The following is a 57,671-nucleotide window of genomic DNA, read 5'->3' as shown; positions in this document are numbered from 1 at the left end:
TCGTAACGCGGGTCCGAATGGATAAGGCAGCGCTGCTGCTGCGGAATACGGATATGAAAATATTTGAAATTGCTTGCGCAATCGGGTTTGACGAGCCCAATTATTTCACCAATGTGTTCAAACAACAGTTCCAAATGTCACCGAAGGAATACCGAAGTGCCAATCCGACGCCATAATGGCAGGCAGAACATGAACGAATAACCATGAAAAAAAGCATTGCTAGAGAAATGAATATGTTGTATCATCGGATTAAGCGCTTAACTTACTTTTGGTTAAGTGTTTAACTTTCAGGGATTAAGCGCTTAACCTTTGTTAAGCGGAAGGGAGATTGGCATGCGTACAATTCGACTTACGATGGCACAAGCACTTCTTCGGTTTCTAGATCAACAATACATCTCCGTCGATGGACAAGAGACGAAATTCGTTCAAGGGGTTATGGGGATTTTCGGACATGGCAATGTAACGGGTATTGGTGAGGTGTTGGAACGAAGTGCAGGTGACCTCACTTACATACAAGGAAAAAATGAACAAGGCATGGTACATGCCGCAACGGCGTTTGCGAAACAGAAGAATCGCAGGCAAATCTATGCGTGCACAACTTCGATCGGGCCTGGCGCATTGAATATGGTTACTGCGGCAGCAACGGCGACAGTCAATCGCATTCCGGTTCTGCTGCTGCCTGGAGATAATTTCGCTTCGAGGCAGCCTGACCCTGTATTGCAACAGCTCGAAGTTGTAGGAGATTACACACTATCTGCGACGGACTCGTTCAAAGCAGTGAGTAAATACTGGGATCGGATTGTTCGTCCCGAGCAATTGATGAGTGCGGCGATCCAGGCGATGCGGGTGCTTACGGATCCTGCCGAGACAGGAGCGGTAACGTTGGCATTGCCACAAGATGTGCAGGCAGAAGCGTACGATTATCCGGAAGCGTTCTTCGAGAAGAAGATCCATTATGTCGATCGTCGTCCGCCCGCTCAAGAAGCGATTGACCGCGCTGCGGCATTATGTCTGCAGAAGAAGCGTCCATTGCTCATCGCTGGCGGTGGTGTACTCTATGCCGATGCCATGCAAGAGCTGATGGATTTTGCAGCATCGTTCGGCATTCCCGTCGCGGAGACGCAGGCAGGGAAAAGCGCCCTAGCTTGGAACCATCCGCTGAACGTTGGCGCGATCGGCGTCACAGGAACACTCGCGGCCAACAAGCTGGCGAAAGAGGCGGATCTGATCATCGGGATCGGCACACGTTATTCTGATTTTACAACAGCGTCCAAATCCGCCTTTACGCATTCAGATGTGCAATTTATCAATATCAACATTAGCAGTTTCGATTCCTCGAAATTGAACGGTGTCGGCATTACCGCTGATGCGAAAACAGGTCTCCGCTTATTGCGAGAAGCATTAGCTTCGCAAGGATATGTTAGCAGCTACGAGTCGGATGACACCGCTGCCCTAAAAGCGGTATGGGATCAAGAGGTTGATCGCTTATATAGGATCGAATGCGCCGAAGGTTTTGCACAAACGCACGCCCTAGGGATTATCAATGCAACCATTGATCCTTCTGCGGTTGTCGTGTGTGCAGCGGGAAGCCTGCCTGGCGATCTGCACCGACTCTGGAGAGCATCCGAGCCTAAGACTTACCATATGGAGTATGGCTTTTCCTGCATGGGATACGAGGTCAGCGGCGCATTCGGGGTCGCGTTAGCTGAACCAAATCGCGAAGTGTATGCGATCGTCGGAGATGGTAGCTACCTAATGCTTCATTCCGAATTGGTGACAAGCTTGCAAGAAGGACGGAAATTCACGATCCTCTTGTTCGATAATCATGGCTTCCAATGCATTCATAATTTGCAGCGCAGTCAGGGTAGTGACGGCTTTGGGAATGAATTCCGCTATCGGGATGCAGCGTCAAATACACTATCAGGCAGCTACATGCCCATTGATTTCACCGCACATGCGCGCGCTATGGGCGCGAAGGCTTACAAAGCGAACAATCCAGAAGAGTTGAAAGCCGCATTACTTTTAGCCAAAAAAGAATCGGTGACGACCTTAATTGAAATTCCAGTCGTACCAGGGACGAATACAGGCGGGTATGAATCTTGGTGGCACGTAGGTGTACCCGAGGTTTCCGAAAGTCCGAAAGTCCTTGCTGCACATGAAAATATGAAGAAACGAGTACAAGCTGCAAAACCCATTTAAACAGAAGAGGTGACGTTACGATGGCAGAACTACCGTTCAAGCTCGGAATACATCCCATTAATTGGGTGGGGGAAGATGTGAGAGAGCATGGCGCTGAAACAACATTCGAACAAATCGTTGATGATATTCAAGCGTTAGGATTAAAGGGAACGGAGATGGGGCGTAAATTTCCAGCCGATGTGGACGTCCTTAAGAAAGAACTTTCGGATCGTGGCATTAGCCTTGTATCACAGTGGAAATCCGTTCTGTTCTCCGATCCTGCCTACCGGGATGAAGAGCTCGCAGCTTATCGCATGCATGTCGAATTCCTGAAGGCGATGGGAAGCACGGTCATTTCGACGGCGGAAGTGGGAGGTTCGCTCCATTTTGACCCTCGCCGCACACCGAATGAGAAGGAAGTCCTTCGTCTCGACGAGGCAGGTTGGCAGAGTTTGGCTGAAGGGCTAAACCGCGCTGGCGCGATTGCTCAAGAATATGGCTTGAAACTCTCCTACCATCATCACGGCGGAACGGTTGTTGAATCGCCGGAAGAAATCGATAAGCTCATGGAGCTAACCGATCCGTCCTTGGTATATCTGCTGTTCGATACAGGCCATGCCTATTATGGCGGTGCGGATCCGCTCAGCGTACTGCGTAAACATTATGATCGCATTGCTTATATTCACTTGAAAGATATTCGTCAAGCGGTGTTAGATGAAGCGCGCGCCGAGCAAGTGGACTTCGTAACGTGTATCCGCAAAGGTGTATTTACGGTGCCGGGCGATGGCTGCCTCGATTTTGCACCCATATTCAATGAGCTGTTGACACGTGGCTACCAAGGGTGGGCCATGCTGGAAGGCGAGCAAGACCCGGCTGCACATAATCCGTATGACTATGCGAAGCAAGCATTGACTTATATCCAATCTTTGATTTCCCAAGAAAGCAGGTAATCCATCCATGACCTATGTGACTTTTCCGCAAGCGAAATCGCTTGATTTTGCAGCTATCGGCCGACTTTGCATCGATTTGAACGCGAATGAGATTAACCGTCCTATGGAAGAAACGATGACGTTCACCAAGTATGTTGGCGGATCTCCTGCGAACATTACAATCGGGATGTCGCGGTTAGGGATGAAGACGGCTTTTATCGGCAAAATCGCCAATGATCAAATGGGCCGTTTCATCGCCGACTATTTGCAGCGTAACGCCATTGATACGAGCAATGTCGTGACCGATCAGACGGGAGCTGTAACAGGGCTTGCTTTTACCGAGATCAAAAGTCCATCAGATTGCAGTATTCTCATGTACCGCAATAACGTAGCTGATTTGAAATTAACACCTGGCGAGGTTCAGGAATCCCTGATTGCACAAGCGAAAGTGTTGCTTATTTCGGGAACGGCGCTTGCTCAGAGCCCATCCCGTGAAGCGGTGTTCCAAGCTTTGAATTATGCGAAGAAGCACGGGGCTGTGATCGTGTTTGATCTGGATTACCGTCCATATACGTGGACATCTCCAGAAGAGACGGCTGTGTATTATAATTTGGCCGCTGAGAAATGCGATATCATTCTCGGTACGCGTGAAGAGTTCGACATGATGGAGCAGTTTGAACATAATCCAGAAAAGGATGACCAAATTACGGCGGCCAAGTGGTTCGATTATTCAGCGAAGATTGTCATTATTAAACATGGCAAAGAAGGTTCAATCGCATATACCCCTGATGGTATCGGTCATCGTGCAAAGAGCTTCCCTGCGAAAGTTGTGAAGACGTTCGGGGCGGGCGATTCTTATGCGGCGGGCTTTATCTATGGTGTTATGCAAGGGTGGACGCTGGAGAAAAGTATGGAATACGGCAGCGCGGCAGCTTGTATCGTGATCTCAAGCCACAGCTGCTCGGATGCGATGCCGACGGCAGCGCAAGTGGATGCTTATATCGAACGTTGCAACCGTGGTGAAATTACGGCCTCATAATCTGACTAAAACTTAAAGGAGTGTTCCCGAAATGACACAACTATTGAAAAACTGGATCGGCGGCGAATGGGTCGCTTCATCCTCTACACAAACGGAACCCGTATATAATCCTGCAACAGAAGAGATTCTTGCATATATTCCTATTTCAACTAAGGCAGAGGTCGATCAAGCGGTTCGTAATTCGCAAGAAGCTTTCCAATCTTGGAGCCGCACACCTGTGCCGAAGAGAGCTCGTATTTTATTTAAATATCAACAGCTCCTCGTTGACCATTGGGAAGAGCTTGCGAGAATCGTCACGAAAGAAAACGGCAAAAGCTACACGGAAGCTTACGGTGAAGTGCTTCGGGGCATCGAGTGCGTTGAATTCGCTGCTGGCGCACCGTCGCTCATGATGGGCAAACAGCTTCCCGATATCGCTTCTAACCTGGAGTCCGGCATGTATCGTTACCCAATCGGGGTAATCGGCGGTATTACGCCATTTAACTTCCCGATGATGGTACCGTGCTGGATGTTCCCGCTGGCGATTGCTTGTGGCAATACGTTCGTATTGAAGCCATCCGAGCGCACGCCGCACTTGGCGAATCGCCTCGCGGAATTGTTCCACGAAGCTGGATTGCCAGCTGGTGTATTGAACATCGTTCATGGCGCGCATGACGTGGTGAATGGGTTGCTTGAACATAAAGAGATCAAAGCGATCTCCTTCGTTGGTTCTCAACCTGTCGCTGAATATATTTACAAAACAGCAGCAGCCCATGGCAAACGCGTGCAAGCGTTGGCTGGCGCGAAAAATCACTCCATCGTGATGCCAGATGCGAATCTGTCCATTGCAGTGAAGGAAATCACGAACGCTGCTTTCGGTTCAGCAGGTGAGCGCTGTATGGCGTGCTCCGTCGTCGTAGCGGTAGGCGATGTTGCGGATACGCTTGTAAGCAAGCTGCTTGAAGCGGCAGATGCCATTACGATTGGCAACGGCAACGATGATGGTGTGTTCTTAGGTCCAGTCATTCGTGACGTGCATAAGGATCGTACGTTGAAATATATCGATATCGGGGAAAAAGAAGGCGCCATTATGATCCGCGATGGTCGTAAAGACGCCGCAGCTGGTGAAGCGGGCTATTTCGTTGGACCGACGATTTTCGATCACGTGCAGTGTGAAATGAAAATTTGGGAAGATGAAATTTTCGCACCTGTCTTGTCCATCGTTCGCGTTGACACATTAGAGGACGCAATTGAGCTGGCGAACCGTTCCGAGTTCGCGAACGGCGCTTGCCTCTTTACACAGGATGGCAGCAACGTGCGTCAGTTCCGCGAAACGATCGAAGCGGGGATGCTAGGCATTAACCTTGGTGTACCAGCCCCGATGGCGTTCTTCCCTTTCTCTGGCTGGAAAAAATCATTCTACGGCGATTTGCACGCCAATGGAACAGATGGCGTGGAATTCTACACGCGTAAGAAAATGGTCACGGCTCGCTGGTAACAGCGAGCGCAGCCACAGAAGGAGAGGACATCATGGCACTCGTCTCGATGAAAGACATGCTGGGGCAAGCCTTGGCAGGCGGCTATGCCGTTGGACAGTTTAATTTGAACAATCTTGAATTTACGCAAGCGATCCTGCAAGCGGCTCAGGTGGAACAAGCGCCAGTCATTCTCGGGGTTAGCGAGGCTTATATCCCTTATATGGGCGGACTTCCCTGCATCGCAGGCATGGTGAAAGCGTTGATAGCGCACTACGGTATTACCGTTCCTGTTGCGCTTCATTTGGATCACGGCAGCTCGTATGACGTCTGCATCCAAGCGATCCATGCGGGGTTCACCTCCGTCATGATCGACGCTTCTCATCACACACTAGCCCATAATATCGAGGTGACGCGTCAAGTGACGCAAGCTGCACACGTGCTAGGCGTATCGGTTGAATCGGAGCTAGGCCGTATTACGGGCCGTGAAGATGATTTGGTCGTGGATGAAGCCGAAGGCATGTATGCGGTTGCCGAGGACTGCGTTCAGTTGGTGAGAGAAACAGGCATCGACTGTTTAGCGCCAGCGCTGGGCTCCGTTCATGGACCTTATCGTGGACAACCGAAGCTTGGTTTTGACCGCATGGCTGAAATCAGAGATCTGACAGGGCTGCCCCTTGTGCTTCATGGCGGCAGCGGTCTTCCAGATGACGAAATTCGTCAAGCAATTGCCTGCGGCACAGCCAAAATCAATGTCAATACAGACAATCAAATGGCGTGTACAGCGACCATTCGCAACTATTTAAATGAGCATCCCGATGCTTACGATCCTCGGAATTATTTAATTCCGGCTCGGGAAGCCATCATGGCTGCGGTAAGAGCTAAAATCCAACTATTCGGCAGTGCAGGTAAAGCGGGAGGGAACTTACGATGAAGAAAATTAAAATTGGCATCATCGGTGCAGGGAGAATTGGTAAAATTCACGCGGACAATTTGCTGCGTATGCCTCAGGTAGAGATCATCGCGGTTAGCGATTTGTTTGCTGGCCCTGAGTTAGAAGCATGGGCTGAAGCACGCAACATTTCACTCGTCACAAAGGATAGTAACGTCTTGATTCAGCATCCCGACATCGATGCCATTTTCATTTGTTCCTCCACGGATACCCATGTTCCGCTGATTCAACAAGCGGCCAAAGCAGGCAAGCATATTTTCTGCGAGAAGCCGATCAGCATGGATATTACGAAAACGGAATCTGCCATTGAAGAAGTCAAAAAAGCTGGTGTGAAACTGCAAATCGGGTTTAACCGCAGATTTGACCATAACTTCAAGCGCGTCCAAGAAGTTGTACAAGGAGGCGGGATTGGTGATCCGCATATCATTAAAATCACGTCCCGAGACCCGAATCCGCCGCATATCGATTATGTGAAAGTGTCTGGCGGTATTTTCATGGATATGATGATTCATGATTTCGATATGGCTCGCTTCGTATCAGGAAGTGAAGTTGACGAAGTGTACGCGGTAGGGAATGTGTTGATCAACCCTGATTTCGCGGAGCATGGCGATGTGGATACGGCAGTTGTGACACTTCGTTTCGCAAATGGCGCCCTAGGTGTCATTGATAACAGCCGCCAAGCGGTGTATGGCTATGACCAGCGCGTTGAGGTTTTCGGCTCAAAAGGCAGCGTCGTGGTATCCAATGATCATCCGAATACGGCTGTAATTTCAACCGCGGATGCGATCGTCAGTGATAAGCCGCTGCATTTCTTCCTTGAGCGTTATCAAGCGGCTTATGTGGAAGAAACGCAAATGTTCATCGACGCGATTGTGAACGATAAGATCGTGCCAGTAAGCGGTGATGATGGTGTTCAAGCGGAACGAATCGCTTTAGCGGCTAAGCTGTCTGCTCGTTTGGGCCGACCTGTTAAAGTAAGCGAAGCGTTGGCATTGCTTCAACAAACATCGGTATCTTAGTAATGGGAGGGACGGTAACATGTCCGAATTAATCGTGAAACCATCCGCTTCTCCTAATCAGGAAGGCAGTTTGTTACAAGTGACACCAGCATCGGCAGGTTGGCAGTATGTTGGTTTTGAGGTTGTAAAGCTTGAAGCAGGGCAAACGTTAACACGTGAAACCGCGGATCAAGAGGTTTGTCTTGTACTCGTAAGCGGCAAGGCCGATGTGCGAACGAAGGAAGAAAAGTGGACGAATATCGGAAAGCGCATGAGCGTGTTTGAGCAAATTCCTCCCTATGCTGTCTACGTTGCAAGCAACGACCGCTATGAAGTTACGGCTTTAACATCCCTAGAGATCGCGGTTTGCGCCGCGCCAGGGGCAGGGAATCATCGCTCTCGATTGATCACGCCTTCCCAAATCGGTGTGGAAACACGCGGTTATGGCAATATTGAGCGGTATATTCATAATATTTTGCCTGAGAGCGAGCCAGCGGACAGCTTACTGGTTGTTGAAGTATTCACACCGAACGGCCACTGGTCCAGCTATCCGCCGCATAAGCATGATCGAGATGCGCTTCCTGATGAGTCGTTATTGGAAGAGACGTATTACTTCCGTGTTCAACCCGAGCAAGGCTTCGCGCTTCAACGTGTCTATACCGACGATCGATCGCTGGATGAAACGCTGATTGTTAAGAATGGGGAAGCGGTGCTTGTTCCGAAGGGCTATCATCCCGTATCCGCGCCTCCAGGCTATGATGTCTATTATTTGAATGTCATGGCGGGGCCGTCACGGACATGGAAATTCCATAATGACCCGGATCATGCTTGGATCATGACGAAACCCAGCGAATCGTAGGGCGGTTGCAAGATCCGAGAAGCCCCGTCATAATGGTGGAATACGTACTTATGTCTAGTTATTCTTCAAGAAAAATGGGGTAGTAGGATGAAGGCAACCATTTACGATGTTGCGAGAGAGGCTGGAGTCTCGATCGCCGCTGTCTCACAAGTCATGAACGGAAAAGGCAAAATTAGCGAAGAACGCCGCGCTGAAATATTGAAGGTGATGGAAAAGCTCAATTATCAGCCGAGTGTGATTGCTTCTGCCCTTACAGGCAAAAAGACATATACGTTAGGCTTGCTTGTCCCCGATATTTCGAACCCCTTCTTCGCTGAAATCGCGCGCGCGGTTGAGGATCAAGGGCATGAAATGGGATACAGCCTTGTCATCTGCAGCACAGATAATAAAGACGAGCGGGTAGAGCGATACCTTTCTTTACTCCAGCAAAAAAGTGTAGACGGCATGATTATCGGGACAGGGATGGATAATAAGGAAATGCTGAAGCCGCTCATGGATCGATCGATTCCGATCGTCATGATTGCTCGGGAAATGCAAGACCTTGCTCTGCATACGGTTGTTTGTGACGACTTTGTCGGCGGCTGTATGGCTGCTCAACATTTTGTAGCGTTAGGTCACAAGCGCTTGGCGATTCTTGCGGAGCATACCAAAGTCACGAGTAGTCGTGAGCGGGTAAAAGGATTCGTGCATACGCTGGAGGAAGCGGGTATGACACTCTCTGACCATCACGTCAGGAATTGCCGATATACCGCTGAAGACGGAAAGCGTGAGGCGCTTGAACTCCTTGAGCTGCCGCCTGCGGAAAGGCCAACAGCACTGTTTTGCTGTAATGATATGCTCGCAATTGGTGCGCTTCAAGCAGCCAAACAATTAAAGCTGCGCGTTCCTGAGGATGTATCCGTCGTTGGATTCGATAATACGATTCTGGCCTCTGTGACGGATCCGCCGTTAACCACGATTGCACAGCCGATCGAGCCCATGGGTAAAAAAGTGGTCGATCTGCTCCTGCTGGAGCTGAAGAAGAAATCGCAAGACAAGCAGCGCGTTGTGATGCGGCCAGAACTCATCGTGCGACAATCCACGGGAGCGCCAGGTCACGTTGAATAGGTATGTAGCCAAGCTGATGCTCCAACATGGGGCTCAGCTTGTTTTTTTAGAAGTAAGATTAAGCGCTTTACTACTCCCAATGAAATTATAGTTTTTTCTATAATTTTTTAAGGGAATCGAACTGGGAAAATTTTATGATAGGTGTATGAAATTGAAACGAGGAGTGAGGCAGTCATGAAAGGTACAGTAGTAGAAACTCCTAATCAACTCTACGAGAGAAGCGAACAATCTGCATGGCAACTTAGACGACGAAGACGATTGAAGCAGAATATTCCTTTATTCATCATGCTGCTGCCTGTCATTGCCTACTATATTTTGTTCAAATACTGGCCTATGGGCGGACTTGTTATCGCTTTCAAAAACTACAACTTTGGCGATGGCATTCTACATAGCCCTTGGGTTGGATTGAAAAACTTCAAACTATTATTCTCTAGCTCGAATACACTGCAAATTATTTGGAACACCTTCTGGTTAAGCTTTCTGAACTTAATATTCGGATTCCCGATGCCAATCCTACTTGCTATCTTGCTTAATGAAGTCAGGAAATCCTGGTTTAAAAGATGGGTGCAAACGATCTTGTATCTCCCGCATTTTTTCTCGTGGGTCATCGTTTCCGGGCTTGTGTTGTCACTCTTTGCAACGGATTATGGTTCCATCAATAAGGTGCTTGCCTTGTTTCATATCGAACCGATTAACTTCCTCTATGAGTCCCATTCTTGGCTAGCGATTTTCGTTGGATCAGGCATTTGGAAGGAAATGGGATTCAGCACGATTATCTACTTAGCCGCACTGACTACGATTGATCCATCCTTGTATGAATCGGCCGCGATGGATGGAGCAACGAAATTGCGTCAAATGTGGCACGTAACGCTGCCAGGCATTCGCCACACGATCATATTATTGCTGATTCTGGCCATGGGCAAGATCATGGAGGTCGGCTTCGATCAGGTCTATAACTTACAGAACGCTGGAGTATCGGACGTATCGGAAGTCATCAGTACGTATATCTATAAAATCGGCCTAGGAAGTTCACAGTTTAGTTTATCCACGGCGATGGGATTTTTCGAATCGGTCATCAGCTGCAGCCTTGTACTTCTTGCTAACCGAATCGCTAAGAAATTTGATCAGGCGCTATTCTAGTTTCGGATCTGCATCACGGTCGACAGCTATGAGAGGAGGCTTTGCATGAAAGCGACAAACGGAGAAAAAATATTTTATGCAATCAATTATCTTATCCTTGCCATTATCGCACTAACGTGTGTGCTACCTTTCATTCATATCATCGCGTTATCGTTCAGTGAGCGGTCTGCCGTGGACTCGGGTCATGTTTTCTTCTGGCCCGTAGGCTTACAGTTTACAGCATACAAAATATTTTTCATCGCCAGCCCAGCCCTTAGTGCTTTTAAAAATAGCATTCTGATCACATTGGTTGGTGTGGGATTAAGTTTATTGGGTACCATATTAGCCGCATATCCGTTGTCTCGCTCCTATTTGATGGGCCGCCGCTATTTGGTGATGGGGATGGTGTTCACGATGCTGTTCTCAGGCGGATTAATTCCTACGTATCTCGTGATCAAAAACATGCATCTTATCGATTCCTACTGGGCGCTATGGCTTTCTGGATTCATCAGTACGTACAACATGCTGCTGATGAAAAGTTATTTCGAGAATATTCCTTATGAGGTGCAGGAGGCTGCGCGAATTGATGGGTGTAGCGATACTTCACTACTTATTCGTATCATCTTGCCGCTCTCGCTTCCAATGTTGGCGACATTAGCGCTTTTCTATGGGATTGGCTTCTGGAATTCCTTCATGAGCGTGCTCATGTATATCAACAAGAGCGAAATGATGAATTTAACCGTTGTTGTCCAAGGGATGCTGTCGAAAAATGATTTATTGAACTCCCCTTCGCTCAATTTGGAGGAACAAGCAACGGTTGCAACGGAGATGGTGAAAGCCGTCGGTGTCGTCATCATGGTTGTGCCTATGTTAGTGGTCTATCCTTTCTTGCAAAAGTATTTCGTCAAGGGCGTCATGCTAGGCTCTGTCAAAGGTTAATAACTAAGGGTTTTCCGTTTAGCCAAACTTCATTCATAAATCATGTAGGGGGCAAATGCACATGAAAAACAAGAAGCTCGTGCTTGGAATGTCAGTAGGAATTGTCGCATTAGGTGTAACATTAGTTGGTTGCAGCAACAACAAAACAGAAGAAGCAGCATCATCTTCAACTAAGCCTGCCGCGGAAACGCCAGCTAAACGCGGGGATGTTACGGTTTCTATCTATGATCGGGGAGGCGTCCCTTCATCGGAAGGAACTTATGAAGAAAATCGCTGGACCAAGTTCATTAACCAAAATGGGCCAGAGAATGTGAAGTTCGTCCCAATTCTTCGAAGCGATTCTACGAAAAAATTGAACGTACTGTTTGCTTCCGGTTCAGCTCCGGATATTATCAATGAGTATAATACTCCGTTTAGAGGCAGCTTGTACGACCAAAAACAGTTAATGCCGATTGACAACATCTTGAAATATATGCCTGAATACCAGAAATTATTGACCCAATATCCGCAATTGAAAAAAGTGGGAACAAAACCAGATGGGAAGCTTTACGAGATTGGTAAGGTAAAAGAAGCGACCCCTGCGCATGTTCTTTACATTCGTACTGATTGGTTGAAAAAGCTGAATCTAACTATGCCGACAACAACGGACGAATTATATAATGTGGCGAAAGCGTTTGTAGAACAAGATCCGGATGGCAATGGCAAGAAAGATACGTACGGCATGAATATGAGTACATATTCGGAGCAAGCCATTAATGAGATATTTGGCGAAAGTTCTTCATTAACATTGTTGGCTTGGGATATCAAGGACGGCAAAGTTGTCCGTGCGTGGGACAAAGAACTGGCGTCACTCACGTTTAAGAAGAAACTTTATGATGGTGGCATCATCGATAAAGACTATATCAATGATAAAGACGGCAATAAGGCGAAACAGGACTTTCTTAATGGTAAAATCGGAATTTATGTCCAATTTTCTGGCAGTATCGGTGGTCTAGACTTACCTACATTGAAGAAAAATGTACCTGGAGCGGAAATTGCTCCATTAGGCTATCCAAAATCACCGATGGGAACATTCACTGGTGCCATTGATAATCCGATTCAAATGACAACTGTTGTGAACGCCAAAGCGAAGGATCCAGAAGCAGTTGGCCGCTATCTTGACTTTATGATGAAGCCGGAAAATGCTCGGAAAATGATCTTCGGAGACGAAGGAACTCACTGGAAGAAAGCAGCAAACGGTTGCCCGCAAGTCATAAATGCAGATAAGTCGAAAAATGAGGTTTCTTACGCACTAGACTATGCAATGTTCTTCTCATCAGGCGTAGACAAATGTAACTATACCTTGGCTGGGATTAATAATCCTGATGTGAAGCCTGATGATAAGATTAACATGGACATGTATAAAGTTGTCCAACAGCTTTACTTCGATCCAGCAAGAGAGTATCCAGGAATTACGCTAGGGGATCATATGCCAGTGTATCCTGCTGATCTTCAAGTCATTAATACAACAATTCTTAAAGAGAAGAACGATCTCTTCGTTAAAGCCATCCTTAACGGCGCTAAATACACGCCAGAGCAAGCAATTACCGACGCAAAAGCGGCTTGGGATAAAGCAAACGGCAAACAGCTTGAAGATTACATGAACAAATGGTATGCAGAAAATAAAGATAAAGCTTTCCTAGCTAAAGATGCGAAGGAAATCGTAAAACAACAAATGGAATTTGTAAAGTAATCGTACTTTGAGTAGCTGGATATCGATGAAGGTTGCCTGCATATGCTTGCAGCTCGTCGGTGTCCAGCATCTTCTTTAATTAGTAGAGATATGTTTTAAATCCTGGGAGGGACCTACGATGAACAAAGTAAAAGTAGCTATTATTGGATGTGGCGGTATTGCAACGGGGAAGCATTTGCCTAGTTTGAGCAAAATTGAACAAGTTGAAATTATCGGATTTTTTGATGTTTTCTCTGAAAGCGCGCATAAAGCGGCTGAAAAATTCGGCTCGCCTGGAGCCAAGGTATATGAGAATTACCGTGAATTGCTTGCCGATCCTGCAATTGATGTCGTTCATATTTGTACACCGAATGATTCGCACGCCGAGATCTCGATTGCCGCTTTGGAAGCGGGCAAGCATGTTATGTGTGAAAAGCCAATGGCCAAAACGGCAGCAGATGCTCGCCGCATGGTGGAAGTAGCGAAGCGCACAGGTAAAAAGCTGACGATTGGCTATAACAATCGATTCCGCGCTGACAGCCAACATCTGAAACGTGTCGTTGAAGATGGTGATTTGGGTGAAATTTATTTTGCGAAAGCACATGCGATTCGTCGTCGTGGTGTGCCGACTTGGGGCGTATTCCTGGATGAAGAAAAGCAAGGGGGCGGGCCGCTGATCGATATCGGTACGCATGCCCTTGATTTAACGCTTTGGTTAATGAATAACTACGAACCTAAGGTAGTGCTGGGCACTGCTTACCATAAGCTTTCACGTAAAGAAAATGCGGCTAATTCTTGGGGACCTTGGGATCCAGCCAAATTCAAGGTTGAAGATTCCGCGTTTGCCATGATCGTCATGAAAAACGGGGCAACCATCATGGTAGAAGCAAGCTGGGCGCTCAATACGCTGGATACGAAAGAAGCGAAAACAACGCTATGCGGTACCGAAGGCGGAGCCGATATGGTGGATGGTTTGCGCATTAACGGTGAGAAACATAGCCGTCTGTATGTGAACCAGCTGCAATTCGAAGCGAAAGGCGCTGACTTCTACGAAGGTAAGAAGGAATCGATGCAAGATAAAGAAATTCGCATGTGGATCGAATCGGTCATCCATGACAGAGAGCCGATTGTAACGCCAGAGCAATCCTTAGTGGTGTCGGAGATTCTCGAAGCGATCTATGAATCGAATCGTACGGGGAAAGCTGTCTATTTTGACTAATTCATAAAGGAAAGAGGCACTCGAACTATGATTAGAGTAGCGTTGTTAAGCTTCTGGCATGTGCATGCCAAAGATTACGCAAAGTTAGCGCTCGAGCATCCAGATACCGAGATTGTTGCGCTTTGGGACGAGAACGAGGAGCGCGGGCGTCAAAAGGCTGAGGAATATGCGGTGCCATTCCATGCAAGCTTGGACGATCTGTTGCAACGTTCGGATATTGACGCTGTTATCGTGACGACACCGACGAATCGCCATCATGATGTCATGATCGCGGCTGCTAAAGCGGGTAAGCATATTTTCACTGAAAAAGTGGTGGCAACGACGACCAAAAGCTGCCGTGAAATCCTCGCTGTCGTTGAGGAAGCAGGCGTTAAACTAACAGTCTCGTTACCGCGCATGTATTTGGGCTTTACCCAAGCTGCGCTTCGGTTCATCCAAGAGGGCAAGTTGGGAACGCTAACGACCGTTCGGATTCGACTTGCCCACAATGGCGCTTTGCGCACAGATAAGAACCCAGATGGTGCCCTGCCGGCTCATTTCTTTCGCTTGGAAGAAACAGGCGGCGGCGCCCTCATGGATCTCGGATGCCATCCGATGTACTTAACACGCTTATTTCTGGGCATGCCAGAAAGCGTGAGCGCAAGCTTCGGCTATATCACGGAACGTGAAGTGGAAGATAGCGCTGTCGTCACCTTGCGTTATCCTAGCGGTGCGCTAGGGATTGTTGAAGCTGGCTTCGTGAATAGCTACTCGCAATTTGACATTGAGATTCAAGGGACAGAAGGTAGTCTCATGTATTCCCGAAATGATGATAAACTGCGCATTCGTAGTTCCCGCATGGAAGGGGAAGCAGCAACAGGATGGCAGGTCGTTACTGATTTGCCCAAGCAGCCGTCACCTTTCGAACAATGGGCTTCCCATATCCAACATGGAACGACAGCGACAGAGAACATTCAGCTTGCGCTTGATTTGACTCGATTGATGGAAGCGTCAACGCTTTCCGCTATTTCAAGTGCTTCTGCGAAGCTGACGAACCTTTCGGAATAACTTAGCCGTACGATAGAAAGGTCAGTTCATTCTCTTCTTTTGAAGCAAGGGATGCTGACCTTTTTTTATACTTTGAGAACAACATTGTAGGAGGACATCAACATGATCGATAAAGGGGAAATTAGCGTATCAAAAAAGGATAAGGTGACGCAAGTGGATGCTACTTACCATCGTCTTGTAACCCTTAATGATGAACTAACGGAAGCTACGCTTCTTAACCAAATTCTTGATCCCCTTTCCAAATATTACGGCGGTATTCAAGATGAGACGGGGATTGCCCGTGCGAACCATATGAGCACACCGCGTATGATCGCAGGTTGGGCGTGCGCATTAGTGAATCCAGATTCACGTTACTATCATGATCCGTATCTGTTGGGCGCTTTGGACAAAGCGGCAGCCTTCATGTTGAACCGACAACATGCGGACGGAACCATTTCTCTGGGTTCCACGAATTACAATTCCCCGCCAGATACGGCGTTCGTCGTTGGCGGTGTTACGCAGATTTACCAACTGCTAAACAGACATGACTGGGCAGAAGCGGCGCCTGTCGCTGCCAAGCTGGGGCTCTTCTTGGAGCGGACGATCCCTGCCATGCTGACAGGAGGATGTCATACGCCGAATCATCGCTGGGTAATCACGGCTGCATTGTGTCTGCTGCATGAGATTTTTCCGTTGCAAGAACTGTTGGAGCGTGCGGAAGATTGGTTGGCCGAAGGCTTGGACATCACGGCGGATGGCGAGTGGACAGAACGCAGCAACGGCATCTATAACGCAGTCAGCGACATTGCGTTGTTTCATACAGGGCGGTTGATGAACCGTCCCGAATTAATGGAAGCTGTGCGCCGTAATTTGCGCATGATGATGTACTTGATCCATCCGTCGGGTGAAGTTGTTACGGATTACTCCGGTCGTCAAGACTTTGGTCAGACGTTTACCATGGCGAACTACTTTCCTGTCTACCGCTTAATGGCGGCGCATGATAAGGACCCCGTATTTGCTGCGATGGCAGATTATGCGGCTTCTTTCCTCACAGGCTTCCATGAAGGTGTGAACAATCATCCATTGATGAGCGTACTTGTGTACCCAGAAGCGGATATTTCGCAACTGGAGCGTGCGCCGCTGCTGGATCGTTATGTGAAAGTGTTGAATGCACAGCATCCGATCAAGGAACATTTAGAGCAAATTGGCGAAGTCGGCCACAACATGAAGATTGAACACAGCAGCATGCATCTCGCCTACGGCGCGCCCGTCGTTCGCATTCGCGAGCTCGAACAGAGTGTGACGATCATGCCGCTTACGCCCTCTTTCTTCTCGCTGCGCCATGGGAAGGCAAGGCTGCTGGGCATCAAATTGGCTACTTCCTTCTCCCCAGGGATCGTGAAGTTCGATCATTTAACTGCGAATGAAAGCGTGTATACGTTAGGGACTGTGTTGGAAAAAGGGTACAACGGCCCGATTCCTCGTCATCTGCTGCCAGAGTCCAAGGAAGGCTCGCCTTGGTATTTGCTTCCGCATCAGCATCGAGCGATGACCCATTTGCAAAAGCTGGCGTTGCAAGTGGAAATTACAGCAGGAGCTGCTGATTCGGAATGGACGATTCGGGTGAAATCGGATGAGCGTGAGGATGTGTTCGCGCAATTGACGTTTATTTTTGGAAACGAAGGCAGGTTAAGTGGAGACGATATCATCAAAGGAGAAGATGGCAAATACTTCTTCAAGAGCGGTTCCATGCAGTATGACGTTGATGGCGACGTCCTAGAGATCACATCAGGTGCGTATGAACATTTGCTGCCTATGGTGCGTGAAGATCAGCATCCTTCCGGTTGCCAATATGTTCATGTCAACTTGGTAACACCCTATGATCGAACTTTTAAAATCCGTCTGTTATCGAAAGGAAATTCGTTATGACGATGTATTTTAATGAACAAGAGAGTATACATGCCCGTTTAGGGAATGACGATAAGCAAACGTTGAAAGTGCTTGCTGATCGTTACATTGGTGCCAATCCGCCTATTCCTTTCGCGTTCCGAGCTTTTAACCGAGCAGGTATTTTGCAGAATGAGCAGGGGATGTTTGATCTTGATCTAGCGAAAAGATTTCCAGAGGCCAAGCCAGGCCAATTTTCCTATGCCTATGCGTTAGTATGGAGCGATGGCGAACGTAACCTGGACTTATTGTTGAACTGTCTCGGTCCGATTCAGTTCTATTTCAACCACATGTTTACGTATCGATCCAACGTCATGGATGAGCTCAAACCAGATGCCACCGTCAAGCTGAATGTGAACTTCGTGAAGGGCTGGAATCATCTGTTTATCAAAGCGAAGCATACCGCCGCTGGGTTCGGCTGTTTGTTCGGCTCCGATGAAGCGAAGGTGCGAATTCTGAACGTGCTTGCTCCGTTTGCAGAGCGACAAGGTCAAGCAGGTTGGGTATTTTCGCAGCCTATTGATACCGATCTATTTGAGGGAACCTCCATGCCAAATGCGTTTGCCTCCGAGCACGAGAATGGTTTGAGCTGGCTGCCGACGTGTGAGTGGAACGAGAATGAGCTTTCCAAACCTGTATGCGAGCGATTATTTGGTGTTCAGCCTGGCAAGCAAGCTTATGCTTGGACGAAACTGAACAAAACAAGCGTCGGTAAAGACGTCTGTATATTAAAAGGCGAAGCCTCGGGCCTGATGACCGTTTGGCTGGATGGTCAGCAAGTGCTAGAACAAGAAGAAAGCGGCAGCTTTTGCATAGAGGTACATCTCACTTATGGTTCTCATGATCTGTTAGTGCGGAGTGAATGTGGTGTGCAATCGTGGGATTTCACAGTTCAAGCCTCAATTAGCGGAGAAGTTGTACCCCTGAGTGCCCCGCTGCAAGTGCATGGCTCAAACAATCCTTGGTTATATGTAGGTCCATTGGATCCAGACGTTTCGATATATGTAGAGGACTTGGTCAAGACAAATCGTCTTTATTTACAGGACATTTTGTCTGGTGAGATGACGTATTGGCGTTTGGACCGACCTGACACTTGGATTCGTCCTTATTACGAGAATGCCATGCTGAGCAATAAATGGACCGTTGGCAATGTGACGAATTATGCCCGTTGGGATTACCCGCTTGGCGTTACGATATATGGGTTGCTGCAGACAGGCCGCTTACTGAATCGTTCGGATGTCACGCAATATGCGCTTGATCATGTTCAGAGCTGTACGGACATGTTCGAGTATGCGCTTTGGGACAAGGAGCAGTACGGGTTCCCCGCCATTAATCAACAATTGGTTATGATGAAAATGCTGGATAACTGCGGTTCCTTCGGCTCTGCGATGCTGGAAGCTTATCAGGAAGATCAAGATGCTGCTTATATGCCGATCGCCAGACGCATTGCGGACTTCATACTGAATCGCTTAGAACGCAAGGAAGATGGCGCCTTTTATCGTATTTGCGCGGAGGAATATTCAGCGAATACGATGTGGGCGGATGACCTCTACATGAGCACACCGTTCTTGTGCCGCTATGCACGGATTACAGGCAATCAGGAAGGAATTGATGAAGCGGTAAAGCAATTCCAGTTATTCCGCAATTATCTATACATGCCGCAAGAGCGCATTATGTCGCATGTATTCGATTTTAAATATGGGAAGCAAACGGGGATCCCTTGGGGGCGAGGAAATGGCTGGACGCTTTTCTCCTTGACGGAGGTGCTGGAGGCTCTGCCGTCTACGCATGCAGCACGGGAAGATTTGATCGGATTCTTCAATGATCTATGTGGAGGCTACGCAGATCTTCAAGCGGAGAGCGGTCTTTGGCATCAGGTGTTAAATGATCCGGATGCGTATGAAGAAGCTTCCTGTACAGCGATGTTCGCTTATGCCTTTGCGCGCGGGGTACGCTTTGGTTGGCTGCAAGAACCGCAGCGTTTCGTTGAAGCGGCCTTGCAGGCATGGAATGGGTTAACTCGCATCGCCATTGATGCGCAAGGCAATGTACATGGGGTATGCAGCGGATCTCGATATGCATTTACCTCGGATTATTATAAGAAAGACCTGCTTACCGTCACGAATGACAACCATGGAGTGGGTATCATGATGCTCGCGGGAACGGAAGTCGTGAAATTAAAGAAATGGTTGATAGATGCCAATGAGGTTGCACGATGAGTGCCGCCGGCGTGTGGCAAATCAGTCATATGGATTTAATCCTGCGGATGGTATTAGCTGTTGTACTCGGCGGATTGATCGGACTTGAACGGGAGTGGAACAATCATGCAGCGGGCTTTCGCACACATATCTTAGTGTGCTTGGGCTCCGCGACCATCATGTTGCTGTCAGAGTATGGCTTCTCTGATTTTGTCAACGAAGCCAATGTGCGAATTGATCCGTCGCGATTGGCTGCACAAGTCGTAAGCGGGATCGGCTTTCTCGGTGCAGGGGCCATTCTGCGTAATGGCAATGTGATTAAAGGTTTGACGACCGCAGCTTCCGTATGGCTTGTTGCGGCAATAGGACTTAGTGTTGGTGCTGGCTTCATTACGGGAGCGCTAGTTTGTACCTTTTTGGTGCTTGTCAGCCTGTATACGTTGAATAAGCTAGAGAAGCACATCTTACGGCACCGCCGCACACACGTCGTCGAGATCACGATTAATGAGCATCCTGGCTTCCTCAGTTCCCTCAATGCGCGCTTTGGTGAGCAGGGCATCCAAGTGATCAATCTGAAGATGATCCAAGAAAGCGACGCAGCGTTGTCGTCGGATGGGAATACGAGTCCATTACCCGTGATGCATTTGGTTTTCAGTCTTAGATGCCCGAAGCAGGAGAAATTGATGGCCGCTTACGAGCAAATCTCAGCGTTAGATACCGTCGTTAGCATGGAAGCTGCTAATTTCGTCTTTCATAAGCAAGCCGCATAAGGAAAAAGAATCGAGAAGCCGAGAGATGACGTTCATCTCTTGGCTTTTTCCAATTTATACTTAATTTCAAATTGATTAAAACTAAGTGAATCCATCGGATTAAAGGAATTAAATCTTAGGCGATTATCTTGGTTTTCTTTAATTATAGAAGACATAGGTGAAATGTTTATTCCAATTTGGTGTTAAGTGAAGTATAATGGAGACAACAACCGAACGGCAAGGAGGAATCCGCATGCGCAATCATCACTTACATCTTTGTTTGGATATTTTCTGGACGTTTCTCAAAATTGGGCCTTCGACATTCGGAGGGGGATATGCAATGATTCCCGTCATTGAACGAGAGGTCGTCATTAAGCGCGGATGGCTCGCGGAAGATGAAGTCTCCGACATCGTGGCCATTGCAGGGTCTGCCCCTGGCGGTATGGGGGTGAATGCCTCGGCATTCATCGGTTATCGGATGGCTGGCGTTGCAGGCGCTGCAGCTGCTGTGATTGGAATTGCTTTACCGACATTTCTAATCGCACTTGTACTTAGCATGTTACTCATCTTCATGCAGTCTGAACCGAAGGTGGTCGCTGCCTTTAAGGGCATCCATGGCGCGATTATTGGTCTGATCGTCTTGGCCGCATATAATATGGCGCGTTCCGCCATTACGGACAAAACAACCTTAGCAACCGCGATCGGAACCGTCGCAATCCTGTTGCTGCTGCCGATGAATCCAATCTTCATGATTCTCATTGGTTTGTTTATTGGCTTTGTTTTTGTCAAAGTGAAGGAAGCTTTTGGTTTCAAGCGCAGCTTTGATAAACGCAAAGAGAAGACGAACACGTCCCATAACGGCTACGCCTACTATGACTATTTTATTGCGGATGGCATCTAGGGAGGGTGAAGCAAGTGTTAGGGCAATTATTCCTTACTTTTCTAAAAATAGGATGCATGTCTTTCGGCGGCGGTTACGCGATGATTCCACTAATTCAACACGAGGTAGAAACGCATCATTGGTTATCTACCGAGCAATTCGCTCAGAGCGTAGCGCTGGCAGGAATGGCACCTGGCCCGATTGCAACGAATACGGCAACGCTCATCGGCTACAAAGCGGATGGGTTAGGGGGAGCAGCGGTTGCCACGCTGGGGATGGTGCTGCCGTCCTTAGTGATCGTGCTGCTCATTTCCTCTTTTTTCTATAAAATCTATCACAGCCAAGCGGTTCATACGACCTTCTATGGTCTAAGGCCTGTTGTAACAGGATTAATCGTATATGCGGCGATCCATTTTGGCTTTGGTAATCGAGCAGCGGATTTCATGAACTGGCAAGTGACTGTCACGTTGTTCATTGCAGCAGGCGTATTCCTGCTCGTTCATAAGTACAAATGGCATCCGTTGGCGACGATTCTATTGTCTGCCCTAGTGGGAATTGCTATATTTAGCTGATAGGCAACTTGCAATCGCTACCGCGTAGCAGTAAAACACGCCAGACAACTCAACAGGCAACACTGGCTTTCGTTGTGCGGCGGATGCGGTATAGCGGGAGTCCAAAGAATGAAAAAAGCAGTATTCCTTCACATGAGGAATGCTGCTTTTTTCCTTTACTTACGTCTCGCTCGTATAAAACGGCCGTTTGCTCTTGAGAAACGCAAAACTTTGTGGAACATTTTTTTCTTTTTCAATTGGTTGAAAATAAAAGGGTCTGGTGCCGTGTTGACTTCTAATACCCAAGGCTTCAAGCGCGTATCGACGCCAATGTCCACACCAATTTCTTTGAGTCCAGGATAGCTCATCTGGTAATGTTTCGCAATTCGATACCCTAAATTTCGTAGGTGATGGATATACGCTTTTTTCTTCTGACCAGTGAAATAGGAACCGAATAATAGCTCTAAGGGGAGCGGTCTTCCGCTATTATGAAAGTTCGTCACGATTTTTTTGGGATGCGCGACACGCCCGATATACCCCGTAGATTCCCAACGTCTCTGCGCGTTTTTTTGAACCATAATACGTACATCAAAGATGCGACGTTGATGGGTCAAAAGATGAATGCCTTGCTGTACGAGATAGGATCTGTTTAGTTTGACTTTGTTCAATGCAGCGAATAAGGCTTGATAAGTTCCAAATGACTTCGCTGCTTTACCTGCTTGGAAGCGGTATTGATCCGATTTCTCAACCCGGATAACACCCTGTCCGAAAGAGCCGTTGATCGGTTTCACATACACCATCTTATATTTCTTTAACATAAGCAACAGGTTACGTTGATTGTATAATCTCGTTTCTGGGACATAAGTACGCAGTTTTTTATTTCGTAACAGCACCTTCGTTTTCACCCATTTACTTGAAACAGTTCTTGCTCGATTCATCGTCATAACAGCACCTTTACTTAGAAATTTGAGATGCGTTTCTATAGAGCCTCCTTGGTATCTTATTCAAAAAGTTGTTATGAGAGTTGGAGAGGAGTCTACTAGGAAAATTAAATTTTAAGATACATCTTCTCATTTTTTTCTCATCTTCACCTTGTAAAGTGATTGTAAATTCGGCGTAAGTCGAAATGAACATTTTTCGAAAGGATGAAGAAAATCATGAGTTTTGCAGAGGTAGATTATCACTTGTTCCAATACATTAACCAACTAAGTAATAATCTTTCTTTTTTGAATCCAATGATGTGCAACTTGGCAACAAAAGCAGAATATGTCTTCTATTTGGGGGTTGTTGTGTATTGGTTTACAAGACAAAAAGCGAACCGAGATATGGTTGCAAAGTCGTTACTATCGGCTAGCATCGCCTTAGGATTAAGTGGAATGCTGGGTCATTTCTTTTACAGAGATCGTCCCTTCGTCACACATGAGGTCCTGCAACTGATCCCACATCCTGCGAATGCGTCATTCCCAAGTGATCACGCAACTGCGGCTTTTGCCATCGCGGCTTCCATATGGATGTATCGAAGAAAAGCAGGAACTTTCTGGTTCGTTCTAGCGGCAAGTATTGCTTTTTCCAGGGTTTGGACAGGTGTACATTATGTTTCTGATGTTATGGCAGGAGCGATCATTGGGATCAGTGTCGCATGGACGGTTCATCAATTAAGTCACCGCTACGGCTGGCTATCTAAAGGATTGAACGGGATCATTCATGTCTATGAACATGTTGAATCGAAAATATGGCATAGGAAAGAAACGAAGCAAGGATGAAATTAATACAAAAACCTTCAATTCTTTGATGAATTGAAGGTTTTTTTGCGCGGGAGAGCAATGATGACCTCTGTTCCCTGGTTCCGTTCACTCTTCATTTGAATGGTCCCTTGGTGTAGTTCGACAATTGATTTCGCAATGGCTAACCCTAGGCCAGAACCGCCTGTTTGCCGACTTCTGGAACGGTCAACGCGATAAAATCGTTCGAAGATGAAGGGTAACTCATCGGAAGGAATGCCTATGCCGTCATCCAAAATACGAATATAGAGATGGGAAGGATGACTTTCAAGATGTACGTCAATTCTCTGCTTTGCATATTTCAACGCATTATCCAAGGGAATTAACAAGAGCTGATGGATTTGTAGTCGGTCAGCTTCTATTTCTAGAATTGGACTAGGCGTAAACAGCCGAATTTCTTTCGTACTGAGTGGCTGAAGCAGCTGAATCGTCTCTCTGCATAAGGAAACTAAATCAAAGACACTAAGCGAAAGCTTCGATTCATGATCCAATTCGGCCAGTTCGAGCAATTGATACGTTATATGTTTCATTCGTATACTTTCGGCATGAACAGCGGCAATCGCTTCGGTACACAGGTCAATCTTCTCATATCCCCATCTCTGCAGGAGGGAGGTATAGCCTTCGATGATCGTAAGTGACGTCTTGAATTCATGCGAAGCATCGGAAATAAATTGCCTTTGTTTCCTCATACTCATCTGGATCCGTTCCATCATATGATTAAATGTATCCGCCAGATGGTAGAGTTCATCTTTCGATTTTCGATTCATAGGCAGTTTTCGAATCTCCATACTGGTTTCAATCTCTTTCATGATCGTAATCATGCGCGAAAGAGGGGAGAATAGTAACCGAGCTAATAACAAACTTCCTGATATGGAAATGAATATGGCCCCTAGGGCTACTAGACATGTGATCATGATGAGGTGATATAAGCTTTGCTCTAATTCTCGGGGTTCGGAGATGATTTCCAAAGTCCCGACGATTTCAGTTCCGCTCGTAATCGGGGATCGAACAATGATGATCGCTTCGTCTTGAAACCGATCCAGATAAGCCTGCGGCGTATTCATGAATTGCGGAGGGAAAGCAGCGAATTCATTCGAATTTGAAACTTGATTTCTCACCGCAGAAGACGGATCAATGGTGCGTATCAGGGTGTGATTCGGGAGATAGGCGTTTAGTAGCGGGTTATTCTCCATTTGAAGTAAATCCATCGAGGAATTATGGCTGATGATTTCATTCGCTGTTTGTTGCAGGCTTTCGATTTCTTCTTCAATCTCATATTGCGAATAAAAATAATAAATCACAAAGAAGAGGGGGATTAAAATACTAGCTAACAAGCCGAAGGACAACAGAAAAGCTTTGGTTTTGATTTTCATATCGTCTACATCTCCAAGATGTAACCAGCGCCGCGAATGGTGCGAATCGTCGGAGAAGTGGCTTGTAACTTTTTACGGACATAGCGAATATAAACATCGACCAGATTGGAATTCCCCAGAAAAGCATACCCCCATACATCACGCATGATCTGTTCGCGGGTGAGAATTTCATTCGGATGTTCTATAAAATAAAGCAGTAGTTGAAACTCTTTCGGTGTTAAATCAACCTTAACTCCGTTCTGTAAAACCTCTCTTGTACTTAAATTTATTTCGGTATCCTTTAAGCAATAGATGATGGGTACGTTCTTGGCATGGTCTTTATTGGTCATTCTAGGCAAAGCAGTATAGCGAATGCATGCGCGGATGCGAGCTAGCAGCTCTTCCATATGAAAAGGTTTCGTCACATAGTCCTGCCCGCCGAGGTCAAGCCCATTCACAATATCGGCGGGAGTACCAGAGGCCGTTAGGATAATAATCGGCGTTTTTTGGTTGATTTTGCGGTAAGTGGATATGAAATCAAAGCCGTTCACTCCAGGCAGCATGATATCTAGCAGAATGAGATGCCAATCGGCGTTCAATGCTTTCATTAAACCCGCGGAACCATCAAAGGCTAGCTCGACTGAATAACCCGCATGAAGGAGTTCTAATTGAAGGAGCCTCGCAATTCTCTCTTCATCCTCAATGACGAGAATGCTCTCTGTCATAATGACCACTCATTTCCATATCTGTCCGTGATAGCTCATACCCTGCATCTTATGCCTTTAGAAAGTTGAAGGTTCGTTTTGTTAATGTTGATATAAGCTTACTAATTTACGAGCCGTTGCTCGCCAACTGAATTTTCTCATGACATCTTTTCGAGCCTGTCGAGATAGTCTATTGGCCATGGCACGATTCTTGGCGAAGCTGATCATTTTTTTGGAAAAAGCCTTTGGGCTGCGGTAATTCGTTACTAAAAGGCCATTGCGCTGATGCTTAATGATCTCTGGAATACCGCCGTTTCTGGAGGCGACGGTTGGCAGGCCGGAAGCCATCGCTTCAACATTGACCAAGCCGAAGGCTTCATGACCTTGTGATGGACATACGAAAATATCTCCAGACCGATAAAATCGGGGCATTCCACTTCGCGAAACATACCCGCTGAAGGTCACAGGTATTCGTAATGATGCGGCTAACTTTTTCAAATAAGCCTTGTAGCCTGGTTTGCCAGTTCCGCCAGCAATCTTCAGACTTGCAGACGGTATGGCTTTTCGGACAAGCTGCGTAGCCCTCATAAGAACGGGTATCCCTTTGCGAGGAATCAGTCTACCTGCGAAGAGGATAACGAAACGACGAGAACTGCTCGAGCGTTTCACCGATTTGGGTCGGAATTGATGAATATCTACACCCAAATGCACGTAACGAACTTTATGAGCGATGCTAGGGAAGTTTCGTTTCAGATGATTTTGCAAAGAAAGGCTGTTTCCTACAATCAGATCAGCACGTGCGAGGTCAATACGAGCTTGTTTCTTAGATGTCATGGGTGGGGATATAAACGTCGTTGAGTGTAAAAAAATAGAAATACGTGTGGAAGGGAAGGCATTTTTCACGGCATGTACGAATGTTGGGCGATTATCAATTTGGATATGATCGTAATGCTTTCCTTGGATTTTTTTGATCACATTCGATAAATAAGTCTTCTTATTCTTACCTGGTACCCGAATAATGGTGACATGACCGAGGACACTTTTCTTCGGGTAGTTGGGACGCCAGCGGCTTATAATGGTGACTTTATGTTTAGATGATATTTGTCTAGCAATTTGATAAATACAATGCTCAACGGACCCGCCGACTGGCGGTGGAACAGGAATTTGCTCAGGAGCAATAATCAGCAAATGCATTAGGATGATTTCACCTCTCTGTTAAATTGGAATTCACCTGTTCATAGTATGCAAGACAAGCTGATAGAGAGTGATATTTCAGTCTACACGGCTCATTAATTTTTTCTCATTTCTCATTGTATTCTCATGAACAAACTTTATAGTAATTTGGCAGAGGGAATTCACTAAGGGGGGCATTTTATGGAGAAACCAATTCTTCAATTGATAAATTTGACGAAGCGGATTGGGAATAAAGACATTATAACTAACTTGAATCTTGCAGTGCCTCGAGGCGAAATATTTGGATTTCTAGGGCCAAACGGTGCGGGAAAGACGACGACCATTCGAATGATGGTTGGACTAATGAGCATCTCGGAAGGCGATATTCTGATAGATGGGCATAGTATTACACGGAACTTTAATAAAGCGATTATCAAAGTCGGGGCCATTGTTGAGAACCCTGAAATGTACAAATATTTAAGTGGTTATAAGAACTTGATTCATTTTGCTCGCATGGTGCCGGGTGTTACGGAAGAGCGAATTCAAGAAGTCATTCGACTAGTTGGTTTAGAAAATCGAATTCAGGATAAAGTCAAAACGTATTCGCTCGGGATGAGACAAAGGTTAGGGGTTGCGCAAGCCTTGTTACACAAACCTTCCCTGCTCATTTTAGATGAACCTACGAACGGACTTGATCCAGCGGGGATCAGAGAGTTAAGGGATTACTTGTATAAATTGACGCGAGAAGAAGGCATTTCTGTGCTTGTATCGAGTCATTTGCTTTCGGAGATGGAACTGATGTGTGATCGCGTAGCGATTATTCAAGCGGGGAAATTAGTTGAGGTACAGTCCATAAAGGACTTAATGCATGAGGGACTCCATAGTTCGGTTACTTTCGAAGTGGACAAGCTGGATGCAGCTGTACAGACACTTACAGATTTCCCAGAGGCACAAGCGAAGCAGGCGGAAGACGGATTAGCTTGCTGGTTGGACAGAGAGCAAATCGCAATCGTGGCTGAACGGCTGATGAAAGCGGGTATCAAAATTTATGGGATTAGAAAGAACTCCCCTACTTTGGAAGATAAATTCTTGAAAATGACGGGTGGTGAATCCATTGGTTAATCTGCTCTTAAATGAAAATATGAAGATCTACCAACGATTGCGTACTTGGTTGTTAATTATTGGTCTCGTTCTGACGATAATATGCTTTTTGATTGCCCAGCAATACAGTGTGAAGCCTACACAAGTGGCCGATGCGAATTGGAAGGTCAATATGCAGCAGCAGATTCAGAATGACACCCAGCAACTGAATAATATGAACAGGGGTCCTGAATGGAAGACGCGAATAACCTCGCGTATTAATGTGTATCAATATCACATTGATCATAATATTCCACCTACGGAGGAAACGCTCTGGGGGAACATGCTGAATGCTTCAAGTCTGATGATTGTGGTCACATTGATGACGGTTATTATTGCAGCTGATAGCGTGGCAGGTGAATTCACCGATGGGACCATCAAGCTGCTGCTTATACGACCATCATCACGCTCCAAAATTCTTCTATCCAAATATATTTCTGCCTTTACGTTCTCGATTTTATTATTTGTCATTTTATTTGCTACAGCCTTCTTAGTATCAGGCATCTTACATGGTTTTAAGGACATGAGCGCTCCGTATGTTTACGCATCAGCGATACAATTGCTCATGAAACCAGCATTGTGAAGCATGCCATTAGCACTTATCTATACCAATGTATTCAAATGGTGATGGTTGTCACAATGGCCTTTATGATCTCTACCGTATCACGCAGCAGCTCGATTGCCATTGCGCTTTCAATCGGGATCATGTTTGCTGGGACAAGCATCGTAGGCTTCTTAAGCCAATATAAATGGGCGAAATACTACTTATTTGAAAATACAGATTTAACACAATATTTGAATGGTGCTCCCAATATTGTCGGCATGTCATTATCTTTCTCGGTCAAGGTTATTATCCTGTATTTTGTTATTTTCAATGTATGCACATGGCTTGTTTTTAGGAAAAAAGATGTAACAGCGTAACGCTTATGTAATAGCCCTGTTAGAGCTCCTTTTAGATTGGTTTTCCATATACCACTGAAAGATCCAAACACTGAAAGTGAACCAAAATCCGCTGGCGAAATAGGCACCAACAATATCACTCGGATAATGGACACCTAGATAGATCCGGCTAATTCCAATCATGAGAATCATACTAATACTGGTCAAAATGACCGCCGTTCGGCCGCTTCTGGTAGGGACATGCCGCCAAAGTAGGAAAGCAAGTGCAGCATACAGCGCAAAGGCTTCCATGGAATGACCGCTGGGGAAACTGTATCCCGTTTCTTGAATGAGCCTGTGAAGGGACGGTCGATCCCTGTGAAAGCTAATTTTCAGGAGCTGATTCAATATGGCAGTGCCAGCAACAAGGGCTGCAAAAAGAACTAATTCTAATCGGTGATGAAGATATTTGAAGAATAGAAATAAGCAGCATAATGTAATGACGATGACAACAGGCGTAGAACCGATGAAAGTAAAACATTTCATGACGGAAGTCAGCCATGGTCTTTCCATTCCTTGAATTGCAGAGATTACGCTGGTGTCAAACTTTGCAATCCATTTCCCTTGTAACAGGGATGCCACTGCGGTAAAGCAAAGGACACAAAGTAGGCTTAGAATAAGGAACATAGTAACTTTAATTTTTGAATTCATCATCAAGAGTCTCCAAATCACTGGTCGTATATGGTGAAAATAGTATAGCTAATTTATGCTGTGAATATGTAAGGAGAGATAGGCGATGAAGATTTCATCATTAAACCAAGTGAAACAAATAGCTGCTAAGGTTCCAGAAATTACGCTTTATTTTTGGATTACGAAACTGCTAACGACTGGCATGGGCGAGGTTGCCTCCGACTATTTATTCGAACATCTGAATCCATTCATTTCAGCACCGCTTAGCGTTCTTATTTTCGTTGCAGCCATGATCTTGCAGTTCAAAGTTCGTAAATATGTGCCAGGTGTCTACTGGCTAGTTGTTGTCATGGTCAGTATTTTTGGTACGATGGCCGCGGATGTTGTACGTGTTGGACTCGGAATTCCATATCTTGTTTCGACCATTTTCTTTGTGGTAGCACTTGCAGTAATCCTCTACACTTGGTTTTCTAAAGAAAAAACACTTTCTGTACACAGCATTGTCACAACACGCCGTGAGATTTTCTACTGGCTTACAGTCCTAACAACGTTTGCGCTTGGTACCTCAGCTGGAGATATGACTGCGACGAGCATGCACTTGGGCTACTTCTCTTCCGGTTTACTGTTTACTGGCATACTTGTCATTCCAGCGATAGGTTACTTTTTGTTTGGCATGAAAGAAATTTTCGCTTTCTGGTTCGCTTACATCTTGACGCGCCCTGTAGGAGCCTCGTTTTCTGATTGGTTATCAGCCTCACAAAGTAATGGCGGAATGGGCTTTGGCAGCGGGGTGGTGAGTCTTGTATTAACCATTTTTATTATCATCCTTGTCGTGTTCCGAGGAGGTTCTCCCGCCCAATCGCAAGATACGAAAGTGGATGCTAAGGTTGCATAAACGAATCGAGGACCTGCCTGTTTAGGCAGGTTTTATGTATTTTCATTGTTTTCTCATATACTTCACTTATAGTAAGGAGAATAGTACGTGAAAGGAGATGCCGCCGATGAAGCGCGTATTACTTATAGAGGATGAAAAGAACTTGGTTCGTTTTATCCAGTTAGAACTCGAACACGAAGCTTTTGAGGTAAGGCCTGCTTACGATGGTAAAACAGGTCTTGAACTAGCGCTCCAAGAAGAGTGGGATCTGATCTTGTTAGATATCATGCTGCCTGGCATGAACGGAATTGAGGTGTGCCGCCGTATTCGTGCGGTCCGAAAGACACCCATTCTCATGCTTACCGCAAGAGATAGTGTGGCGGATCGGGTATCTGGCTTAGATTGCGGGGCAGACGATTATATTCCCAAGCCCTTCGCTATTGAGGAGCTGTTGGCACGCATAAGAGCCGTCTTCCGACGCATGGAACTGGAGGGGAATGCGCAACATGCGCAGCTTACTTTTCAACATATTACCGTGGATCTGGATGCCAGATTGGTTTATAAAGATAACCAGCTCGTTGAATTAACGAAACGCGAGTTTGATTTACTCGTGATGTTTATGAAAAATCATCATCTTGTCCTAACCAGAGATATGCTGTTGGACCAAGTATGGGGCTTTGATACGCTCGTGGAAACGAATGTCGTCGATGTATATGTCAGGTACTTACGCAATAAGCTAGATCATTCAGGTGAGACTAGCTGTATTCAAACTGTGCGGGGAATAGGATACGTGATGAGATGAAAGGTCGCTTAATGAGGTTTATTCGAACACTCCCTATCAAGTGGAAGCTTATGCTAGGCGCATCGTTGCTGATTTTCCTGCTGTTTACCTCCTACAATTTCGCGCAATATTTAGTGCTCAAGCAGTGGATGTTGGAGAAAGAGAAATCTCAAATTCAAGTGAATATGATGCAGCTTCAAGATTATTTCCAGGAAAAGCTGACGACGGCGAATGACATCCAAGTGAATGAGAGTCAACTGTATATTGAAAAAATGATTGGCAGAAATCAATTCGTTCGTATTCTCGATAAGGAAGGAAAGCCAATTGTAACGGTTGCCAGCCATTTCGGCGTTGGATGGATAGAGCCGCGTACGGTCAACGTGCCCGAGCTTTACGATACGACACATAAACAAGATCATATTCTCATCCATCGCAGTCCGTTAGTTACGGACAAATTTGTAGGAACAATCGAGCTGGGCAGCAATCTCGAAACGTTCGATCATTTCAGCGAAACCTTATTATGGGTGATGGTGGTTGGCGGTGTATTAGCCGTATTCATCAGCGCAATCAGCGGTTTAGCGATTTCGCGGCAGTTTATGCGCCCCATCCGCGCATTGGCATCTACGATTCGCAGTGTGAAGGAGAAAGGGCTTTCGGAGCGTGTAACCGATGTGCAAAATGGCGACGAGTTGTCTAGCCTGGCAAAACTATTCAATGATCTGATGAATCAACTCGAGACGTCATTTCTACAACAGAAACAGTTTGTTGAAGATGCCTCGCATGAGTTAAGGACGCCGATCACGATTGTGGAAGGCCATTTGTCCTTATTACATCGCTGGGGAAAATCCGATCCTGCAGTACTGGATGAATCCTTAGAGGCTTCGCTTCAAGAAGTAAGAAGGTTGAAAAAACTAGTTCAAGAGCTGCTAACTTTAACGAAAGTGGAAGCGAATAGGCTGAGTGAGAATAGTACGCCACTTCAATTGGCCCCGCTCATCCAGGAAACGCTGAAACGATTCGAAGCCCTTAATCCTGAATTTCAATTTGTATCGAACACGGAAAATATCCATGACGTCATGTTAGTCATGAATCCCCTGCATGTGGAGCAAATTTTAATGATTATTTTGGATAACGCTGTGAAATATTCCCTTGAAACGAAGCGGATTGATATCCACGCGATTCTCTTGAAGCAGGAAGTTCAGATCATCATAGAAGATCATGGCATCGGAATTCCAGAAGCGGATCTGCCATTCGTATTTGACCGTTTCTATCGGGTCGATAAAGCGAGAAATCATGAGATTGCAGGTACAGGACTTGGGCTTGCCATTGCCAAACAGCTTGTTATGAATGTACATGGAAAATTAACGATTACAAGCATAGAAACACAAGGTACCCGTGTAGAGCTGACACTCCCCATTTACCAAGTATGACGGCTAAGTTTCTCATCTTCCTCTCATATTTCTCTTGTAAAGTTAGGGCGAAAGGTGGTTGTCACGGACATGAAAGCGAATCCTCGTGTATTAATTCTCACCGCTAGCTACGGGAATGGGCATCTGCAGGCGTCGAAAGCCTTGTATCAGCAATTCGTAGAGCAAGGGATCGAACATGTGAAAATCGTTAACCTGATGAAAGAGGGACACCCATTCATAAATCTCATAACAACCAAATTAATCAATACGAGTGTAAGAAGCTCACGCTTCGGTCTTGATTATTATGGCTGGTGTTATTATCTAACCCGTGAAACAAAGCAGACCGCACTGTTTCAGAAATCGATGAACCTACTCGGCCAGAGGAAATTAAGGGAGCTTATTCAGCAAGAGCAGCCTGATGTGGTGATCAATACATTTCCTTTCGGAGCAGCACCGGAAGTGTGCAGTACAATGGGGATACAAAATTTCACCGTATTGACGGATTATGCGTTACATGCCAGTTGGCTGCATAGCCACGTGGATAAATATTATGTAGCTACAGAGGAATTGAAGCAGCAAATTGTGTTTAGAGGCGTAAGCAAAGATCGCGTTGAGGTCAGCGGCATACCGATTCGTCAAGAATTTGCTATGGAAAGTATGACAGCTCAAGGTAAGAAAAAAAATCTGATTCTCATTATGGCAGGGGATCCTGGTGTGAATAGCTATATGGAAGACATATTGAACACGCTAGCCGTCATTCCTCAAAGTCGTTTCCTGGTCATCTGTGGCCACAATGATAAATTACGCCTTAGACTTCTGGAAGTGTTCGGAACAAATAAGCGAATCATGATTCTTGGGTATGTGGAAAATGTGCATGAATGGATGTCACAAGCGAGTTGTATCCTAACCAAAGCGGGAGGACTGACCGTTACGGAAGCGATCGCCCTTCGGTTGCCGATATTCATTTATAAGCCGCATGCGGGACAGGAAAAGGAAAATGCACTCTACCTCTCAAGCCGCGGAGTAGCCGCTATTTCATATCAGTTGGAAGAGTTAAGCGCGCATATCAACGATTTTTTTCATAATCCAAGCCTACATGACGTGGTTAGTAACCGTATGGCAAACATGCAACGTCGTGAAGCAGCTGCACACATCGTACGGGATATTGCGCAAAGATCAGCTACGCCATCCATATCCATCTCGATGTAAAGTAGGAGGGTTAAGATGAAGCATAGTCTGCATGGCAGTCATGTTGGATCTTATTTGTTGTTGTCACTGCTTATTGGACTCTTGATATATACAATTATTCCCACTGCACTGATTCGGCTAGGCGGCTTCGGAGCCAGCAAAAAAGAGAACCCCACTAGGGGGATCGCGTTAACCTTCGATGATGGTCCCGACCCTGCTTACACACCTGAATTACTTGACTTTCTGCGGTTGCATCGCATACAAGCCACCTTCTTCGTACTTGGCTCCAAAGCGGAGAAATACCCTGAACTGATCCGTAGAATGCATAAAGAAGGACACTTGATTGGCATCCATAATTATGTACATTGGACCAACGCAGTACTGACGCCAAGGAAAGTGAGAAAGCAAATAAAGGACACGGTGGCCGTTATCGAACATATTTTAGGCATAACACCAATCCATTATCGCCCGCCATGGGGTGTTATCAATCTGTTTGATTTTTTACTCATGAAGCAATTCCGATTCGTTTTCTGGTCGTTAATGGTCGGAGATTGGCGTTGCAGCGGGGGAAAAGAAAAGATCAGAAGGAAGCTATTCGCACGATTGCAAAATAACGACATTATTGTCCTTCACGATAGCGGACAGACACTGGGGGCGAATCGGGATGCGCCCATGTTTATGTTACAAGCTTTGAAAGAGTTCGTAGAGGAATGTATGAGACAAGAAATCCCCTTTCTACGAATTGATAAGAAATTGCAGCTCGATGCTCCAGTCACTAGGGAGACGCATGGATTAAATCTTGAAAGTCAAACCAATTTGACGAGGCTGCCTGTCAAATAGCAAGGATGAATAGAGGAGCCTGCGGGCTCCTCTTTGGCGTGTTTCAAACCCGCAGCCACCTCAGGAAGAGGTGAATGTCGAACTTCTTAGCTCCGTGCGGAAAATGTTGATTAGGTTTTCTGTCGCTACACTGAACGCGCTGCCGTTCATTTTGCGCAATAAGCCGGTCACTAATCCCGAATCGAGATCATCGATGGGTTTAAGCACTGTGCCTTGGGGGCTCGGGGTTGCGGTAATCACAGGCACGACGGCGATGCCGAATTGCGCCTGGACGTAATATTTGAGCGCGGCCATATTGCCGATCTCCATGCCCGAATAGGGACTGCCTCCTCTTTCGAGCAGGGCATGTTCCAGCTTTTGACGGTAAGGACATTGGACGTTCGTGATAAGTAAGTGTTCATGCTGCAAATCCCGAAGTTGGATGGACGATTTGGATGCTAACGGATGAGCTTCTGGCAGGAGCAGCGCGAGTGTCTCGATGAATAAGGGCTCGAAGGTATGATCCAGCCCAGAAGGTGGCGTTGAGCAGATTGCCATATCGATGCTTCCCTCATAAAGCATTTGGCCGAGTACCGTTGTGTTGCCGATATGTATGCTGATTTTCACTTTGGGATGTTGACGCAGGAAAGGTCCTAAGAGCTGCGGCAAACGATAGCTTGCGGTTGGCTCCATGACACCGAGTCGAATGACGCCGGCATCGCCTTTCAATAGTTCATCCATCGACGTCTGCAGGAAATCATAATCTTTGAGAAGCAGATCGGCATTGTGATGGAATAGCCTGCCAGCCTCGGTCAGTGTCAGCTTTTTGCCCCGTTCCAGCAGCTTAACCCCCAAATCACTTTCAAGCTTCTGAATATGCATGGTGACGGTCGATTGCCCATATTGCAATTCCTCAGCGGCACGTTGAAAGCTGCCCAGCCTAATGATGGTCTGAAACGTTTTGATGTTCCGAATATCCATAGGATCCCCGTCCTCTCCCCGTGTGACTTCATGAAATATGAATGATCGCATCGATTTTTTCTATTTTACAAAATAATACACTTATCATATCATGAATTCAAATTAATCCAAGTGGTTTACTTGTATATTCATAAAACATGAATCAACAGTTCACGAAATTGAATTGTACAAGTGAAACAATCCGCATTATGATAAATACAAGTAAGTTAATCGGAATAATCAAATATAAATTTGAGGAGGCACATTCCCATGGCAAAATCTAAAAAAATAAAATTAGGTGCAATGATTCACGGTGTTGGCGGAGGCTGGGAAGATTGGAAACATCCTGATGCGATAACGGATGCGAGCACGAACTTTCAGTTCTATAAGCATCAAGCGCAAACAGCGGAAGCGGGGAAATTCGATTTTGCTTTTATCGCGGATAGTGTTCATATTACGGAGAATTCTTCCCCTCACTATTTGAATCGCTTCGAGCCATTGACGATTCTATCGGCACTTGCGGCCGTCACGAAAAGAATCGGATTGGTTGCAACCGTAACAGTCAGCTATAGTGAACCCTTCACGGTTGCGAGGCAATTCGCTTCGCTGGATCTGATCAGCAAAGGGCGTGCAGGCTGGAACGTGGTGACCTCATGGTTATCGGGCAGCGCAAACAATTACAGTAAAGAGGAGCACCCGCCGCATGAGAAACGGTACCGCATCGCGCAAGAGCATGTGGATGTTGTAAAAGGGTTGTGGGATTCCTGGGAAGACGATGCCTTCACGCGGAATAAGGAGACAGGGCAATTTTTTGACCCTGAGAAGCTGCACACCTTAAACCATAAGGGTGAATTCTTCTCGGTTCAGGGTCCGCTGAACATCGCGCGCTCCAAGCAAGGGCAGCCTGTTATTTTCCAAGCGGGGACATCCGAGGACGGCCGCAACTTTGCCGCAAAAAATGCGGATGCGATCTTCGTTGGTCACGAGCATATCGAGGAGGCGAAAGCCTACTACGCAGATATTAAACGCAGAGCGATATCCTTCGGGAGATCGGCAGATGACATTTCGATTTTGCCAGGGATACGCCCCATTATCGGCCGTACGGAAGAAGAAGCGGAGCGTAAGTACCAAGAAACGGTCAATCTGGTGTCCATCGAAAAAGCGATTATTGCGCTGGGCCGTCCGTTCAACGATTTCGATTTTAGCGTTTATCCACTGGATGAGCCATTCCCGGATTTAGGAGATTTGGGAGCGAACAGCCAGCAAGGCGGGTCGGAGAAGATCAAGCGGCTGGCGAAAGAGCACAATTTGACGCTGCGCCAGGTGGCACTTCGTTTTGCAACACCGAAAGGGAATTTCGTTGGTACACCAGAGAAGATCGCAGACACGATTCAGCGGTGGATTGAAGAAGAAGCGTCCGACGGATTCATTATCGGGGTTGGCATCCCAGCCGCGCTGCAAGATTTCGTTGAGCTGGTAGTGCCGATTCTGCAAGAGCGCGGCCTTTACCGTACTGAGTATGAAACGGATACGCTTCGCGGTCATCTAGGTCTGCAAGTACCCGTTAATCGCAATGCCAAAACTAAAGTGTTGAACGGATAAGGAGGAATGAACAATGTCCAAATCAAGAAAGCTTAAACTAGGTGCCACGCTCACAGGTGTGGGCACATCGAAGTATACGTGGCGTAATCCAGAAATTCCAGGGGATGCAAGTGTTGATTTTGATTACTATGCAGCCCAGGCGTTACAAGCGGAAGAAGGGAAATTTGATTTTGTTTTCATCGTGGACAGTACGTACATTACGGAGAAATCGGCCCCGCATTATCTTAATCGGCTGGAGCCGCTAACGGTATTGTCAGCGCTGGGCGCGGTGACGTCGAAGATTGGCTTGGTCGGCACATTAACAGCCTCATTCACGCAGCCCTTCACAGTAGCAAGGCAGTTCGCCTCGCTCGATCATATCAGTTATGGCCGTGCAGGCTGGAATGTGGTGACGACGGGGCTTGAGGGCGCCGCTCGCAATTATAGCAAGGAAGAGCATTATGCCCACGATGAACGGTACCGCATTGCGGAAGAGCATCTGGAGGTCGTGCGCGGCCTGTGGGATTCTTGGGAGGATGACGCTTTTGTTCGCGATCAGCAGACAGGGGTTTTCTTCGATCCATCCAAGCTTCATGCGCTCAATCACAAAGGCAAGCATTTCTCTGTGCAAGGACCGCTAAACATCGCGCGCTCCAAACAAGGGCAGCCTGTTATTTTCCAAGCTGGCGGGTCGGATGATGGGCGAAACTTGGCAGCGAAGAGTGCAGATGCCATTTTCACAGGACATGAATCGATCAAGGAAGCGAAAGCTTTCTATCAGGATATCAAACAGCGAGCGGCAGCGTATGGGCGTGCCTCCGAGGAAATACTAGTCTTCCCAGGCATTAGCCCGATCATTGGCCGAACGGAGGAGGAAGCGGAGAGCAAGTACCAAGCCATCGCAGGTTTAGTTACGTTGGAGGATGCGCTGGACCAACTGGGCCGTCCGTTCACGTACCACGATTTTAAACAATATCCGCTCGATGAACCATTCCCAGATCTCGGTGATCTAGGCAGCAACAGCTACCGCAGTTCCACGGATCGGATTAAGCGCATCGCAAAGGAGGAGAATTTAACGCTTCGACAAGCGGCCTTCCGCTTTGCCACACCAAGAAGCTCCTTTGTTGGTACGCCAGAGCAAGTTGCGGATACTGTACAGCAATGGTTTGAAGAAGGAGCAGCAGATGGTTTCATCATTCACACAGGCGTGCCGAGTGCGCTCAAAGATTTCGTTGAGCTTGTTGTTCCGATTCTTCAGGAACGCGGCATTTACCGTGAAGACTACGAAAGTGATACACTGCGAGGCCATCTAGGTCTTGAAATCCCAGTAAATCGATACACTAAACAGAGAATAGCCCAAGCATAAGCTTAGAGGGGGAAACGATATGGAAAAGAGATTCGGATCGATCATTGGCCTTTTAGTTATAGCATCCATGGTGTTAACAGCTTGCGGAGAAACGGAGAAAGAGGGTGGCGCGAAGAACGTCGCCGAACAGACCGCAGGCACGGTAACGCCAGGTGGAGAACTGGTTTGGGCCCTCGCGGGGACGATCACGTCAGACAGTTTGGACGCGCATAAAGCAGGCTTCGCGCCGACGACGAGAGTGATGCGATCCCTCTACGACAGCTTAGTTGTAGAGTTACCAGATCATACGATCAAGCCTTGGCTCGCGACCTCCTGGGAGCTGTCCTCGGATAAGAAGAGCTACACGTTCCACCTGCGTAAAGATGTGAAGTTCCATGATGGCACACCATTTAACGCAGAGGCTGTGAAGTTTAACTTCGATCGGATCATCGATCCTGCGACGAAGGCTTCGAGTTCATTAAATGAGTTGGGTACGTACACCTCGACGGATGTCATTGATGAATTTACGGTAAAAGTCAACTTCAAAACGCCGTTTGCTCCATTCCTTAGCAATGCCGCTAAGGTGGATCTTGGCTTCGTTTCACCGACAGCCGTGAAAAAGTATGGCGATGCATTCCCGCAAAACCCAGTGGGGACGGGACCTTTTAAACTGAAAAAAATTACGCCTAGCTCACAAGTTGAATTCGAGAAAAATCCCGATTATAACTGGGGACCGTCCACTGCGAAGCATCAAGGTCCAGCGTACCTGGATAAGTTAACAGTGAAATACGTGGAAGAAGAAGCGACGCGTGTCAGCGTGTTACAAAGTAAACAGGTGCAGGTAGCGGATATTATTCCTCCGCAGAATCTGGTTGCCTTGAAGGCGGATAAGAACTTCAATGTACTGGAAACAGAGCTGTTGCAAGCCAATTTCACCTTGTATTTGAACATTCAGAAAGCGCCATGGAATGATCTCAACATCCGCAAAGCGTTCCGCTCGGCGCTCGATATCGATGTTGCGGTCAAAACGATTTATTTGGGCACCTCCAAGCAAGGCTGGTCACCGATCTCACCACAACAATTTGCCTATACACCCACCAGAGAAAATGCGTATAAAGTAGACGTTGCCAAGTCGAACCAGACGCTCGAGGAAGCGGGTTGGATCAAGGGTGCGGATGGGTATCGGTCCAAGGATGGCAAGCGACTCACGGTCGAAGTGATTGACACGCAAGGAAATCGGGAAAAGCGCTTAGATTTGATCGCGATCTTCACACAGCAGTTGAAGCAAGTGGGCATCGAGTTGAAAGTGATTTCGTTGCCAACCGGCACTTACACCGACCGCCGAAACAAAGGAGATTATGATCTCATTGCGGCTAGTCAGTTCTCTGGTGATCCAGATGTGCTGCGACAACTGTACTCGACCAAAGGGCCTTCGAAGCAAAATAATATTGCGAAAACGAACGATCCTAAGCTAGATGAGCTTCTCGAGCAGGGGTATTTGGAAACCGAACCAGAGAAACGCAAGGCCTATTATAAAGATGCACAAGAATACATCATCGACAATGTTTACGGTATTCCTACGTATGTGTTCAACTACTCGGTGGCGACAACGAAAGAAGTGAAAGGCATTACATTCGATTCACCAGCATGGCCTGTCTTCTATGAGGCATGGATTCAAAAATAAGGAACGAAGGGGGAGTCAAGGATGGTGAAGTTTATATGGAACAGGCTCATCGTCTCGATTCCAGTTATTTTAGGCTCGTTGACGCTTGTTTTCTTAATCATTCACTGGCTTCCCGGTGATCCGGCCCAGATGATTGCAGGTGATGACGCTGCGCCTGAACGTATTGCGTACCTCAGGCAGCAGTTCGGCTTAGACCGTCCGCTCTGGCAGCAATATGCGCTCTATTTATGGGATAGTGTGAGGGGGGATTTCGGACATTCGTTCGCGAACAGTCAGCCTGTGATCGATCGATTGCTGGCGCAGCTGCCAGCTACGCTTTCACTAGCGCTCATGAGTACGATATTCGCCATCATCGTGGGGTTCTTATTAGGTGTATTATCGGCTGTGTATCAAAATCGCGTGCTGGACTACATCGTTCGTGTTGTAAGTTTACTCGGTGTTTCCATGCCGAAATTTTGGTTGGGCATTCTATTAATTCTCGTATTTTCGGTTCACTTCCAATGGTTGCCCGCCATCGGCAATGGCAGCTTCAAGCAATTGATTCTGCCTTCCTTTGCCTTAGGCGTAACAGGCGCTGGCATGTTGACACGGATGGTGCGCAACAGCGTGCTGGACGTGATCAACGAACCATTTGTACTGACGCTGAGAGCGAAAGGTCTCACGGAAAAAATCGTGCTCTATAAGCACGTTCTGCGCAATGCGCTCCTTCCAGCCGTAACCATTCTGGGCTTGCTGGTTGGAGAAATGCTTTCAGGTGCTGTCGTTACCGAAACGGTTTTCTCCAGGCAAGGTCTGGGCAAGCTCGTTGTCGATGCGATTAATCAGAAAGATATTCCCGTGATTCAAGCGGCGATTCTGATCACGGGTGTGTTCAATATTCTTGTGAATTTAATGGTAGATGTGTCTTATTCGTATGTCGATCCGCGTGTGCGTAAGACAGGATCATCGTAAAAAGGAGTTGGCGCGAATGCTGTTTGGTACTGTAACAACAGAACGATTATTACGGAAGAGACAGGAGCTGCTGACGTTTCGTTTTCGATGGAAAAAGCTGAACTTATCGAAAGTGCTGTTAAGCCTTTCGCTCTGTGTGCTAGCTTTTCTGATCTTATGCGCGATCGTTCCTTCTTGGATTGCTCCTTACTCGCCAACGGATATGCTGACCGATCAATTGTTGAAAGGACCGAGCTTGGCGCATCCGCTGGGCACCGATCAATTCGGTCGCGATGTGTGGACGTTGGTCATCTACGGTAGTCAACAATCGCTCATCATGGGGGTTGTGTCGGTTGTGATCGGCGGTTGCATTGGCACGCTATTCGGGCTGATCGCTGGCTATTGGGGCGGTACTGTCGATTCTATCTTCATGCGATTTAACGATATCTTGATGACGATTCCTGGCATTTTATTGGCGATTGCCATTTCGGTGGCGCTGGGACCTAGTTTTTTCAATGTTATTCTAGCGATCAGCGTTGCGACGATCCCAGGCAAAGCTCGCGTCGTTCGCAGCCAAGTCATTTCCATTCGGAATCGCCCCTTTATCGATGCGGCTCGCGCGGTAGGTACTTCCCATGTGGCTATTATGCTGCGCCATATTTTACCGAATTGCTTCTCCCCCTTACTCGTCATGATGACGATTGGGGTAGGCAGCTCGATTTTAGTCGGAACAGGGCTTAGCTTCCTTGGGCTTGGTGTGGTGAAGGAAATCCCTGATTGGGGCTACATGCTTTCGCAGGGGCGCAGTTACATGACAGTAGCATGGTGGGTAGCAACGTTCCCAGGGCTCGCCATCACCCTCCTTGTGATCGTCGTTAATCTCATCGGGGATGAAATTCGTGATCGCATGGATCCTAAGAAATCGAGGGCATAGAAGATGAAACCGATACTGCAAATTGATGATTTGTCCGTTGACTTTCAAACCGCGAACGGCTCGCTGAATGCGATTAACCATATTCAATTAACAATCGAAAAGGGAGAAATTGTCTGCTTAGTTGGCGAATCCGGAAGCGGCAAAACGATTACATCGTTATCCATCATGCATCTCATTCAATACGATGGGGGCTATATCTCGCAAGGCGATATTAAGCTGGATGGGCAAAGTCTAGTCGGTTTATCGCAAAAGGAAATCAGTGATCTGCGCGGGAAAAAAATCGCGATGATCTTCCAGGAGCCGATGACGGCGTTAGATCCTATTTTCACTATAGGAAGCCAAATCGTCGAAGTCATTCTCCGTCATGAACGAATTTCCAAGCCGGGTGCACGGGAGAAAGCGATCTCCTTGCTCCGACGCGTGGGTATTCCGGAGCCGGAAATTCGCATGGGGCAATATCCTTACGAGCTCTCGGGCGGGATGCGCCAGAGGGCGATGATCGCGATGGCATTAGCCTGCGGCCCCGAATTGCTAATTGCGGATGAGCCAACAACCGCATTGGATGTGACCATTCAAGCGCAGATTTTAAGTTTATTACGAGAATTGAAAGATGAGTTTCAAATGTCGATCCTCCTGATTACCCACGATCTTGGCATTGCGGCTGAAATGGCAGATCGCGTTGTGGTGATGTATGCAGGTAAGGTTGTCGAGCAGTCTCCCGTGCATCAATTGTTTGAAAATCCGGCCCATCCCTATACGCAAGGGCTGCTTCATTCCATTGTGACCTTGGATAATGTTCGTGGGATGAAGCTCTATACCATTAAAGGCAGCATCCCGAGCTTGTCAGACTTGCCGACAGGGTGCCGCTTTCATCCTCGTTGTCCTTATGCAACGGAGCGCTGCTTAAGCGAAGACCCGCCTCTGGCGTCGTTGAGCGGACGCGAGGTGGCATGTTGGAATGCAGAGCGAATTGACCTCTTGGGGGCAGAGTTTTTCGGGGATACGGCGGCACCTACGCCGATTGAGATAGGAAATGGTGAGGCTAGCCGTGACTTAGATAAGGCAGAGACGCTGCTAGAAGTCATCAATGTAAAGAAATATTTCCCAATTCGCCAGGGTTTGTTCCAACGTGGCCGCTCTTCGATTAAAGCGGTAGATGACGTTTCCTTTGATATCCGTAAAGGGGAGACCTTCGGGTTAGTTGGCGAATCGGGTTGCGGGAAATCAACGCTGGGACGTGTGCTGCTGCAACTGGAGAAAGCAACCGAGGGACGTATTCAATTTGAAGGCAGAGATCTTGTTGGAGCGGGTTCGAAGGGATGGAAAGAAACACGAAGAGATATGCAAATTGTCTTCCAGGATCCGTACGGATCCATTAACCCGCGCTGGAAAGTCGGCGATATTATCGGTGAACCGTTCTGGGTGCATGAATCGCTGCGCGGTTCAGCGAAACGAGCCAAAGTTCAAGACGTCATGGAGCTCGTCGGACTGAATCCAGCTTGGATCGATCGCTTGCCGCATGAGTTCTCAGGCGGTCAGCGTCAACGTATTGGCATTGCGCGAGCGATCGCACTCAATCCGAAGTTTATTCTCGCTGACGAAGCGGTTTCGGCTTTGGACGTTTCGGTACAATCGCAAATCGTGAACCTCATGCAGGATCTTCAGCAGCGCATGAATCTGACATATCTGTTCATTGCGCATGGGTTGAATATTGTTCGCTACATTTCGGATCGAATCGGCGTGATGTACTTAGGCAAGTTGGTTGAAATCGCACCAACGGATGAGCTGTTTCGCCATCCCGCACATCATTACACGAAGGCGCTGTTATCCGCGATTCCCGTGCCAGATCCGAATCGCAAACGGACCTTTGTGCCACTGGAAGGTGAAATGCCTTCACCAGCCAGACCGCCGTCAGGCTGTCGCTTTCATACGCGCTGCCCTGCTGCGACAGCGCTGTGCAAAGAGGTTGTGCCCGAATTGGCGGCCATCGGGCCAGGCCATTATGCGGCTTGCCATTATCCATTATAAGCGGGGGGAGCCTTGAAGGAGAGGAAGTGTCAGTTGTGTCAGCTAAGCTAATGCGCATCGAAGAGGTTATCGCGCATATCCCCGACGGTGCAAAACTGGCGATTAGCGGCAACATGGAGATGTCGCCGATGGCGCTCATACGAGCCATTGTACGTGCCCAGAGGCGTGACTTGTATGTCGTTTGTACGGGAGCAGCAGCGGTGAATGCAGATCTGCTGATCGGTGCTGGCGCGGTATCTACGGTGGAATTTTCACAAATCTCGATGGGAGAGTTCGGGTTCGCCTTGAACTTTCGCCGAAGCTTCGAGCAGCGTGCCATAGTTGGGTTGGAACATGCATGTCCGACATTGACGGCAGCGATCGGGGCTGGTGCATCAGGGATTCCATTCACCCCTGTCAGGGGGTTGATTGGTACGGATTATATGACAATTAGAAGGGATTTTCATATCATTCCGAATCCTTACGCGCCAGCGGAGCATATTGCTGTTGTACCCGCGATTCGACCCCATGTCGCCATCTTTCATGGTTATAAGGCGGATACGCTGGGCAATGTGGTGGCGCATCCTGCGCAGAACAACCGCTTACTGGCACAAGCTTCCGTGAAGACGTTTGCTTCCGTGGAAGAAATCGTCTCACCGGAGCAGCTGCAGAAGGAGCAGGGAGCATTCATTTCGTCCATGTTTATTAGTGGCGTTGTTCAAGTGCCTGGCGGTGCACTGCCGACTTCATGTCCAGGCTATTATGACCTGGATGTTGACGCGATCTTGGCTTATATGGAAGCAGCGGCATCCCAAAGCACTTGGGATGTTTATCTAGAGGGACTAAGGAGGGAAGGCGTATGAGCGAAATAGGTGTGCTGAGTTACACGTCGGAGGAAGCGATGATCTGTTACCTCGCAAGAGAGCTCCATAATCATGAAGTCATCGGCGTTGGTAACAACTCACCGATTCCTGCGGCTGCCGCGCTCCTCGCGAAGTCCCTGCATGCACGCGATGCTTCCATTTATATTTTAGGCCAGTGCGATTGGCCATTTCAGGGGACGAAAGAGTTTTTCGATCTCATGCAGCGAGGCGGCATGGACGTCTTTTTCCTTAGTGGGGCGCAAATCGATAGTTACGGGCGCATTAATCTGCATGTGATTGGCGACTACACGAAGCCTAAAGTGCGACTTCCTGGCGGAGCGGGTTCAGGTGTCGTGTATTACACGTGCAAGCGGATTTTTCTTTTTAAAACAGACCATGGGATCAAAGGGTTTCCTGAGAATTTGGATTTCGTTTCCTCGACGCCGAGGTCTGAACAAGGTGTTTATCATCGAAGTCAATTAGCCGGGGTATATACTCCGCTGGGCGTCATGAAGCCTAGCGGGCGGCAGGGCCGGCTTCAGCTGGCTGCGACGGTGCACGGTGTGCAACCGTTTGAGGTGCAGGAACGAACAGGGTTTGATTTGGGATTAGGCGGGTACAGCGCCCCGATTCCAACATTGGAACCGCCGACGTATCAGGAACTGACGACACTTCGGTATGGCGTCAGTCAGGAACTGCGGCGCATCTATCCATTGTTTGCGAAGCAGCATTTTGGCACTTATATGAGTCAGGCCCTAGTAAAAACATAGGAAACGAGGGAAGAGCGGTGAGTGAGAAGGCGCTATTTCATCAACTTGAAAAGGATATAGGGGCTGTGTTGGCTGAGAAGCACGATGATCGTTCGATCATTGAGGGTGTGAAGCCGCTTTTGCAGAACCTGTTAGAGAATAAGCATTTGCTTCCTAAAGATTTACAGGTATCATTGCCTGGGAAATATGCGCAGTATTTGTTGTATAAACCGCAGAATGAAGCGTTCTCCGTGATCGCTTTCGTCTGGGGGCCGGGTCAAGTTGCGCCTGTGCATGATCACCTCGTCTGGGGACTCGTGGGCATCTATCGTGGATCTGTGGTGGAGAAACGGTATCGCCGTGTCGATCATGGGGAAGGTGCATTTCCTCGCTATGAGGTTCGCGAAGTCGGTGAGGTTACAGCGAAGCAGGGCGATATCTCGTTCGTTTATCCGCCTGATTATGATATCCATGGCGTTGCCAACCCGTTTGATGAGGTGGCGATCACGATTCATATTTATGGGACCGATATCGGCAAACAGCCGAGACATATTCATGATGTAGCAACGGGCAGCAGTCGCGATGTAATCACGAAGCATGATAATGCGGAGGCGGTTTATCATTGATGACAGCATGCCATCTCTAACGACCAAGCCAGAGGAGCGAAGAGAAGATGAGCATTAATACGAAGGGCCAAGGACCGCTAAGCGGTGTAAAAGTTCTTGAGTTTGGGCAAATTGCAGCGGGACCCTTTGCAGGGATGCTATTTGCAGATTTAGGTGCGGATGTCGTGAAAGTGGAACGACCCGATGTCGGCGATAGTATGCGGGAGTGGCCGCCGTTTCTTACACAGGAAGATGGCGCGCGATACAGCGCCAATTTCAGTTCACTCAACCGCAATAAGCGCAGCATTGTGATTGATTTCAAAGATCCGTCAGAGCTGGCTCGTTTGCACGATTTGTGCAAGCAAGCGGATGTCATAATCGAAAACTATCGTCCTGGCGTATTGGCCAAATTCGGCTTGCATTACGAGGGGCTGGTAGAAGCCAATCCGAAGCTCGTTTATTGCTCGATTTCGGGCTATGGACAGACAGGGCGTTACGCGCAAAAGGGCGCTTTCGACGTCACGATACAAGCGATCAGCGGATTGATGAGCGTAACCGGCGAGGAAGAGGGAGAGCCCGTGAAATGCGGAGTTCCTGTCGCTGATTTCGTAGCAGGACTCTACGGTGCCTACTCGATCGTGGCCGCCGTGCATCAAGCTTCGATCAGCGGCAAGGGCAGCTATATCGATTGCTCGATGCTGGCGAGCGTGCTGGGGATCTCGGCGCTGCAAACGAGCGAGTATTACGGCAACGGTGTTGCGCCTCGGAGACTGGGCAGCGCGCATCCGCGCAATGCGCCGTATCAAGGCTATCGCGGGAGCGATAAGCCTTTCGTGATCGCAGCGGGTAACGAGAAGCTGTGGCGTGAGGTTGTGGATGCGGTCGAGCAGCCCGCGTTAGCGGACGATCCACGGTTCCAGAATCAGACGCTGCGGGCGAAGCATCAGAAAGAGCTGGCGGTTTCCCTGCAGGCGTCCTTCAGTCGGAAAACGGCGGATGAATGGCTCACTATTTTTGATCAGAGGGGTGTTCCTTGTGCGCCAATCAATACGTTTGAGGATATTTTGAACGATCCTGCAATTACCGAAAGCGGCTTGCTGCATCAGCTTGAGCTGCCTAATAACACCCAAACTACAACGGTGGGTTATCCCGTTAAGTTTTCGAATTACGATTTTCAAATCTATCGGAAACCGCCATTGCAAGGGGAGCATACCGAAGACATTTTGCAGGAATGGAGAGGATAAGTCGTGAGTGAAACGACGAAAGTTCAAATTGATTTATACCGAGCGACATCGGAGCTCATTAAACAGCGTCTGGTTGGATTATCCGAAGAACAGTTGGCATGGAAGCAAGCGCCTGAGAAATGGAGTGTGAAAGAAGTGGTGTCGCATCTCGTGGATGCCAGCTTCGTTCATTCCGTGCGTATTCGCAGCATCGTGGCCGAAAACAGCCAAGCTTTCCTCCTGTATGAGCAGGATGCCTGGGTGTCGAGTACGAAAGCAAATCAATCCGATCTCAAGGATATTCTAGCAGCCTTCGATGCTGTCCTCGCGTATAACGCGCTGTTCTATGAGAGATTGACGGATGATCAGTGGGAGCGTAAAGGGCTTAATCAAGGCAAGGAATTGACGATCTCGGATTTGTTCCAAGGCTTCATTCGCCATGTGCAAGTGCATCTAGCTCAAATTCAACGGAATTTAGATGCATTAGCGAGTAATGAACACATAAAGAGGTAAGGGGATATCCCCTTACCTCTTTATATGTTCATCCAACCCGAAAGCGATGATAAGATGTCCAGGGTGTCCAAGAGTTTCATAACTCTATGAATATACTATTTCATCCAAAGCTAGAAGGGAGGGATAACAAGTGAGTATCGAAGAAAACCATATCATTGCTGTACATGCAGAAGTTCACACGATAAAAGTAATCGACATTAATCCTGATCATGGCATGCGCGAAGAGTCGGCAGAGTTCAGGGCAGCCAAGAGACGCTTAGAAGCGGATGGTCATTATCAATGCTACATTTGCAAAGGGACAGAGAACTTGCAATCCCATCATATGGCAGGAGAGTATAAATTCCGAACGATCGTAGACTTCAATCTATTGAAAGAGTTCTTACTGGAATGGGATGTATACGGTTACAGCCGTCTTTTGAGAAATCTGCCAATCACAACCGTTGATGATATTCGGAACCAGCTTATCTTGTGCCAAGCGCATCATACGGGTGTGAATTATGAAGATGGCAATGGGGCTATCGGCGTTCATTATTTACCGTTCCCGGAGTGGATCATGCAGAAACTTTGCCTTCCGGGTTGTAATCCTATTCCGCAGAAGGGGGCTTCAATGGATATGGGTCTCTACTTCGTTGAATCACTCACCGATGAAGGTTTTGTTAAAATGGTACAAGAGAAATTAGATTATATTTCATCAGCAGGAATAATTGAAACTAAAAGGAACAGAAACCGTAAGTATGATAGTAAGACGATCGCATCAAAGAGATTGGATAAGAAACGAAAGGAGAGGTTCATCTTGGGGAAAAAGCTTGGCATCGGCTTGCTCATCTTATCGACCATCGCATTCTTGAGTGCATTTACGATACCGTTTTTCGTTCATTCTGGTGCACGTATAACGGGTTGGATTACTGGGTTGCTTATCTTCAGCGAGATTACCTTCTGGACGGGAGGGCTCTTGCTAGGTAAGGAAGTAGCGAAGAAATACCGCAGCTATCTCAACCCAAGAAACTGGACGTCCGCCAAGAAGGCGCAAGTTAGTCAAGAACAAGCACCAGCTCCAGTTAAGCAAGATGAATGATTATGTGATACATGTACTTATAAGCAAGCAAAGAATAGCAGATAGAAGTGTTGCAGAATGTGTACTTTTTCTTTTGTGCGAACATCAGGTATACTTACAGGTGCAGAAGAGAAAGGGGCGGTACCATGTTTACGATTACTAGCTACACAGTTGAGCTAATCAAGGATCCATTCGGGATCTTGGCAGGGCAGCGATATGAGTTCTTAATCGACATTGATGTCGAGGAAGATGATGAGCTCTACTCGGAGAGCGGGCTGTACATTCGGGCGATCTACAATGTAACCGAAGATGAGTCTAAACTATTAAAATATGAGTTGTTTGAGAAAACGACCGAGCTCTATCTGGATTTTGATCTAGAAGAAGATGAAGTGGCGGTTGTGGAAGCATTCTGCAAGGAGCATTACGCAGAAGGTCATGAGTAATGTGAAAGAGGAGCCTCGGCGGCTCCTCTTTTGCGTTACTTCCTGTATGTGGCGGAACGTCTTTAGGCATACTTCACGACTTTGTTCTTTCCGGTCGTTTTGGCACGATACATCGCTTCATCCGCCTGCTTAATCAACTCTTCGGCGCTTAAACCGTTCTTGTATTTGCTGTAGCCAATGCTGGCTGTTACGATCGTCTCTTTCTCGATTCGGCTGCGAATTCGTTCTGCGAAGGCATCCATTTTGACACTAGGGTCGGAAACCATAACGACCATTTCCTCCCCGCCATAACGTCCAGCGATTCCGCATTCTTCCGCTTCTTCTTTCATAATTTGAGCCACTTGTTTAAGGACGTTATCGCCCATTTGATGCCCCTTCGTATCATTCAATTTCTTGAAATTATCGATATCACTGAACAAAATATAGACGGGCATTTGACGCTGTACGTGCTGAGTCACACGGTTATAGAAAAATTTGCGATTATAGAGACGAGTTAACCCGTCTGTGATGGAGGAGTTATAGATGGCTTGCATAAGCTCGACGACCCGCTCGAACAGGAGCATGAAAAGCAGAAAATAATAGACGATCGGCAGTACATTTACTGCGAAAGTAAGCACATGTTGGTCATCGTTGTACATATACGCATTCACGAGATGGACGGACTGGTAGAAGAAGTAGACCTTGAGCGCCATTTGGTATTTCAACTGCTGGCCGATGTAAGGCGGAATCATATAGAAGCAGAGAAAAATAAGGACAAATACGTAAAGTTCAAGACCGATGTCCTGAAGTAAACGGAGCTGCTGCTCCGTCCCCGAATATAGATTCGGGACACTGAAGTGGAGCACAGAAACGACAAAGCCCATGATGATTAATCCGTAGAAAAATATATACTGCTTACGACTTGTGCGATTATATAATTGATAAATACCCATATTTATAAGTACGAAAGAAATTATTTTTAACATCTGTAAGGCATAGCTGGTTAAGCTCGTATGGATGTCTTGAAACAAGACATAGAGGTGAAGTAATGCATATATACCGACAAATAGGAGAGAAATAGTCATCGACATATACCCTTTTTTCCGCCGGTCCAAAAATAAACGGAGCGAAATGACGAACATGATTGCAACGATGACGACGATTATCGCTTGAGATAGAAAGGAGGATAACTCTCCAAATAGCAGGTCAGTGGTGTTCATGTGTCCTCCTAAGAAGTTTTGTTTTTCGACATTCGTCAAACGTAAACTTTATTATAAAGGAAAATGTGACGGAGAGATAGAACATTTGATCGGAAAAAAGTTCTGTTCTCTTTTCTATTCGACGCACAAACGTTACAATAAGATGGTAAGCTCAAGGATTTGGGAGAGGGGCTCATGCAATGAACATATTGCAAGCATTGTTTTTTCCGCCGGAACAACCGGGCGGGGTTTCATCCATGGTTCCCTATATTTTGGAACGGTTTAATAAAAAAGGCTGGGAAATGGAACTATTTTCGCTACCTAAGCGGATTCGCGGCAAAGGCTCGGAGGATGTAAACTTCATCACATTCGATTGGCGCAAATATGCGGGAAATCCGATTATCGATAAATATATCCAAACCTATAAAGATTACGTCTGGTGGACGAAGCTCAGAATTTCGAAGAAATATGACATTATTCATGCGCATCATCCGATCGCGGCGCTTGTCATGAAACAAGTGTTTCCGCAGACGCCAGTGATTCTTACGATACACTCCAGTTTTGAGCGAGAGCTTATTCTGAATGGACGAATTGTGGAAAACGGAGTAGAGCATCAATTCCTGACCCAAATCTATGGGGAATTGGAAGCAAAAGTGGACCAAATCATTACGGTGTCGAATTCCTTTAAGCAGTATATTGGCGAGTACGTGCAAGACAGCGAACGCATTGGGGTCATTCCGAACGGATTTGATGAGAAGCGGTTCCGACCGATTTCTCATGAAAACCAAGTGACACAATTCATTACCGTATGCCGTCTAGTGCCGGCGAAAGGTTTGGATACCTTGCTGGTTGCCTGCGGCGAACTCAAGAAGCGGGGACACCCCTTCGTGCTGCATATCATTGGCGACGGCCCGAGTCGCGAAGAACTGGAAAAGCTGGCGATTCAACACAATATTTATGAAGACACGATTTTTTACGGCTACATGCTTCATCCGGAAGAATTCATGCCGTTTTTTGATGTGTTCGTCCTGCCTTCTCGGGCGGAAGCATTCGGATCTGTTTTTGCGGAAGCTGCGCTGTGTTGGCTGGCATTAATCGGAACCGATGTCGGGGGCATAGCAGAGCAAATCGAACACGGACACAATGGGTTGTTAGTTCCAGTAGGCGATGCCATGGCACTAAGTAACGCATTGGAGAAAGTCGTCATTGACCCTAGCTTCCGTTATAACTTGGCAAGAGCAGCTTGGGAGAAGGCGAAGAAGACGTATTCCTTGAACCGTGTGCTGCGTCAGTTGAAGAGCGTGTATGAACGTTATGACGTGAATAAGCAAGCCGAGGAAGATGAGTCAGACGAATCGTGATAAACTCAATAAAGGAAGGCGTTCTATGAAGCGATTGCGTTTTATCCACGCGGCCGATTTGCATTTAGATAGTCCATTTAAAGGCATGTCGGCGCTTCCTGAACGGGTTCGACAGACAGTTCGGGAGTCTACATTCGAAGCTCTGAAGGATCTGGCCGCGCTGGCGATTAGAGAACAGGTTGATTTTGTACTTATCAGCGGGGATGTCTATGATGCCTCGGATCGCTCACTGCGCGCGCAGATTCGGTTTCAGAAGGCAGCAGAGCAATTAGTGGCAGAAGGCATTCCTGTCTATATCATACATGGAAACCATGACCCCGAGGATGGACGTGCCGCTAAGCTGGTTTGGCCGGCAGACGTTCATTTTTTTGCGTCCCATGAGGTGGAAACGATTCAGGTGGCCAAAGATGGGCGCGGCATCGTTGCGGAGATTCACGGTATTTCGTACAGGAAAGCGGCTGAAACCGAGAATTTGGCGCTCCAATTCAAAAGAGGACAGGCGCATGTTCCGCAAATTGGACTCTTGCATACCAATGTGGATGGTGATCCAGCTCATGACAACTATGCGCCGTGCTCGAAACAGGATTTACTTGCCGCGGGCATGGATTACTGGGCATTGGGCCACGTTCACACAAGACAAGTCCTGCATGAACGACCCGCGATTGTATATCCAGGGAACATTCAAGGGCGAAGCGTTCGCGAGACAGGTCCTAGAGGCTGCTATCTCGTCGAGTTGGACGATTTCGGGCAGGCCCACTTAACTTTTCATGCACTGGACGCGGTGCGGTGGTATCAAGAGAGAATGTCAATCACCGAAATCCGTACGGAACAAGAATTGCGAGATGCCATCGGGGATGTCATAGATCGGCTGCGTCGTGATGCAGCGGGGCGCGACGTGATCGTCCGCATTCACTTGGAAGGCCGAAGTGAGCTGCATGAGCGGCTGCGCAAAGGGAAAACGCTTCAGGAGCTTATCGATGAGCTAAGAGAAGAAGAAATTGAAATGAGCAGCTTCGTATGGATTGAATCTGTTGAAGATGGGACATCTGGCGAATTGGATTGGGCAGCAACACTGGAGGAGAAGAGCTTCTTAGGCGATCTTCTTCGCTATGCAGCAGCGATAAGACAGGATGATGCTGCCTTGCAAGCGTTCGCGGATGAAGCGTTAGCGGCGTTGCAGGGGCTGCCCCATTCGGCAGGCCATCCATCCGCAGCCTCATCCGAGCAGCTGCGTGAATGGCTTCGCGCGGCAGAAGTGCTTGCCGCAGATCTGCTAACCGCAGATGGGGGGGCGACGCGATGAGAATTGTCGCTATTCATATCGATGGATTCGGCCATATTCGGAATCGGGAATGGCACACCGACAGCGGACTTGCCTTGTTCTACGGCGCGAATGAAGCAGGCAAAAGCACGCTGATGGGCTTCGTCCGCGCGGTGCTGTTCGGCTTCCCGACGCGGACGAACCGCGCGGAGCGCTACGAGCCGCTGGGCGGCGGCGCCCATGGCGGCGCGCTAACCCTGCTCGATGAGCAGGGGCAGCGCATTCGCGTCGAGCGCTTCGACGCCCCCGCCGCAGGCGGCAGACGAGCCTCTGCGGGGCTCGTGAAGGTCACTCTCGCCGACGGCACTACCGGCGGCGAAGAGCTGCTGAACACGCTGCTGGGCGGCCTCTCGGCCGACCTCTACCGCAGCTTGTTCGCTTTTGGTTTAACCGAGCTGCAGGAGCTGCGCACCCTGCAGACTGACGAGCTCAGCGGCTATCTGTATAGCGCTGGGCTTGGGGTAAGCGGCTCGGCCATTATGGAGGCCGAGCGCAAGCTGACGGCGCAGGCCGACAGCTTGTACAGACCTCGCGGACGCACTCAGGAGATGAACCGTCTCCTGAGGGAACTCGAGGGTCTGGAGCAAGCGCTGCGCCGCAGCCGAGACGGAGCAGCCGACTACGATCGGCTGCAGGAAGAACGCCGCACCGCGGAGGCGCGCGCTGCTGCCCTGGAGGGGCAGCAGGAGGCGCTGCGCGCGGAGCTGCACAGGCTCGGCCTGGCCGGCAAGGCGCGCAGCGGCTGGCTCCGCTTGCGGCAGATCGGCCGCGAGCTGGAGGGCCTGCCGGCCCGGCCGGGTTTCCCGGCGCAGGCTGCGGCAAGGCTGGCAGCGCTCGAGAGCGAGCAGGAGCGCCTCCAGGCGGAGCGCGACAAGCTGCAGCTGGGGCTGGACAGCTTGCGCGGCGAGCTGGCAGCGCTCCCCTTGGAGCCTGCGCTGCTTCAGCATCAGGTCGAGCTGAATCATTGGCTTGCGCAAGCCGCGACCTATGATGAACATAAACGCCAGCGAGATCAACTTGACGTAGAGCTGTCACATCAACGTGCACAGATCGATCGACTTCTGTCTAATTTAGATGTGCAATGGAATGAGCACGAAGTAAGCTCTTTCCCTATTACGATTGCCCTGCGTGAGCAGATTCGCATCTATAAAGAGAAATTCCGCCAAAGCGCGGAGCAGGAGCATCGCATCCGTGCAGAACTCGAAAATTTGCAGGAGCAGCTTGCCCGTTGGCAAGAGAACGTGGATGCATTAGAAACCGAGTGCCAGCAATTTCGACTGGGCATGGAGGGGGAAGCGATGCATGGAGCCCCAGGGATGCTCGATGATCCGACCTCTTTGGTCCAGCAAATCGCCAACGACTATGCTAGGTGGCAGGTAGTAGGCAGCCAGCTTGCTCATCAAGCCGAGCGGCAAGCCGAGCAAGGGCAATTCCAGCAAAGCTTGGAAGAGACTGCGCGAGCAGGTCGAGCCGCTGCGCGTCAAATGCGTTCGCGCTTGCTCATGATGTTAATTTTATTAGCGATCTTACTCCCATTGATTGTGGGCTGGCAGACGACTTGGTTCACTGCAGGTGCCCTCTTTCTAGGAATAGCGGGAATCACCGCTTACTTCTGGTTGACAGGGAGGCAAGATGAAGGCAAACGCGCCACACGAGCCATGCCTGCTGTGACTACGGCGCTTGTTCAGAATCCAATGTTAGAGCAAGAACTGAAGCAATTGGAAGGTCGCATCCAGGAAAGAGTTCGTCAATACCAGCGTCAGCAGCGTATGAATACGACTGCGTTGCAGGAAGTGGCAGTCACTACGAGTCGAGAGGGAAGAAATACGCCTCAAATTGCCCTGCAAGAGCTGCACTTTTACATAGAGGCATGGTTTCGAGAAGCTGAACTGAGCAAGCATCACTACAATGAGCAGCTCAGGAAGCTTGAGAAGTTGCGTGACATGAGGGAACACGGACAATCGCTTCAGAAGCAATTCCATGCGCGAAATCAATTCGCGGAACAGTTTCGGAACGAGGCTGCACAACTGCAGATGGAATGGAAAGTTTGGCTTCAGCAATTAGGCGTGGGTGATCATCCATCGACGGAGGCCTTAACCGAGACGCTTCAAGTAATTGAGCAAGCCCAAGAAGGACTGCGGCACCTGCAGAAGATGAAGGCGAAATACGATGCGTTTGAAGCGGCGATCCATGATTTTGAAGAAGGCGTAAGTGAGTTACTTGGTTTACCAGCCCATTCACAAGACATTATTTTCGCGTTGAAACGTTGGAAAGAAGCTGAACAAAATCAACTTCGCGTCCTTTCCGAGGAAAAGCAGGCCCAGCAAAAACTTGTAGAAACGGAGCATGCGCTTCAACTTGTGGCGGGACAGCAGCAAAGAATCGATTCCCGTGTGCAGCAACTATTTGCAGAAGCTTCTGTTCGTGATGGGGAAGGACTGCGAATTGCGGAAGAGGAAGAGGTGGCACGCCAGAAACTTGAGGAGGAAGCCAGTCATCTGCAAGCCTCGCTTGAATGTGTTGTCAGCGCGTCAGGGATGGCCAGTATGATCGACCTGCTGGAATCGCACGGTGAAGAGGAGCTTGCTCAGCTTGTGACGCAGGGACAGCTGAATCTCTCAGAAATGATCACGCAAACGAATGCCATACGAGAAGTAATCGGCAAGCTTACGGGTCAGATTGAGAAGTTGGAGCAAGGTGAAGAAGCAGCCAATCAACGCTTGCAAGCGGAATCGCTGCGCACAACGATCTCGCAGCAAGTACATCAATATGCGGTTGTTTCGTTCGCAGCCCAGCTTTTGAAAAAAGCTCGCGATGTGTACGAACAGGAGCGTCAACCTGGTGTGCTTTTGCGAGCGTCCGCTTATTTTGGCACGATGACGAATGGAGCTTTCACGGCTGTTAAAGCGCCTTTCGGTGAACAACGATTGCTGGCAGTTAGGGCTAATGGGCAGGTGGTGGAAACGAATCAACTTAGTCGGGGAACAGCGGAGCAGCTCTACTTGGCAATGCGCTTTGCTCTTGTAGAGGAGTATGCTGGGAAAGCCGTTTTACCCTTGGTGTTGGACGATATTTTGGTGAATTTCGATGAGGAACGTATGGAAAGCTGCTTACGCGTCCTTAGCGAGCTAAGTACCCGACATCAAATATTACTGTTTACATGCCATAAGCATGTTCGCGACGCCGCGAAGCGAGTAATTCCTGGTCATCTTTCCATACAAGTATAGAATGCGGGGAAGGGAGGCAGATCACATGGAGACAGGTAACGAGAAGAAGAAGGAACATCGAGAAATTTCGTATCAGGTTGGCTGGAAAAAAGGGAAAATTCAATGGAATGAGGGTACTTCTGCAGATACCCTGCGCGCCAATAGCGGAGATCAAGACGGCCTTGAAGCGACTCGGAAACACTTGCATTATTTATGGCTGCCAGCCATGAAGCTTCCGAAGGCTGTGTTATTTCCCTTGCTTTATGCGCTGCCATTCCTTAGTTTTGGATTAACACTAGTCTTGATATTTGGTTTACGTCGGCACTAATCATGATCGTATAGATGAAAGGAGGTTCCACATGCATTTATTTTTAGCCATATTAGGTGGAATTGTCGGTCTGTTCGTCACAGGAGCTGGCTTCTACACAGCTTGGTCAGTTCATCAGTTATGGCGCCAACAAGCCGCCTCACCGCGAGCGGTCAGTCAGGTTGAAATTGCCGTTACGTATTTCTCACGTTGGACGTTCTTGGATTTCTCTGTTGTCGGATTATTTATTATCGGCCTTCTATTATTAATTGCAGAGCTTGTAGCGGTAGGGCGTGATCATACGGAAATTGCTAATTTCCACTGGGGATATCTGCTTACTGGGATTGTGATTTGTGCGATGGGCATGTTGATGTTGTTCATTCGATTACTTGTCGTGCTCAGTTTTCTTCCAATCGATACGTTACAACGCACTGCGGCGATTACGCCAGATCATCAGCACGAGCCAAACCACACTTATGATGCCAAATAGCGGATATAGCGCCGACAATAACGTCTTGAAGCCAATATGACTGATGACATAACTGAGGATCAGTATACTAATCAAGATCAGTTTAGGCGGCACCTTGATTCGCTGCTGCAACTGCATGGATAAGCCGTAAGCGTCTCCGATGAAGGTGGTGAATATTTCACCATAAATGACGAGCAAATAAGCCACTTGCGGTAAGTATCCGAGCTTGGTCATAATGTTGCCCATTGGAATTTCGAATTGAGCAATGCCAGGCATTTGGGCGGATAACGCAT

Annotated in this window: 54 protein-coding genes and 1 pseudogene (2 of these 55 only partly in view); 47 read left to right on the top strand and 8 right to left on the bottom strand. The window is 47.7% G+C overall.

Translation table 11 applies throughout. The features are described 5' to 3' along the window. The 20 genes and pseudogenes from MJB10_RS18700 to MJB10_RS26800 all read left to right on the top strand — a co-directional run. On the top strand, nt 1-176 hold the 3' end of the coding sequence (locus MJB10_RS18700) for a response regulator transcription factor (protein WP_314797124.1). Its footprint begins 1,381 nt before the window's first position; 176 of the gene's 1,557 nt are visible here — the last part of the coding sequence; the start codon falls outside the window, past its left edge; its stop codon occupies nt 174-176. 157 nt (nt 177-333) lie between these two features. Further along, complete coding sequence (gene iolD / locus MJB10_RS18695; RefSeq protein WP_314797121.1) at nt 334-2,199, top strand: 3D-(3,5/4)-trihydroxycyclohexane-1,2-dione acylhydrolase (decyclizing); 1,866 nt, start codon at nt 334-336, stop codon at nt 2,197-2,199. 20 nt (nt 2,200-2,219) lie between these two features. Then, nucleotides 2,220-3,128, top strand: a complete 909-nt coding sequence (gene iolE / locus MJB10_RS18690) for a myo-inosose-2 dehydratase (RefSeq protein ID WP_314797120.1) — start codon at nt 2,220-2,222, stop codon at nt 3,126-3,128. 7 nt (nt 3,129-3,135) lie between these two features. After that, nucleotides 3,136-4,146, top strand: coding sequence for a 5-dehydro-2-deoxygluconokinase (gene iolC / locus MJB10_RS18685; RefSeq protein ID WP_314797118.1), 1,011 nt, complete (start codon nt 3,136-3,138; stop codon nt 4,144-4,146). 31 nt (nt 4,147-4,177) lie between these two features. Further along, the gene (locus MJB10_RS18680) at nt 4,178-5,623 is read left to right on the top strand and encodes a CoA-acylating methylmalonate-semialdehyde dehydrogenase (protein ID WP_314797116.1); all 1,446 of its coding nucleotides are present in this window, start codon (nt 4,178-4,180) and stop codon (nt 5,621-5,623) included. 32 nt (nt 5,624-5,655) lie between these two features. After that, nucleotides 5,656-6,534, top strand: a complete 879-nt coding sequence (gene fba, locus MJB10_RS18675; RefSeq protein WP_314797114.1) for a class II fructose-1,6-bisphosphate aldolase — start codon at nt 5,656-5,658, stop codon at nt 6,532-6,534. Next, complete coding sequence (gene iolG / locus MJB10_RS18670; protein WP_314797112.1) at nt 6,531-7,571, top strand: inositol 2-dehydrogenase; 1,041 nt, start codon at nt 6,531-6,533, stop codon at nt 7,569-7,571. The genes fba and iolG overlap by 4 nt, the downstream gene beginning before the upstream one ends. A 19-nt stretch (nt 7,572-7,590) precedes the next feature. Next, entirely contained in the window at nt 7,591-8,409 is an 819-nt protein-coding gene (gene iolB, locus MJB10_RS18665) for a 5-deoxy-glucuronate isomerase (protein ID WP_314797110.1), read from the top strand. Between the two features lie 87 nt (nt 8,410-8,496). Next, on the top strand, nt 8,497-9,516 hold the full coding sequence (locus MJB10_RS18660; protein ID WP_314797108.1) for a LacI family DNA-binding transcriptional regulator: 1,020 nt from the start codon (nt 8,497-8,499) through the stop codon (nt 9,514-9,516). 174 nt (nt 9,517-9,690) lie between these two features. Then, nucleotides 9,691-10,656: an ABC transporter permease gene (locus tag MJB10_RS18655; protein WP_397386542.1), complete on the top strand. Its 966-nt coding sequence runs from the start codon at nt 9,691-9,693 to the stop codon at nt 10,654-10,656. A 45-nt stretch (nt 10,657-10,701) separates the two neighbouring features. Further along, nucleotides 10,702-11,574, top strand: coding sequence for a carbohydrate ABC transporter permease (locus MJB10_RS18650; protein ID WP_314797106.1), 873 nt, complete (start codon nt 10,702-10,704; stop codon nt 11,572-11,574). Nucleotides 11,575-11,635: 61 nt separating this feature from the next. Next, a complete protein-coding gene (locus tag MJB10_RS18645; protein WP_314797104.1) occupies nt 11,636-13,306 on the top strand; it encodes a type 2 periplasmic-binding domain-containing protein in 1,671 nt (556 codons plus the stop codon). 118 nt (nt 13,307-13,424) lie between these two features. Then, nucleotides 13,425-14,504, top strand: coding sequence for a Gfo/Idh/MocA family protein (locus tag MJB10_RS18640; RefSeq protein ID WP_314797102.1), 1,080 nt, complete (start codon nt 13,425-13,427; stop codon nt 14,502-14,504). 27 nt (nt 14,505-14,531) lie between these two features. Next, nucleotides 14,532-15,551 carry a Gfo/Idh/MocA family protein gene (locus MJB10_RS18635; protein WP_314797099.1) on the top strand — a complete coding sequence of 340 codons (1,020 nt, stop codon included), beginning with the start codon at nt 14,532-14,534 and terminating at the stop codon, nt 15,549-15,551. Nucleotides 15,552-15,653: 102 nt separating this feature from the next. Further along, nucleotides 15,654-17,459 carry a hypothetical protein gene (locus MJB10_RS18630; protein WP_314797097.1) on the top strand — a complete coding sequence of 602 codons (1,806 nt, stop codon included), beginning with the start codon at nt 15,654-15,656 and terminating at the stop codon, nt 17,457-17,459. Continuing rightward, a complete protein-coding gene (locus MJB10_RS18625) occupies nt 17,456-19,696 on the top strand; it encodes a glycoside hydrolase family 88/105 protein (protein ID WP_314797095.1) in 2,241 nt (746 codons plus the stop codon). Before MJB10_RS18630 ends, MJB10_RS18625 begins: the two co-directional genes overlap by 4 nt. Further along, on the top strand, nt 19,693-20,445 hold the full coding sequence (locus MJB10_RS18620) for an MgtC/SapB family protein (protein WP_314797094.1): 753 nt from the start codon (nt 19,693-19,695) through the stop codon (nt 20,443-20,445). Before MJB10_RS18625 ends, MJB10_RS18620 begins: the two co-directional genes overlap by 4 nt. Before the next feature lie 232 nt (nt 20,446-20,677). Further along, nucleotides 20,678-21,325: a chromate transporter gene (locus MJB10_RS18615; RefSeq protein WP_314797092.1), complete on the top strand. Its 648-nt coding sequence runs from the start codon at nt 20,678-20,680 to the stop codon at nt 21,323-21,325. A gap of 14 nt (nt 21,326-21,339) precedes the next feature. Further along, nucleotides 21,340-21,876: a chromate transporter gene (locus tag MJB10_RS18610; protein ID WP_314797090.1), complete on the top strand. Its 537-nt coding sequence runs from the start codon at nt 21,340-21,342 to the stop codon at nt 21,874-21,876. Between the two features lie 9 nt (nt 21,877-21,885). Next, nucleotides 21,886-21,970 (top strand): annotated as a pseudogene (locus MJB10_RS26800) (SUMF1/EgtB/PvdO family nonheme iron enzyme); the annotation flags it as partial. Between the two features lie 61 nt (nt 21,971-22,031). Here the strand turns inward: MJB10_RS26800 and MJB10_RS18605 are convergent. Continuing rightward, nucleotides 22,032-22,799: a YheC/YheD family protein gene (locus MJB10_RS18605; RefSeq protein ID WP_314797089.1), complete on the bottom strand. Its 768-nt coding sequence runs from the start codon at nt 22,797-22,799 to the stop codon at nt 22,032-22,034. 213 nt (nt 22,800-23,012) lie between these two features. Here MJB10_RS18605 and MJB10_RS18600 point away from each other — a divergent pair, with 213 nt between their 5' ends. Beyond that, nucleotides 23,013-23,618, top strand: a complete 606-nt coding sequence (locus tag MJB10_RS18600) for an undecaprenyl-diphosphatase (RefSeq protein WP_314797087.1) — start codon at nt 23,013-23,015, stop codon at nt 23,616-23,618. Between the two features lie 17 nt (nt 23,619-23,635). Here the strand turns inward: MJB10_RS18600 and MJB10_RS18595 are convergent, their stop codons facing one another. From MJB10_RS18595 to MJB10_RS18585, 3 genes are all read right to left on the bottom strand, one after another. Then, on the bottom strand, nt 23,636-25,009 hold the full coding sequence (locus MJB10_RS18595) for a HAMP domain-containing sensor histidine kinase (RefSeq protein WP_314797085.1): 1,374 nt from the start codon (nt 25,007-25,009) through the stop codon (nt 23,636-23,638). Between the two features lie 5 nt (nt 25,010-25,014). Continuing rightward, nucleotides 25,015-25,713: a response regulator transcription factor gene (locus MJB10_RS18590; RefSeq protein ID WP_314797084.1), complete on the bottom strand. Its 699-nt coding sequence runs from the start codon at nt 25,711-25,713 to the stop codon at nt 25,015-25,017. An 81-nt stretch (nt 25,714-25,794) separates the two neighbouring features. Then, nucleotides 25,795-26,886, bottom strand: coding sequence for a glycosyltransferase family 4 protein (locus MJB10_RS18585; protein ID WP_314797083.1), 1,092 nt, complete (start codon nt 26,884-26,886; stop codon nt 25,795-25,797). Between the two features lie 180 nt (nt 26,887-27,066). On the opposite strand from MJB10_RS18585, the gene MJB10_RS18580 reads away from it, so the two are divergent. Genes MJB10_RS18580 through MJB10_RS18570 form a run of 3 tightly spaced genes read left to right on the top strand, consistent with a single transcriptional unit; the run spans nt 27,067 to nt 28,926 of the window. After that, entirely contained in the window at nt 27,067-27,987 is a 921-nt protein-coding gene (locus tag MJB10_RS18580) for an ABC transporter ATP-binding protein (RefSeq protein WP_314797082.1), read from the top strand. Continuing rightward, a complete protein-coding gene (locus tag MJB10_RS18575) occupies nt 27,968-28,588 on the top strand; it encodes an ABC transporter permease (protein ID WP_314797081.1) in 621 nt (206 codons plus the stop codon). Before MJB10_RS18580 ends, MJB10_RS18575 begins: the two co-directional genes overlap by 20 nt. Next, nucleotides 28,585-28,926 (top strand): hypothetical protein, encoded by a 342-nt coding sequence (locus MJB10_RS18570; protein ID WP_314797080.1) that lies wholly within the window; start codon nt 28,585-28,587, stop codon nt 28,924-28,926. Before MJB10_RS18575 ends, MJB10_RS18570 begins: the two co-directional genes overlap by 4 nt. 3 nt (nt 28,927-28,929) lie before the next feature. Here the strand turns inward: MJB10_RS18570 and MJB10_RS18565 are convergent, their stop codons facing one another. Next, nucleotides 28,930-29,430: a phosphatase PAP2 family protein gene (locus MJB10_RS18565; RefSeq protein ID WP_314797079.1), complete on the bottom strand. Its 501-nt coding sequence runs from the start codon at nt 29,428-29,430 to the stop codon at nt 28,930-28,932. A gap of 250 nt (nt 29,431-29,680) precedes the next feature. Between MJB10_RS18565 and MJB10_RS18560 the strand changes: the two genes are divergently transcribed. The 5 genes from MJB10_RS18560 to MJB10_RS18540 all read left to right on the top strand — a co-directional run bounded on the left by MJB10_RS18560 (nt 29,681) and on the right by MJB10_RS18540 (nt 34,666). Next, nucleotides 29,681-30,469 carry a COG4705 family protein gene (locus tag MJB10_RS18560; RefSeq protein WP_314797078.1) on the top strand — a complete coding sequence of 263 codons (789 nt, stop codon included), beginning with the start codon at nt 29,681-29,683 and terminating at the stop codon, nt 30,467-30,469. Between the two features lie 106 nt (nt 30,470-30,575). Further along, on the top strand, nt 30,576-31,250 hold the full coding sequence (locus tag MJB10_RS18555; RefSeq protein WP_314797077.1) for a response regulator transcription factor: 675 nt from the start codon (nt 30,576-30,578) through the stop codon (nt 31,248-31,250). Continuing rightward, entirely contained in the window at nt 31,247-32,659 is a 1,413-nt protein-coding gene (locus MJB10_RS18550) for a HAMP domain-containing sensor histidine kinase (RefSeq protein WP_314797075.1), read from the top strand. The genes MJB10_RS18555 and MJB10_RS18550 overlap by 4 nt, the downstream gene beginning before the upstream one ends. A gap of 69 nt (nt 32,660-32,728) precedes the next feature. Beyond that, nucleotides 32,729-33,847, top strand: a complete 1,119-nt coding sequence (locus MJB10_RS18545) for an MGDG synthase family glycosyltransferase (RefSeq protein ID WP_314797074.1) — start codon at nt 32,729-32,731, stop codon at nt 33,845-33,847. Nucleotides 33,848-33,862: 15 nt separating this feature from the next. Next, nucleotides 33,863-34,666, top strand: coding sequence for a polysaccharide deacetylase family protein (locus MJB10_RS18540; RefSeq protein ID WP_314797073.1), 804 nt, complete (start codon nt 33,863-33,865; stop codon nt 34,664-34,666). 60 nt (nt 34,667-34,726) lie between these two features. On the opposite strand, the gene MJB10_RS18535 is transcribed toward MJB10_RS18540, so the two are convergent. After that, the gene (locus MJB10_RS18535) at nt 34,727-35,626 is read right to left on the bottom strand and encodes a LysR family transcriptional regulator (RefSeq protein WP_314797072.1); all 900 of its coding nucleotides are present in this window, start codon (nt 35,624-35,626) and stop codon (nt 34,727-34,729) included. A 249-nt stretch (nt 35,627-35,875) separates the two neighbouring features. On the opposite strand from MJB10_RS18535, the gene MJB10_RS18530 reads away from it, so the two are divergent. From MJB10_RS18530 to MJB10_RS18470, 13 genes are all read left to right on the top strand, one after another. Then, nucleotides 35,876-37,207 (top strand): LLM class flavin-dependent oxidoreductase, encoded by a 1,332-nt coding sequence (locus tag MJB10_RS18530; protein WP_314797071.1) that lies wholly within the window; start codon nt 35,876-35,878, stop codon nt 37,205-37,207. Between the two features lie 13 nt (nt 37,208-37,220). Further along, complete coding sequence (locus tag MJB10_RS18525; RefSeq protein ID WP_314797070.1) at nt 37,221-38,552, top strand: LLM class flavin-dependent oxidoreductase; 1,332 nt, start codon at nt 37,221-37,223, stop codon at nt 38,550-38,552. Between the two features lie 19 nt (nt 38,553-38,571). Then, nucleotides 38,572-40,215, top strand: a complete 1,644-nt coding sequence (locus MJB10_RS18520; RefSeq protein WP_314797069.1) for an ABC transporter substrate-binding protein — start codon at nt 38,572-38,574, stop codon at nt 40,213-40,215. A gap of 21 nt (nt 40,216-40,236) precedes the next feature. Continuing rightward, the gene (locus MJB10_RS18515) at nt 40,237-41,166 is read left to right on the top strand and encodes an ABC transporter permease (RefSeq protein WP_314797068.1); all 930 of its coding nucleotides are present in this window, start codon (nt 40,237-40,239) and stop codon (nt 41,164-41,166) included. A gap of 16 nt (nt 41,167-41,182) precedes the next feature. Then, nucleotides 41,183-42,079, top strand: coding sequence for an ABC transporter permease (locus MJB10_RS18510; protein ID WP_314797066.1), 897 nt, complete (start codon nt 41,183-41,185; stop codon nt 42,077-42,079). 3 nt (nt 42,080-42,082) lie between these two features. Then, nucleotides 42,083-44,107: an ABC transporter ATP-binding protein gene (locus MJB10_RS18505; RefSeq protein ID WP_314797064.1), complete on the top strand. Its 2,025-nt coding sequence runs from the start codon at nt 42,083-42,085 to the stop codon at nt 44,105-44,107. 35 nt (nt 44,108-44,142) lie between these two features. Next, nucleotides 44,143-44,949, top strand: coding sequence for a CoA transferase subunit A (locus MJB10_RS18500; protein ID WP_314797063.1), 807 nt, complete (start codon nt 44,143-44,145; stop codon nt 44,947-44,949). Continuing rightward, entirely contained in the window at nt 44,946-45,719 is a 774-nt protein-coding gene (locus tag MJB10_RS18495; RefSeq protein WP_314797062.1) for a CoA-transferase, read from the top strand. The genes MJB10_RS18500 and MJB10_RS18495 overlap by 4 nt, the downstream gene beginning before the upstream one ends. Nucleotides 45,720-45,736: 17 nt before the next feature. Then, a complete protein-coding gene (locus MJB10_RS18490; RefSeq protein WP_314797061.1) occupies nt 45,737-46,324 on the top strand; it encodes a cysteine dioxygenase family protein in 588 nt (195 codons plus the stop codon). A gap of 47 nt (nt 46,325-46,371) precedes the next feature. Continuing rightward, nucleotides 46,372-47,547: a CaiB/BaiF CoA transferase family protein gene (locus tag MJB10_RS18485; protein WP_314797060.1), complete on the top strand. Its 1,176-nt coding sequence runs from the start codon at nt 46,372-46,374 to the stop codon at nt 47,545-47,547. A 3-nt stretch (nt 47,548-47,550) separates the two neighbouring features. Continuing rightward, entirely contained in the window at nt 47,551-48,039 is a 489-nt protein-coding gene (locus MJB10_RS18480) for a DinB family protein (RefSeq protein ID WP_314797059.1), read from the top strand. Nucleotides 48,040-48,169: 130 nt separating this feature from the next. Next, entirely contained in the window at nt 48,170-49,114 is a 945-nt protein-coding gene (locus MJB10_RS18475) for a transporter suffix domain-containing protein (RefSeq protein WP_314797057.1), read from the top strand. Nucleotides 49,115-49,239: 125 nt separating this feature from the next. Continuing rightward, complete coding sequence (locus MJB10_RS18470; RefSeq protein WP_314797056.1) at nt 49,240-49,536, top strand: DUF6509 family protein; 297 nt, start codon at nt 49,240-49,242, stop codon at nt 49,534-49,536. A gap of 62 nt (nt 49,537-49,598) precedes the next feature. On the opposite strand, the gene MJB10_RS18465 is transcribed toward MJB10_RS18470, so the two are convergent. Next, nucleotides 49,599-50,735, bottom strand: a complete 1,137-nt coding sequence (locus tag MJB10_RS18465) for a GGDEF domain-containing protein (RefSeq protein ID WP_314797053.1) — start codon at nt 50,733-50,735, stop codon at nt 49,599-49,601. Nucleotides 50,736-50,914: 179 nt separating this feature from the next. Between MJB10_RS18465 and MJB10_RS18460 the strand changes: the two genes are divergently transcribed. Genes MJB10_RS18460 through MJB10_RS18440 form a run of 5 tightly spaced genes read left to right on the top strand, consistent with a single transcriptional unit; the run spans nt 50,915 to nt 57,399 of the window. Continuing rightward, the gene (locus MJB10_RS18460; protein ID WP_314797051.1) at nt 50,915-52,075 is read left to right on the top strand and encodes a glycosyltransferase family 4 protein; all 1,161 of its coding nucleotides are present in this window, start codon (nt 50,915-50,917) and stop codon (nt 52,073-52,075) included. A 25-nt stretch (nt 52,076-52,100) separates the two neighbouring features. Then, nucleotides 52,101-53,378, top strand: a complete 1,278-nt coding sequence (locus tag MJB10_RS18455) for a metallophosphoesterase family protein (RefSeq protein WP_314797049.1) — start codon at nt 52,101-52,103, stop codon at nt 53,376-53,378. Further along, nucleotides 53,375-56,623, top strand: a complete 3,249-nt coding sequence (locus MJB10_RS18450) for an AAA family ATPase (protein WP_314797047.1) — start codon at nt 53,375-53,377, stop codon at nt 56,621-56,623. The genes MJB10_RS18455 and MJB10_RS18450 overlap by 4 nt, the downstream gene beginning before the upstream one ends. A 25-nt stretch (nt 56,624-56,648) precedes the next feature. Then, nucleotides 56,649-56,930 (top strand): hypothetical protein, encoded by a 282-nt coding sequence (locus MJB10_RS18445; RefSeq protein WP_314797045.1) that lies wholly within the window; start codon nt 56,649-56,651, stop codon nt 56,928-56,930. Nucleotides 56,931-56,961: 31 nt separating this feature from the next. After that, nucleotides 56,962-57,399: a hypothetical protein gene (locus tag MJB10_RS18440; protein ID WP_314797043.1), complete on the top strand. Its 438-nt coding sequence runs from the start codon at nt 56,962-56,964 to the stop codon at nt 57,397-57,399. Here MJB10_RS18440 and MJB10_RS18435 read toward each other — a convergent pair. Next, nucleotides 57,331-57,671, bottom strand: partial view of a YkvI family membrane protein gene (locus MJB10_RS18435; RefSeq protein WP_314797041.1) — the end only. 697 nt of this gene lie beyond the right edge of the window; the window shows 341 of its 1,038 coding nt (coding positions 698-1,038); the start codon falls outside the window, past its right edge — the gene reads right to left on this strand; its stop codon occupies nt 57,331-57,333. The two genes, MJB10_RS18440 and MJB10_RS18435, sit on opposite strands and share 69 nt — an antisense overlap.

Origin of the sequence: Paenibacillus sp. MBLB1832 (assembly GCF_032271945.1) — a bacterium.
In the GTDB taxonomy this organism is placed as follows: Bacteria; Bacillota; Bacilli; order Paenibacillales; family NBRC-103111; genus Paenibacillus_E; species Paenibacillus_E roseopurpureus.
The sequence above is the reverse complement of the archived record's forward strand: the minus strand, read 5'-3'. Positions and strand labels throughout refer to the sequence as shown.

Coding starts and splice junctions, on each gene's coding strand:
- MJB10_RS18525 (WP_314797070.1), top strand. CDS start 37,221: ATGTCCAAATCAAGAAAGCTTAAACTAGGTGCCACGCTCACAGGTGTG.
- MJB10_RS18470 (WP_314797056.1), top strand. CDS start 49,240: ATGTTTACGATTACTAGCTACACAGTTGAGCTAATCAAGGATCCATTC.
- MJB10_RS18605 (WP_314797089.1), bottom strand. CDS start 22,799: ATGACGATGAATCGAGCAAGAACTGTTTCAAGTAAATGGGTGAAAACG.
- MJB10_RS18600 (WP_314797087.1), top strand. CDS start 23,013: ATGAGTTTTGCAGAGGTAGATTATCACTTGTTCCAATACATTAACCAA.
- iolC (WP_314797118.1), top strand. CDS start 3,136: ATGACCTATGTGACTTTTCCGCAAGCGAAATCGCTTGATTTTGCAGCT.
- iolE (WP_314797120.1), top strand. CDS start 2,220: ATGGCAGAACTACCGTTCAAGCTCGGAATACATCCCATTAATTGGGTG.
- MJB10_RS18520 (WP_314797069.1), top strand. CDS start 38,572: ATGGAAAAGAGATTCGGATCGATCATTGGCCTTTTAGTTATAGCATCC.
- MJB10_RS18655 (WP_397386542.1), top strand. CDS start 9,691: ATGAAAGGTACAGTAGTAGAAACTCCTAATCAACTCTACGAGAGAAGC.
- MJB10_RS18555 (WP_314797077.1), top strand. CDS start 30,576: ATGAAGCGCGTATTACTTATAGAGGATGAAAAGAACTTGGTTCGTTTT.
- iolD (WP_314797121.1), top strand. CDS start 334: ATGCGTACAATTCGACTTACGATGGCACAAGCACTTCTTCGGTTTCTA.
- MJB10_RS18660 (WP_314797108.1), top strand. CDS start 8,497: ATGAAGGCAACCATTTACGATGTTGCGAGAGAGGCTGGAGTCTCGATC.
- MJB10_RS18635 (WP_314797099.1), top strand. CDS start 14,532: ATGATTAGAGTAGCGTTGTTAAGCTTCTGGCATGTGCATGCCAAAGAT.
- MJB10_RS18515 (WP_314797068.1), top strand. CDS start 40,237: ATGGTGAAGTTTATATGGAACAGGCTCATCGTCTCGATTCCAGTTATT.
- MJB10_RS18450 (WP_314797047.1), top strand. CDS start 53,375: ATGAGAATTGTCGCTATTCATATCGATGGATTCGGCCATATTCGGAAT.
- MJB10_RS18630 (WP_314797097.1), top strand. CDS start 15,654: ATGATCGATAAAGGGGAAATTAGCGTATCAAAAAAGGATAAGGTGACG.
- MJB10_RS18455 (WP_314797049.1), top strand. CDS start 52,101: ATGAAGCGATTGCGTTTTATCCACGCGGCCGATTTGCATTTAGATAGT.
- MJB10_RS18560 (WP_314797078.1), top strand. CDS start 29,681: ATGAAGATTTCATCATTAAACCAAGTGAAACAAATAGCTGCTAAGGTT.
- MJB10_RS18645 (WP_314797104.1), top strand. CDS start 11,636: ATGAAAAACAAGAAGCTCGTGCTTGGAATGTCAGTAGGAATTGTCGCA.
- MJB10_RS18445 (WP_314797045.1), top strand. CDS start 56,649: ATGGAGACAGGTAACGAGAAGAAGAAGGAACATCGAGAAATTTCGTAT.
- MJB10_RS18580 (WP_314797082.1), top strand. CDS start 27,067: ATGGAGAAACCAATTCTTCAATTGATAAATTTGACGAAGCGGATTGGG.
- MJB10_RS18615 (WP_314797092.1), top strand. CDS start 20,678: ATGCGCAATCATCACTTACATCTTTGTTTGGATATTTTCTGGACGTTT.
- MJB10_RS18545 (WP_314797074.1), top strand. CDS start 32,729: ATGAAAGCGAATCCTCGTGTATTAATTCTCACCGCTAGCTACGGGAAT.
- MJB10_RS18620 (WP_314797094.1), top strand. CDS start 19,693: ATGAGTGCCGCCGGCGTGTGGCAAATCAGTCATATGGATTTAATCCTG.
- fba (WP_314797114.1), top strand. CDS start 5,656: ATGGCACTCGTCTCGATGAAAGACATGCTGGGGCAAGCCTTGGCAGGC.
- MJB10_RS18465 (WP_314797053.1), bottom strand. CDS start 50,735: ATGAACACCACTGACCTGCTATTTGGAGAGTTATCCTCCTTTCTATCT.
- MJB10_RS18650 (WP_314797106.1), top strand. CDS start 10,702: ATGAAAGCGACAAACGGAGAAAAAATATTTTATGCAATCAATTATCTT.
- MJB10_RS18585 (WP_314797083.1), bottom strand. CDS start 26,886: ATGCATTTGCTGATTATTGCTCCTGAGCAAATTCCTGTTCCACCGCCA.
- MJB10_RS18485 (WP_314797060.1), top strand. CDS start 46,372: ATGAGCATTAATACGAAGGGCCAAGGACCGCTAAGCGGTGTAAAAGTT.
- MJB10_RS18495 (WP_314797062.1), top strand. CDS start 44,946: ATGAGCGAAATAGGTGTGCTGAGTTACACGTCGGAGGAAGCGATGATC.
- iolG (WP_314797112.1), top strand. CDS start 6,531: ATGAAGAAAATTAAAATTGGCATCATCGGTGCAGGGAGAATTGGTAAA.
- MJB10_RS18590 (WP_314797084.1), bottom strand. CDS start 25,713: ATGACAGAGAGCATTCTCGTCATTGAGGATGAAGAGAGAATTGCGAGG.
- MJB10_RS18440 (WP_314797043.1), top strand. CDS start 56,962: ATGCATTTATTTTTAGCCATATTAGGTGGAATTGTCGGTCTGTTCGTC.
- MJB10_RS18540 (WP_314797073.1), top strand. CDS start 33,863: ATGAAGCATAGTCTGCATGGCAGTCATGTTGGATCTTATTTGTTGTTG.
- MJB10_RS18505 (WP_314797064.1), top strand. CDS start 42,083: ATGAAACCGATACTGCAAATTGATGATTTGTCCGTTGACTTTCAAACC.
- MJB10_RS18565 (WP_314797079.1), bottom strand. CDS start 29,430: ATGAAATGTTTTACTTTCATCGGTTCTACGCCTGTTGTCATCGTCATT.
- MJB10_RS18625 (WP_314797095.1), top strand. CDS start 17,456: ATGACGATGTATTTTAATGAACAAGAGAGTATACATGCCCGTTTAGGG.
- MJB10_RS18550 (WP_314797075.1), top strand. CDS start 31,247: ATGAAAGGTCGCTTAATGAGGTTTATTCGAACACTCCCTATCAAGTGG.
- MJB10_RS18595 (WP_314797085.1), bottom strand. CDS start 25,009: ATGAAAATCAAAACCAAAGCTTTTCTGTTGTCCTTCGGCTTGTTAGCT.
- MJB10_RS18680 (WP_314797116.1), top strand. CDS start 4,178: ATGACACAACTATTGAAAAACTGGATCGGCGGCGAATGGGTCGCTTCA.
- iolB (WP_314797110.1), top strand. CDS start 7,591: ATGTCCGAATTAATCGTGAAACCATCCGCTTCTCCTAATCAGGAAGGC.
- MJB10_RS18530 (WP_314797071.1), top strand. CDS start 35,876: ATGGCAAAATCTAAAAAAATAAAATTAGGTGCAATGATTCACGGTGTT.
- MJB10_RS18535 (WP_314797072.1), bottom strand. CDS start 35,626: ATGGATATTCGGAACATCAAAACGTTTCAGACCATCATTAGGCTGGGC.
- MJB10_RS18460 (WP_314797051.1), top strand. CDS start 50,915: ATGAACATATTGCAAGCATTGTTTTTTCCGCCGGAACAACCGGGCGGG.
- MJB10_RS18640 (WP_314797102.1), top strand. CDS start 13,425: ATGAACAAAGTAAAAGTAGCTATTATTGGATGTGGCGGTATTGCAACG.
- MJB10_RS18510 (WP_314797066.1), top strand. CDS start 41,183: ATGCTGTTTGGTACTGTAACAACAGAACGATTATTACGGAAGAGACAG.